This is a genomic window from Salinimonas marina, from assembly GCF_015644725.1.
Taxonomy (GTDB): domain Bacteria; phylum Pseudomonadota; class Gammaproteobacteria; order Enterobacterales; family Alteromonadaceae; genus Alteromonas.
In genome coordinates this window covers 87501-145171 of record NZ_CP064795.1, presented here as the reverse complement: position 1 = coordinate 145171, position 57671 = coordinate 87501, and the positions used below count along the sequence as shown (strand labels likewise).

The 57671-nt window shown below is 51.7% G+C and carries 45 protein-coding genes, 2 rRNA genes and 6 pseudogenes (2 of these 53 cut by a window edge); 28 read left to right on the top strand and 25 right to left on the bottom strand.

The window, feature by feature from the left end:
* Positions 1-853: the 5' portion of an aldose epimerase family protein gene (locus IT774_RS00640; protein ID WP_195810909.1), read on the bottom strand. It extends 239 nt beyond the left edge of the window; only the first 853 of its 1092 coding nucleotides appear in the window; the start codon lies at positions 851-853; the stop codon falls past the left edge of the window.
* 257 nt (positions 854-1110) lie between these two features.
* Between IT774_RS00640 and IT774_RS00635 the strand changes: the two genes are divergently transcribed.
* The 3 genes from IT774_RS00635 to IT774_RS00625 all read left to right on the top strand — a co-directional run bounded on the left by IT774_RS00635 (position 1111) and on the right by IT774_RS00625 (position 4367).
* Positions 1111-2112: a LacI family DNA-binding transcriptional regulator gene (locus IT774_RS00635; protein WP_195810908.1), complete on the top strand. Its 1002-nt coding sequence runs from the start codon at positions 1111-1113 to the stop codon at positions 2110-2112.
* A gap of 62 nt (positions 2113-2174) precedes the next feature.
* A complete protein-coding gene (locus IT774_RS00630; protein WP_195810907.1) occupies positions 2175-2831 on the top strand; it encodes an RDD family protein in 657 nt (218 codons plus the stop codon).
* Positions 2832-2933: 102 nt separating this feature from the next.
* Complete coding sequence (locus IT774_RS00625; protein ID WP_195810906.1) at positions 2934-4367, top strand: M28 family peptidase; 1434 nt, start codon at positions 2934-2936, stop codon at positions 4365-4367.
* Here the strand turns inward: IT774_RS00625 and IT774_RS00620 are convergent.
* The 4 genes and pseudogenes from IT774_RS00620 to IT774_RS00605 all read right to left on the bottom strand — a co-directional run bounded on the left by IT774_RS00620 (position 4361) and on the right by IT774_RS00605 (position 7358).
* Complete coding sequence (locus IT774_RS00620) at positions 4361-5032, bottom strand: alpha/beta hydrolase (protein ID WP_195810905.1); 672 nt, start codon at positions 5030-5032, stop codon at positions 4361-4363. The genes IT774_RS00625 and IT774_RS00620 overlap by 7 nt on opposite strands.
* The gene (locus IT774_RS00615; protein ID WP_195810904.1) at positions 4960-5262 is read right to left on the bottom strand and encodes a hypothetical protein; all 303 of its coding nucleotides are present in this window, start codon (positions 5260-5262) and stop codon (positions 4960-4962) included. Before IT774_RS00615 ends, IT774_RS00620 begins: the two co-directional genes overlap by 73 nt.
* Positions 5263-5336: 74 nt before the next feature.
* Positions 5337-5939, bottom strand: coding sequence for an HAD family hydrolase (locus IT774_RS00610; protein ID WP_195810903.1), 603 nt, complete (start codon positions 5937-5939; stop codon positions 5337-5339).
* Between the two features lie 73 nt (positions 5940-6012).
* Positions 6013-7358 (bottom strand): annotated as a pseudogene (locus IT774_RS00605) (MFS transporter).
* Positions 7359-7531: 173 nt separating this feature from the next.
* On the opposite strand from IT774_RS00605, the gene uvrA reads away from it, so the two are divergent.
* The 3 genes from uvrA (at position 7532) to IT774_RS00590 (ending at position 11560) form a co-directional block, all read left to right on the top strand.
* Positions 7532-10366, top strand: a complete 2835-nt coding sequence (gene uvrA, locus IT774_RS00600) for an excinuclease ABC subunit UvrA (protein WP_195810902.1) — start codon at positions 7532-7534, stop codon at positions 10364-10366.
* 67 nt (positions 10367-10433) lie between these two features.
* A complete protein-coding gene (locus IT774_RS00595; RefSeq protein ID WP_195810901.1) occupies positions 10434-10844 on the top strand; it encodes an acyl-CoA thioesterase in 411 nt (136 codons plus the stop codon).
* A 2-nt stretch (positions 10845-10846) separates the two neighbouring features.
* Entirely contained in the window at positions 10847-11560 is a 714-nt protein-coding gene (locus tag IT774_RS00590) for a 2OG-Fe(II) oxygenase (RefSeq protein ID WP_195810900.1), read from the top strand.
* A 5-nt stretch (positions 11561-11565) separates the two neighbouring features.
* On the opposite strand, the gene IT774_RS00585 is transcribed toward IT774_RS00590, so the two are convergent.
* From IT774_RS00585 to IT774_RS00570, 4 genes and pseudogenes are all read right to left on the bottom strand, one after another.
* A complete protein-coding gene (locus IT774_RS00585) occupies positions 11566-12399 on the bottom strand; it encodes a patatin-like phospholipase family protein (protein WP_195810899.1) in 834 nt (277 codons plus the stop codon).
* Positions 12400-12582: 183 nt separating this feature from the next.
* Positions 12583-13053 (bottom strand): DUF3299 domain-containing protein, encoded by a 471-nt coding sequence (locus tag IT774_RS00580; RefSeq protein ID WP_195810898.1) that lies wholly within the window; start codon positions 13051-13053, stop codon positions 12583-12585.
* Positions 13054-13209: 156 nt separating this feature from the next.
* Positions 13210-13743 carry an inorganic diphosphatase gene (ppa, locus tag IT774_RS00575; protein WP_195810897.1) on the bottom strand — a complete coding sequence of 178 codons (534 nt, stop codon included), beginning with the start codon at positions 13741-13743 and terminating at the stop codon, positions 13210-13212.
* 167 nt (positions 13744-13910) lie between these two features.
* A pseudogene (locus tag IT774_RS00570) lies at positions 13911-14890 on the bottom strand (class 1 fructose-bisphosphatase).
* Positions 14891-15211: 321 nt separating this feature from the next.
* On the opposite strand from IT774_RS00570, the gene mpl reads away from it, so the two are divergent.
* From mpl to IT774_RS00555, 3 genes are read left to right on the top strand one after another with little or no spacing between them, the layout of a single operon-like run.
* Positions 15212-16585: a UDP-N-acetylmuramate:L-alanyl-gamma-D-glutamyl-meso-diaminopimelate ligase gene (gene mpl, locus IT774_RS00565; RefSeq protein WP_195810896.1), complete on the top strand. Its 1374-nt coding sequence runs from the start codon at positions 15212-15214 to the stop codon at positions 16583-16585.
* Positions 16575-17201 (top strand): flavin prenyltransferase UbiX, encoded by a 627-nt coding sequence (locus IT774_RS00560; RefSeq protein WP_195810895.1) that lies wholly within the window; start codon positions 16575-16577, stop codon positions 17199-17201. The genes mpl and IT774_RS00560 overlap by 11 nt, the downstream gene beginning before the upstream one ends.
* Before the next feature lie 5 nt (positions 17202-17206).
* On the top strand, positions 17207-18031 hold the full coding sequence (locus tag IT774_RS00555) for a S1/P1 nuclease (RefSeq protein WP_195810894.1): 825 nt from the start codon (positions 17207-17209) through the stop codon (positions 18029-18031).
* On the opposite strand, the gene rraA is transcribed toward IT774_RS00555, so the two are convergent.
* Positions 18028-18513 (bottom strand): ribonuclease E activity regulator RraA, encoded by a 486-nt coding sequence (gene rraA / locus IT774_RS00550; protein WP_195810893.1) that lies wholly within the window; start codon positions 18511-18513, stop codon positions 18028-18030. The genes IT774_RS00555 and rraA overlap by 4 nt on opposite strands.
* A 179-nt stretch (positions 18514-18692) precedes the next feature.
* On the bottom strand, positions 18693-18836 hold the full coding sequence (locus IT774_RS00545) for a hypothetical protein (RefSeq protein WP_195810892.1): 144 nt from the start codon (positions 18834-18836) through the stop codon (positions 18693-18695).
* A gap of 19 nt (positions 18837-18855) precedes the next feature.
* On the opposite strand from IT774_RS00545, the gene lptM reads away from it, so the two are divergent.
* From lptM to IT774_RS00515, 6 genes are read left to right on the top strand one after another with little or no spacing between them, the layout of a single operon-like run.
* The gene (gene lptM, locus IT774_RS00540; RefSeq protein WP_195810891.1) at positions 18856-19017 is read left to right on the top strand and encodes an LPS translocon maturation chaperone LptM; all 162 of its coding nucleotides are present in this window, start codon (positions 18856-18858) and stop codon (positions 19015-19017) included.
* On the top strand, positions 19017-20267 hold the full coding sequence (lysA, locus tag IT774_RS00535; RefSeq protein ID WP_195810890.1) for a diaminopimelate decarboxylase: 1251 nt from the start codon (positions 19017-19019) through the stop codon (positions 20265-20267). Before lptM ends, lysA begins: the two co-directional genes overlap by 1 nt.
* Before the next feature lie 35 nt (positions 20268-20302).
* Positions 20303-21133 (top strand): diaminopimelate epimerase, encoded by an 831-nt coding sequence (gene dapF, locus IT774_RS00530; RefSeq protein WP_195810889.1) that lies wholly within the window; start codon positions 20303-20305, stop codon positions 21131-21133.
* Positions 21130-21828 (top strand): DUF484 family protein, encoded by a 699-nt coding sequence (locus IT774_RS00525; protein WP_195810888.1) that lies wholly within the window; start codon positions 21130-21132, stop codon positions 21826-21828. Before dapF ends, IT774_RS00525 begins: the two co-directional genes overlap by 4 nt.
* Before the next feature lie 6 nt (positions 21829-21834).
* Complete coding sequence (gene xerC, locus IT774_RS00520) at positions 21835-22743, top strand: tyrosine recombinase XerC (RefSeq protein ID WP_195810887.1); 909 nt, start codon at positions 21835-21837, stop codon at positions 22741-22743.
* Positions 22744-22763: 20 nt separating this feature from the next.
* Entirely contained in the window at positions 22764-23480 is a 717-nt protein-coding gene (locus IT774_RS00515; protein ID WP_195810886.1) for an HAD-IA family hydrolase, read from the top strand.
* Here the strand turns inward: IT774_RS00515 and cysE are convergent.
* A pseudogene (gene cysE, locus IT774_RS00510) lies at positions 23463-24280 on the bottom strand (serine O-acetyltransferase). The gene IT774_RS00515 and the pseudogene cysE sit on opposite strands and share 18 nt — an antisense overlap.
* Positions 24281-24655: 375 nt before the next feature.
* Between cysE and IT774_RS00505 the strand changes: the two are divergent.
* The 3 genes from IT774_RS00505 (at position 24656) to IT774_RS00495 (ending at position 28515) form a co-directional block, all read left to right on the top strand.
* On the top strand, positions 24656-24850 hold the full coding sequence (locus IT774_RS00505; RefSeq protein ID WP_195810885.1) for a CsbD family protein: 195 nt from the start codon (positions 24656-24658) through the stop codon (positions 24848-24850).
* A gap of 162 nt (positions 24851-25012) precedes the next feature.
* The gene (gene uvrD, locus IT774_RS00500; protein ID WP_195810884.1) at positions 25013-27184 is read left to right on the top strand and encodes a DNA helicase II; all 2172 of its coding nucleotides are present in this window, start codon (positions 25013-25015) and stop codon (positions 27182-27184) included.
* A 56-nt stretch (positions 27185-27240) separates the two neighbouring features.
* A complete protein-coding gene (locus IT774_RS00495; protein ID WP_195810883.1) occupies positions 27241-28515 on the top strand; it encodes a GGDEF domain-containing response regulator in 1275 nt (424 codons plus the stop codon).
* On the opposite strand, the pseudogene rarD reads toward IT774_RS00495, so the two are convergent.
* Positions 28500-29431: pseudogene (gene rarD / locus IT774_RS00490) on the bottom strand (EamA family transporter RarD). The gene IT774_RS00495 and the pseudogene rarD sit on opposite strands and share 16 nt — an antisense overlap.
* A gap of 155 nt (positions 29432-29586) precedes the next feature.
* Positions 29587-30923: pseudogene (locus IT774_RS00485) on the bottom strand (magnesium transporter).
* Between the two features lie 180 nt (positions 30924-31103).
* On the opposite strand from IT774_RS00485, the gene recQ reads away from it, so the two are divergent.
* On the top strand, positions 31104-32960 hold the full coding sequence (gene recQ, locus IT774_RS00480) for a DNA helicase RecQ (RefSeq protein WP_195812157.1): 1857 nt from the start codon (positions 31104-31106) through the stop codon (positions 32958-32960).
* Here recQ and IT774_RS00475 read toward each other — a convergent pair.
* On the bottom strand, positions 32910-33632 hold the full coding sequence (locus IT774_RS00475) for a glutathione S-transferase (protein ID WP_408641192.1): 723 nt from the start codon (positions 33630-33632) through the stop codon (positions 32910-32912). The two genes, recQ and IT774_RS00475, sit on opposite strands and share 51 nt — an antisense overlap.
* A 186-nt stretch (positions 33633-33818) precedes the next feature.
* On the opposite strand from IT774_RS00475, the gene IT774_RS00470 reads away from it, so the two are divergent.
* The 5 genes from IT774_RS00470 to IT774_RS00450 all read left to right on the top strand — a co-directional run bounded on the left by IT774_RS00470 (position 33819) and on the right by IT774_RS00450 (position 40468).
* On the top strand, positions 33819-35255 hold the full coding sequence (locus tag IT774_RS00470; protein WP_195810882.1) for a protein adenylyltransferase SelO: 1437 nt from the start codon (positions 33819-33821) through the stop codon (positions 35253-35255).
* Entirely contained in the window at positions 35243-35545 is a 303-nt protein-coding gene (locus IT774_RS00465; RefSeq protein ID WP_195810881.1) for a hypothetical protein, read from the top strand. Before IT774_RS00470 ends, IT774_RS00465 begins: the two co-directional genes overlap by 13 nt.
* 148 nt (positions 35546-35693) lie before the next feature.
* A complete protein-coding gene (locus tag IT774_RS00460; protein WP_195810880.1) occupies positions 35694-38471 on the top strand; it encodes a putative bifunctional diguanylate cyclase/phosphodiesterase in 2778 nt (925 codons plus the stop codon).
* Between the two features lie 96 nt (positions 38472-38567).
* Entirely contained in the window at positions 38568-39182 is a 615-nt protein-coding gene (gene ribA, locus IT774_RS00455; protein ID WP_195810879.1) for a GTP cyclohydrolase II, read from the top strand.
* A gap of 134 nt (positions 39183-39316) precedes the next feature.
* Positions 39317-40468 carry a DUF3300 domain-containing protein gene (locus tag IT774_RS00450; protein ID WP_195810878.1) on the top strand — a complete coding sequence of 384 codons (1152 nt, stop codon included), beginning with the start codon at positions 39317-39319 and terminating at the stop codon, positions 40466-40468.
* Here the strand turns inward: IT774_RS00450 and IT774_RS00445 are convergent.
* Together IT774_RS00445 and IT774_RS00440 are read right to left on the bottom strand one after the other, a co-directional pair.
* Positions 40465-41340 (bottom strand): ATP-grasp domain-containing protein, encoded by an 876-nt coding sequence (locus IT774_RS00445; RefSeq protein ID WP_195810877.1) that lies wholly within the window; start codon positions 41338-41340, stop codon positions 40465-40467. The genes IT774_RS00450 and IT774_RS00445 overlap by 4 nt on opposite strands.
* Before the next feature lie 11 nt (positions 41341-41351).
* A complete protein-coding gene (locus tag IT774_RS00440; protein ID WP_195810876.1) occupies positions 41352-41864 on the bottom strand; it encodes a hypothetical protein in 513 nt (170 codons plus the stop codon).
* A gap of 130 nt (positions 41865-41994) precedes the next feature.
* Here IT774_RS00440 and IT774_RS00435 point away from each other — a divergent pair, with 130 nt between their 5' ends.
* Positions 41995-42888 (top strand): mechanosensitive ion channel family protein, encoded by an 894-nt coding sequence (locus IT774_RS00435; RefSeq protein ID WP_195810875.1) that lies wholly within the window; start codon positions 41995-41997, stop codon positions 42886-42888.
* A 339-nt stretch (positions 42889-43227) separates the two neighbouring features.
* On the opposite strand, the gene IT774_RS00430 is transcribed toward IT774_RS00435, so the two are convergent.
* The 4 genes from IT774_RS00430 to IT774_RS00415 form a co-directional block, all read right to left on the bottom strand.
* Positions 43228-44169, bottom strand: coding sequence for a histone deacetylase family protein (locus IT774_RS00430; protein WP_195810874.1), 942 nt, complete (start codon positions 44167-44169; stop codon positions 43228-43230).
* Positions 44166-46010, bottom strand: a complete 1845-nt coding sequence (locus IT774_RS00425; RefSeq protein WP_195810873.1) for a bifunctional acetyl-CoA hydrolase/transferase family protein/GNAT family N-acetyltransferase — start codon at positions 46008-46010, stop codon at positions 44166-44168. Before IT774_RS00425 ends, IT774_RS00430 begins: the two co-directional genes overlap by 4 nt.
* Positions 46011-46187: 177 nt before the next feature.
* Entirely contained in the window at positions 46188-49286 is a 3099-nt protein-coding gene (locus tag IT774_RS00420; RefSeq protein WP_195810872.1) for an efflux RND transporter permease subunit, read from the bottom strand.
* A gap of 27 nt (positions 49287-49313) precedes the next feature.
* Positions 49314-50459, bottom strand: coding sequence for an efflux RND transporter periplasmic adaptor subunit (locus IT774_RS00415; protein WP_195810871.1), 1146 nt, complete (start codon positions 50457-50459; stop codon positions 49314-49316).
* Between the two features lie 109 nt (positions 50460-50568).
* On the opposite strand from IT774_RS00415, the gene IT774_RS00410 reads away from it, so the two are divergent.
* Positions 50569-51192 (top strand): TetR family transcriptional regulator, encoded by a 624-nt coding sequence (locus tag IT774_RS00410; RefSeq protein ID WP_195810870.1) that lies wholly within the window; start codon positions 50569-50571, stop codon positions 51190-51192.
* A gap of 18 nt (positions 51193-51210) precedes the next feature.
* Here IT774_RS00410 and IT774_RS17675 read toward each other — a convergent pair.
* Positions 51211-51840: pseudogene (locus IT774_RS17675) on the bottom strand (DNA-J related domain-containing protein).
* A gap of 110 nt (positions 51841-51950) precedes the next feature.
* Here IT774_RS17675 and IT774_RS00395 point away from each other — a divergent pair.
* Positions 51951-52673: a DUF1499 domain-containing protein gene (locus IT774_RS00395; RefSeq protein WP_195810868.1), complete on the top strand. Its 723-nt coding sequence runs from the start codon at positions 51951-51953 to the stop codon at positions 52671-52673.
* A gap of 491 nt (positions 52674-53164) precedes the next feature.
* Positions 53165-54622, top strand: a complete 1458-nt coding sequence (locus IT774_RS00390; protein ID WP_218958936.1) for a catalase — start codon at positions 53165-53167, stop codon at positions 54620-54622.
* Between the two features lie 166 nt (positions 54623-54788).
* Here IT774_RS00390 and IT774_RS00385 read toward each other — a convergent pair whose 3' ends face one another.
* The 3 genes from IT774_RS00385 to IT774_RS00375 all read right to left on the bottom strand — a co-directional run.
* Positions 54789-55598, bottom strand: a complete 810-nt coding sequence (locus IT774_RS00385; protein WP_195810867.1) for an EAL domain-containing protein — start codon at positions 55596-55598, stop codon at positions 54789-54791.
* Positions 55599-56820: 1222 nt separating this feature from the next.
* Positions 56821-56936 (bottom strand): 5S ribosomal RNA (rrf, locus tag IT774_RS00380).
* Positions 56937-57088: 152 nt separating this feature from the next.
* Positions 57089-57671, bottom strand: a 23S ribosomal RNA gene (locus tag IT774_RS00375); it runs 2298 nt beyond the window's last position.

Here is a 57671-nt window from a genome sequence, read left to right as displayed (position 1 = left end):
CAGGCTCACAGACCCGGGCTACCGGCATACGGCCATTTCGATACACTTCTGGTACCACAAACGTATGGTCATAGCCATTGCCTTTTTTAAGCTGCGGGTGTGCTGTCTCAATACGCGCCCCCACAGCCTGCGGCTGGCGAAAATCAAAGGGCGTACCCGTCACGGCCATGGGCGCGCCTTCGGGGATAAGGGTGTCATCCACAGCAAGAATGTGGTTGGCCTGTAATGTCAGCTGATGCTCCAGCGCCGTGCCGCCCCCGGCCAGATTAAAATAACTATGACCGGTCAGACTCAGGGGCGTGGCTTTATCGGTAATTGCGTCAAACACCAGGCTCAATTCATTGTGCTGGTTCAAAGAATAGGTGGCCGTAATATGCCGGTTGCCGGGAAAACCACCCTCGCCGTCTTTGCACAACGTGCTCAACACCAGCTTACATTCGTGGTGGTTACATTCTGTGTCGGCTTGCCATAGCTTCTTTTGCACACCGGCCACCGAACTATGCAGAGTGTTGGCGCCCTCATTGGTCTGCAATGGATAAAATGTGTCATCCAGCCAAAATCCTTTACTACCGATACGATTCGCATACGGACCGACAATGGCCCCAAAACAGGCATCATCGCTGACATAATTGGCTAAATCATCAAATCCGGCCACCACATCGTCAACCTTTCCATGCTGATCCGGCACCCGCAGGGCCGTGATAATGCCGCCGAAATTGATAATATCCACCTGCATCTGATGCTGGTTTTGTAAGGTGAACAGACGGACGGTTTCATTGCCCACGGTGCCATAGACTGATTCACTGATGGTACACCCCTGTGAGTTAGTCTGTGCTGAAAGTGCCGACGCCATAATTTCCTCTGGATAGTTAACGCAAACCGATGATGGTACCAAGGCCATAATTTACGGCCACAATAAAATATCGTCTTCCATCTAGGTTATACGTTTTCCCTGCTATTGAAAAGCGCTTGCCGGCAAATCTCTGATTAAGCCATGTCTTTACGGGAAAATTTTTCCTCTGAGGGCGTTATTTTTATCCCGGACATGCTAATCTCATCTGGCTATTAATCCAGGGTAAACGACCCCAAGAAAGGATGTACTGACGTTTCATGGCTACCATCAAAGATATTGCAAATGCTGCGGGCGTGTCCCTGGCGACCGTGTCCCGGGTGATAAACAATGGCCCCAAGGTGGGCGACCAAACCCGCGAGCGGGTAAAAAAAATCATGCAGGAGATGGGTTACCGTCCCAATGCCAATGCCCGGGCACTGGTAACCCAGAAAAGCGCCTCTCTGGGAGTGGTGATTGCAGAACTGCTCGATCCGTTTTTTGCCACCCTGGCCCATGGTATCGAGACGGTTACCCGTCGCCACAATGTGCAAATCCTGATGAGCGCCGGCTCAATCGAAAAACAAACCGAATTAAAAGCCATCGAAACCCTGCTAGAACACCGGGTCGAAGCCATGGTGGTACACAGCAAAGCGCTACCCGATCAAACCCTGATTGACTTTGCCCGCCAGGTTCCCGGATTTGTACTGATTAACCGTTACATTCCCGAAATCAGTCATCGCTGTGTTTGGCTGGACAATGTGACCGGTGGCCGGTTGATGGCAGAACATATGATAAAAAGTGGTCACAGAGACATCGCAGTCATTAGCAGCCGCTACCAGATTGTTGACCCGATTCAACGTCTCGACGGTATTCGCCAGGCCTTTTCCCAGGCAGGATTAACCCTGCCAGAGAGTCATATCGAATACGCCACGCCGGACCAGGAAGGTGGCGAAAAAGCAATTCAGAATTTGCTCGCCAAAAGCATCCCGTTCACCGGCGTGCTGGCCTACAACGATGCTATGGCGTCCGGGGCGATGACCATGTTGCAGGACCATCATATTGATATTCCTGCCCAGGTATCGATTATTGGCTATGATGATGTACTGCTGGCAAAATATTGTCGGCCCAAACTGACCACCTTGCGCTATCCGGTAGAGATGATGGCCGCCAAAGCGGCCGAACTGGCACTGGCCTACGCCCGTGGTGAAGAGCCCCAGAACGGTAATACCTATAAATATACGCCTACCATTGTAAAGCGCGAATCGGTGGTTAATATCTGACCCGTGAAGTACTTTTGTTTGTGCTTTCAGGCAGGTACACTGAATTACACAAAAGCTGACAAATGGGGATGTCCGTGGCGCCGCCTGATTATTCTACCTACACCATTGCCGAGCTACGAACCGCTTTGCAAAATGTCGATAAACAAACAGATCCTGAACGTGCCCGTGAAATTGAACAACACTTAATAGATGCCGAAGCCCGCCAGCGCCAGACCCAGGATGAGGCAGAGCTGGACGAGATTAATGATATTGAACACTTTACTGTGGCCCGCCGCCGGGAACGTTTTGCGGCCGCCATTATTGATGCTCTGGTCAGTATTCTGGCTGCCATCCCCTTCTGGATTGTGGCCAACCCGTTATTGGAACAATTGGGGCTGACCTCTCCCCAAAGCGGCTTTCTGGCACTGTTTCAATCATTTTTGCTTGGGCTGTGTTATGGGGTACTGATGTTCTTGTTGATCAACGGTTACCTCATTGCCACCCGCGCTCAGACCATCGGCAAACATTTTTTGCATATTCAGGTACAGACACTCGAAGGCCGGCCCGCCACCTTTAGCCGCTATGTGTTTAAACGGCACCTGCCGATGTTACTGGCGTATTCGTTGCCGGTCCTCGGCGCCGTCATTGCGCTGGCAGATATTTTATTTATCGCCGGCAAACCCCGTCGGTGTCTGCATGACTATGTGGCAGGTACCCGGGTGGGGTATATTTCCAGCTAAACCGGCGGCTCTTCGCACCGGCGTACTCCAGACCGGCAATGACCGGCAAAAACTGCTCTTCGCCGCCCATTGTTAATAATAATATCAACTACGAGAACACGAATGAAAATGCGCACGCTTTATAAGCCCCTGGCCAGCCTACTGCTGCTAGTCAGCACCGTTAGTCCGGCCGACACCGGCCTTACTGATACTCAGGAACAAACCTTACAAACCCTTAAGCAACAAGCACTTGAAGACGATCTTTCCTATCAGCTGATTGAGTCTCTCACCACTGAGGTCGGCGCCCGCCTGGTGGGCTCTGAAGGTGAAAAGCGCTCGGTGACCTGGGCCGTAAACAAAATGAAGGCACTGGGTTTTGATAAGGTCTGGACCGAAGAAAGTGACGCGCAGTTGTGGCAGCGGGGCGATATTGAGGCCCGTATCAGCAGTCCGTTTCCCCATCCGGTGGCCGCCCTGGCCTTAGGTAACAGCGTCGGCACCGATGGTAAAACCATTGAAGCTGAGGTCGTGGAGTTTGCAGATTTGGCGGCACTTCAGGCCGCTCCGGCCAATTCGCTGAACAATAAAATTGCGTTTGTATCCTACAAAATGGAACGTCACAAAGACGGCCATGGGTATGGCAAAGCGGTCGGCGCCCGGGTGGTAGGGGCGTCTGAGGCGGCCAAAAAAGGTGCGGTTGCGTTTATCATGCGCTCTGTAGGCACCGATTCGAACAAACTGGCGCATACCGGCGTATCCCGCTATGCCGAGGGCGTGAAAAAGATTCCGGCGGTGGCTATTTCTAACCCCGATGCGGATTTGCTGCAAAACGTTCTGGGCCGAAGCCAGCCGGTGATATTTGCCTTAAGTACCAGTGCCAGTGGTCCTTCTGGCAAAACCACCACTATTGCCAATGTTATCGGCGAAGTAACCGGTGCCCGCACCCCTGAACAACTGGTTACCCTGGGCGCCCACCTGGACAGCTGGGATGTGGGCACCGGCGCCATTGATGATGGTATAGGGGTGGGCATCACCCTGGCCGCAGGACACTATCTGGCTGGCCTGCCTACCCGGCCCGACCGCACCCTGCGGGTGATATTATTCGCTGCCGAGGAAGTGGGCCTGCTGGGTGCAAAAGACTATGTAAAGCAGCACCAACAGGAGATGTCCCAGCATGTTATTGGCGCCGAGTGGGATTTTGGTAATGGCAAAATTTATAAACTGGAGCCAGGCGTTAACCCCGAGGCACTGCCGGCCATTCAAAGCTTTGCCAGACATCTGTCGTCGCTAGGCGTGTCAATGGCCAGCACCAACTCAGCGAAGGGGCAGTCTGATATGAGCGCGCTGGGTGAAGCCGGGCAGCCAGCGGTCAATTTTAACCCCGACGGCAGTGATTATTTTGATTACCACCATACCCGCAACGATACCCTGGATAAGGTCAATGCTGAGGCATTAAAAACCAATACCGCGATTTATACTATGTTTGCGTACTTTGCGACCTCAACTACGGCCGAGTTTCGCCGCCCGCCGCAGACGGCCTCACGCCAGACTCAATAACCCGGGTACAGTTCGAACGACTGTAAAAACTCCCGATAGCGGGGCACCACTTTGTGGTGCTCCATATTTTCTGCATGGCGTGCACCCGGCACCACAATAATCTCTTTATTGAAGCTGGGGGACACATCATACAGCTCCCGGCCAAATGCTACCGGGGTCAGTTCGTCATCCCGGCCTGCCAGAATCAGCAGCGGCCCGTGATAGTTTCGAATGTAATCGGCATTATCTACCATAGCCAGGTCGGCAGACACACTCAGATAGGTAAAGTATTTGGTCCATTGCGGTACCATATTCTGGGCCACATCCGTGATCCGGTTAATCGCACCATCGAGTACCAGCCCGTCCACTTCTCGCACTGAAGCCACATAGCTGGCCACAATACTGCCCATCGATAAGCCATGCACCACGGTGGGTAAATTCCCCGGAAATACGCTTTTCCCATAATCATAAATTTGCAGGGCGTCGGCCTTGATATTGGCCATGCGCATGCCAGGGGCTTTCTGGCTGGCGCCCATTCCCTGGTAGTCTACCCACAGGATGTTGGCGGGTATTTTACCAAACTGGTGCATCAGCCCCGAAGACTTTGAAATGGTCATGCCGTTGCCGCCAAAAAACACAATGTTGACCACCGGCTCGGGGTACGACACCGCGATGCCCTTGAGCATAATCCCTGAGCGTTGGTAAGCTGTACCGTGGTAATCGACACCTCCGCTTCATCCCGGTTTACCCGCTGATGCAGCTGGGTGGTATCAATCAGGGTAACCTCCTTATCCTGATGCACAAAGGTGGCGGTACTGACATCAATGGCACACCCTCCCAGGGCGAGCGTGGTTAGCGTGAAAAGAATGCTAAAAAGAACACTGGAACTGACCTGCCAGAAAGGGTGTTTGTTCATTACCCGGTTCACTGTATCTCTCGTTATGGTTAGTAAAGCTTTAAAGCAGCGCGCCTGTTAGCCGTACCCGGGCACTAGCCCTGGGAATCGGGCACCTGAATCACGCCATTGTGCACCAAAATACAATCCATCTGTGCCCGTCGGGCGGCCTGCTCGCCAATCTCGGTATCTTCAAATACCACGCACTGCTCAGGGGCAACCCCCATATGTTTTGCCACATTTAAAAATGTCTGCGGATGCGGCTTGCCCTGGGTAACATCGCTGGAGGTGACCAACGCATCTATTCGCGCCAGCAGACCATGCTGGGCGAGTAACTTCTCGGCCTGAGCCCGATCCGCACCAGTGCCTATCCCGATTTTCATCGTGGGCCGGTAGTACTCAAATACCGCCATGGTATCTTCAATCAAGGTTGGGCTATGATCCAGTGCCATCCAGGCATCGCGTTTGTAACGCGCGACTTCTGCTGGCGCATGGGTCAGACCATGCTTGTCATTCAGAATTTCTACGGTGGCGATACTGGGTACCCCACCCAGATTGTGCAAAAAAGCACGGTCAAATGGATACCCGTAATGCTCACACGTTTGTTGCCAGGCCTGTAAGTGCGAACCCATCGAATCCAGCAAGGTGCCGTCCATATCAAATACAATGCCGCGATAGCCTGATAAATCTACTTTCATGGATGCTCCTTTGTGGTGCGTAACGGGCGAATAATGCCGGCTGCGCGCCCCTGAGCTGGTGATCACCAGCTGATTAATGTTCAAAACTACGTAAGGTTTGGGTGGCTTGCATATGATCAAAGTCACTATTAACTTTTAAATACACCACGCCTTCCAGGGCGCTGATACGGCTTTCTTCCACCCCCATCAGCTGACTCAGTGCCAGGCGCAACTCACCTTCCTGATGCATCCTAACGGTAGTATGCAAAGTGACTCGCTTAACCCGGGCCACCTCGCGCAGCCCGGCTAATACCCATAACCAGCCTGCCGCTGCCAGCGCGCCCACTGCATAGGCGGCAGCAGCGGAGAAGTGATCGCTTACAAACCCTGCCAGTATGCCGCCCATAAAGGCGCCAAAAAACTGAAAGCTGGCGTACAGGCCCATGGCCGTGCCTTTACTACCTGCCGGCGCGATACTGGAAACCAGCGCCGGAAAGCTGGCTTCTAAATAATTGAACCCGGTAAAAAACAGAATAACCGCGGTAACCACCAGCCATTGACTGCCATCATTATAAGCCAGCATCGCAAAGGCCAGGGCCATAAACAGAGCCGATAACAGTACCAGCGAGCGGGGCATACGGCCCGGGCTATCCCCATCAAGATGACCAGACCCACTATCGAGACTGCCAGCACCGGCAAATACAATTCCCAGTGACTTTCCAGGGTCATATCAAAATGCACCAGCGTCAACGGCAACTGCACAAACAACAAGGTGATCATCATATGCAATACCATTACGCTGACATTCAAGCGCCACAGCTGTGATGAAAACACCAGTTGCCGCAACTGCCCGGCGCGCGGCAGTACATCGGAGCTGTTAAACATCACCACGGTGGGCACCGCCCACTGGATCAGCGGCATGCAGCACAGCGCAAATACACCGGTCAGGGCAAATATCCCGGCCAGTCCCCAGTGTTGGGCAATCAGCGGGCCTACCAGTACCGCCAGATAAAACGAAAACCCAATGGCGATGCCAATCACTGCCATCACCTTGGCGCGCTGGCTTTCACGACTGACATCGGTGGCCAGGGCCATTATGGCTCCGGCGATGGCACCGGCGCCCTGTAAAATTCGCCCTATGACCATCATGGTCAGAGTATCCGCGCTGGCCGCAATAAAGCTGCCTAATGCAAAGACCGCCAGGCCGAGCAAAATCACCGGTTTTCGACCCCACCGATCAGACAGCATGCCCATGGGGATTTGTAAGGCGGCCTGAGTCAGGCCATAGCCTCCTATTGCCAGTCCCACCAGCACAGGAGAATAATCCGGATAGTCCATCGCGGCGACGGCCAGCACGGGCATCACCATGAACAGCCCCATCATTCTAAGCACATATACCAGTGCCAGTGTGAGGGCCGCACGTAACTCTATCGCGTTCAAAACCTTACAATTCCTCTGCATTAAATAGGCGGCAAAGTGTACCACAAAATCTGGCCCCGCCCATCCGCCGATTACGCTGCCAAGGTGATCTGCACAGGGCTGGCGGCGTAACTAAAGATTATTTTTATGACCCAGTATGGCATACTGGATCTTTTGGCAAATGTTGGGTTTCAATGGATAAAATCGAAATACGTGGTGCCCGCACCCACAATCTGAAGAATGTCGATTTAACAATTCCCAGAGACAAGCTGGTGGTTATTACCGGTTTATCTGGTTCGGGAAAATCCTCCCTCGCCTTCGATACCCTGTATGCAGAAGGTCAGCGCCGGTACGTGGAGTCGTTGTCTGCCTATGCCAGGCAGTTTTTGTCGATGATGGAAAAGCCTGATGTAGACCATATCGAAGGTTTGTCGCCAGCGATTTCTATTGAACAAAAATCCACTTCCCACAACCCGCGCTCTACCGTGGGGACCATCACCGAGATCTACGATTATCTGCGTCTGATGTTTGCCCGGGTGGGCACCCCGCGCTGTCCTGATCATGATGTACCATTGGATGCCCAGACCATCAGCCAGATGGTGGACAAAGTACTGGCGATGCCCGAAGGCTCCAAGCTGATGCTGCTGGCCCCGGTTATCTCAGACCGTAAAGGTGAGCATGTTAAAATGCTGCAAAATCTGGCCTCACAAGGCTTTATCCGGGCCCGGATTGATGGTGAAGTCTGTGACCTGTCGGATCCGCCGGAGCTGGATTTACATAAAAAGCACACGATCGAAGTGGTAGTCGACCGTTTTAAGGTACGTGACGATCTGCAGCTACGCCTGGCCGAGTCCTTTGAAACCGCGCTGGAGTTGTCGGGAGGCAATGCAAAGATTGCCGATATGGACGACCCCGATGCACCGGAGACCGTATTTTCGGCAAACTTTGCCTGTCCACACTGTGGCTATAGCCTGAGCGAGCTCGAACCCCGGTTGTTTTCCTTCAACAACCCGGCAGGGGCCTGTCCAACCTGTGATGGTCTGGGGACCCGGCAGTTTTTCGACCCTACCCGCATTCTGACCAATGACGAGCTCAGCTTATCCGGCGGTGCCATCCGCGGCTGGGACAAACGCAGTTATTACTACTTCCAAATGCTGCAGGCTGTGGCCGAACACTATGATTTTGATTTAACTAAGCCATTTGGCGAGCTGAGTAAAAAAGCGCAGGACATTGTGCTGTATGGCTCAAAAGGTAAGTCGCTTAAATTCAAATACATTAATGACCGCGGCGACATTATGGAGCGCAAACATCCATTTGAAGGGGTTATTCCCAACATGGAACGCCGCTACCGTGAAACCGAGTCTAATGCGGTTCGCGAAGAACTGGCTAAATACCTGGCGCAGCAGCCTTGCGATACCTGTGGCGGTTCGCGGTTGCGTGAAGAAGCCCGCAATGTGTTTATCCAGGATACCAATTTGCCCAAAATTGCCGGTATGTCGATTGCGGATGCGTTTGATTTCTTCGACTCTCTGGACTTAGTGGGCCAAAAAGCGCAGATTGCAGAAAAGATCCTCAAAGAGATTCAGGACCGCCTGACCTTTTTGATCAACGTCGGTCTGAATTACCTGAGCTTATCCCGTAGTGCCGATACCTTATCGGGCGGTGAAGCCCAGCGTATCCGACTGGCCAGCCAGATTGGCGCCGGCCTGGTCGGGGTGATGTATGTGTTGGATGAACCTTCCATTGGTCTGCATCAGCGAGACAACGAGCGTCTGCTTAAAACCCTGACCCGCCTGCGGGACTTGGGCAATACCGTGTTGGTGGTAGAACACGATGAAGATGCTATTCGCGAAGCCGATTTTGTGATTGATATTGGTCCGGGTGCGGGCATGCACGGCGGCGAGGTCATTGCCGCAGGCTCATTAGACGACATCCTTAACTGTGAAGACTCACTTACCGGGAAGTACCTTTCTGGCAAAGAGCGCATCGAAATTCCCTCGCCCCGTACGCCGGCCCAAAAAGACAAGTGGGTGACCCTTGAAGGGGCCACCGGCAATAACCTGCAGGATGTTACCCTGAATATTCCGGCAGGCTTGATGACCTGTGTCACCGGAGTCTCCGGCTCAGGTAAATCGACCCTTATCAACGATACCTTTTACCGCATTGCCCAACGCGAGCTGAATAATGCTACGGCCAATGAGCCGGCCGCCCATCGCAGTATGAGTGGCCTCGAGTTGCTGGATAAAGTGGTGGACATCGACCAAAGCCCCATCGGCCGGACGCCGCGCTCTAACCCGGCGACCTATGCCGGAATTTTCACCCCCATCCGTGAGTTGTTCGCCGGCACCCAGGAAGCCCGTTCGCGCGGCTACAAGCCAGGTCGCTTCAGCTTTAATGTAAAAGGCGGACGATGCGAAGCGTGTCAGGGCGATGGCGTCATTAAGGTCGAGATGCACTTTTTACCTGATGTGTATGTGCCCTGTGATGTGTGTAAAGGCAAGCGTTACAATCGCGAGACGCTGGAGATTCAGTACAAAGGTAAAAACATTAATGAAGTGCTGAGTATGACGGTAGAAGAAGCCCGGGAGTTCTTTGATCCCATCCCGGCGATTGCCCGCAAACTGCAGACCTTAACGGATGTGGGGCTGGCGTATATTAAGCTGGGCCAGGCCGCCACCACGCTGTCGGGCGGTGAAGCTCAACGGGTCAAGCTGGCCCGGGAGCTGTCTAAGCGTGATACCGGTCAGACCTTGTACATTCTGGATGAGCCCACTACCGGCCTGCATTTTGCCGATATCAAGCAATTGCTGGCGGTACTGCACCGGCTACGGGATCATGGCAATACCGTGGTGGTCATCGAGCATAATCTGGATGTGATTAAAACAGCGGACTGGATTGTGGACCTGGGGCCTGAAGGCGGCTCAGGGGGTGGACTTATCATTGCCGAAGGGACGCCTGAAGAGGTGGCTGAAGAGCCCGCCTCACATACGGGCCGTTTCCTGAAACCCTTGTTGACTCAGTCCCGTTAATATTGACCCCGACGCCCGCCGTGCTATGGTGGGCGCTATCTGACACTCAATATTAACAAGTTGTACCATGACTGATAACACGCCTTTAGAAACTACTTTTGATGTTCGTTTTTGTGAAACTGATGCCCTGGGGCACGTGGGCAATACCACGTTGGTAGAGTGGTTTGAAGCAGGGCGCGATCCGATTTTTCGTTTTTTCACTCCTGAGCTGGACCTGACCAACTGGCCGCTGATCCTGGCCAGCTATCATGTCGATTTTCACGCGCAGTTGTTTTATGGCAAAGCAGTAACCATTAAAACCTATATCAGCCGGGTGGGGAAAAGCTCGTTTGAAACCCTGCAGGAAGCCTGGCAAAACGGGGTTAAATGCGCCACCGGCACCACCACTCTGGTGCATTTCGATTTTAAAACCCAGCGCTCGGCGCCAATTTCTGATGACGTCAAAACCCAACTGATGGCACATTTTAGGGAACAGTAAGTATGTACGGTGAACAAACCGACTTTATTGAAGTGATTGATGATGTGTTGCCCCAGTCCCTGTGTCAGGACATCATCACCCAGTTTGATCAGAGCCCGAACCTGACCGCCGGCAAGACCGGGGGCGGTGTCGATTTGGATAAAAAGCGCAGTGTGGATGTCTCTTTCAGCGATAACAATGAGTTTGCGCCTCTGTTTCAGCCGGTAATGGAAAAAACCGGCAAGGCCTTACTCAGTTACATCGAAAAATATTTTTTTGCGTTAGTCGGGCCCATTGGTCTGACCGTACGCCATCCTGAAACCGGCGAGCCGGTAAAGCTCACGGGCGAGAATTTCGAGGAAGTAGGAAAACCCAATTTGCCTAACCTGCTGAATTACCTGTTTCGGGTGGGCGAGATAAATGCGCAGCGCTATACAGCCGGTGAAGGCGGTTATCCTTACTGGCACTCTGAAGTGTTTCCTCAGCTGCCACATAACGAAGCTCTGCATCGCACATTGTTGTTTATGTATTACCTCAACGATGTGGAAGAAGGCGGAGAAACTGACTTTTTTTACCAGAACCGGTCAATCAAACCTAAAGCCGGGACCATGGTGATTGCACCAGCCTTTTTCACCCATACCCATCGCGGCCAGATCCCCATAAGTAACGACAAATATATTCTCACCTCGTGGTTACTGTTCAGCCGGGCCGAACATATCTATACCGCGGGCGCGTAAAAAGCTCAGGCAGCGCGCCGCAACTGTCTTAGCATACGCAGCGCCGCAATTTTGCCATGCTTGTAACCCCGGTTCAGTTTGCGGCGATCCATCGTCAGCCGTTTCACATTAAAGCCCGCGGGTGGCGCCACGATGTTCAGGTTCAGATCCGCCGGCGGGTTTTGTAAAAAGGCCAGCGTGTCATTGTAAAATTGCGGGCGTTGCAGCAAGGTTTGCAACAAAGCCGGTTGATGACCGTACAGTTTTTCCAGCAACCAGCCTGAGTGTACTGAAGGCTTCGAAAAACCCAGCGGTTGTGACAACACCACGGTAATGTCGCGGGCACCCATCTCATAGGCTTTGCGCACCGGGATTGAATCACCTACCCCGCCGTCCACATACCGGTGCTGGCCAATCTGTGGCTGATCCCGGTACGCCACCGGAATGGAGCAGGAGGCGACCATCAAATCATTAATATTATCCGTAGTGGCCCGCAGATAATCGCACGTCCCGGTATCCACATTGGTCACCCCCACATACACTGGTAATGTCGCTTCCTCATGGGTGCCCTGCTTGTCCAGCTGGGCCCGGGCCTGATGCCACAACCAGTGCACATCGGTCATGTGGCCACCACGGATAAAACGCAAGGGACTGAAAAATTCCCGGCGAGTGGCGTATTCGGTGATCAGGGTGCGGCTTAAACCGGGGATCCCGGCCGCAAAGGTCGACAGATTGGTGGCCCCGGCGGAGACCCCAATAGCAAAGTCAAATGCACAATCTTTGGCTAAAAACACATCCAGAACACCCGCGGCAAAAATACCGCGCATGGCGCCGCCTTCTACAACCAGTGCTGATTTCATGTTCTCATTCCTCGTCGCGCCGATGTGAAGGATTTACACATCCGGGTTAGCAAAACCCGAGCGAACAGGAAAGAATCACACAATCACAAGGCACGGGCTGGTCTGTTTAAACATTATTCAAAATGCTTGCCAGCCCGGCTTATCAGAGATTAACCGTATATTGAAGGCAGGGGGAAAAACACGTTAAAAGGCGGACACAGACTCTCCGGTCAGTCGGTAGCCTACCGTAGCGATATCGCCTTTCCATCCATCTGTTGATAAGGTCCCGGTGACCCAGATAGCATCATACAGATCATCTATGGCCACCCCTTCTTCAAAGGTGACATGCACTATCTGATTGGAAGGCGGCGGCGGTACATGAATACATGCCCCAAAATAAGGCACCAGTAAAAATTCGGTGGTCAGCTCCGACGTCCCTTCTAACGGCACTACAAACCCCGGGACTTTCACCCGTTGTCCATCGTATTTTTGCACCACCGGCGCATTGGGCTGCAGCTGAGTCATGCTGCCATCATGATTGATTGAACGGGTGCTAAGTTCACTGAACCCTTCAGGGACCAGATCTTCCCAGTACACTTCTGCTGGCTCACCGGCCTGCGCCGGGGCACTGACGCCCACCACCAACAACAGTATTAATAATTTTATTCGCAACATAAGGCCTCTTTGTGTGCGCTTTTTCAACATCACTATTATTTCACAAAAGTGCTGGCGAATAACCTGCTAACAGGCGCTTTGTTTAGGGCGTAAATCGCAGACACAAAAAAAGAGCCGGGTTCGGCTCTTTTTCATTAATCACATTAGCGCAGGCTATTACGCCGATTGCTCGAAGCGTTTCACGCTGCCCACAATCTCTTCTTTAGCGGCAGCCGCATCAGCCCAGCCATCGATTTTAACCCACTTGCCGGGTTCCAGATCTTTATAGTGCGTAAAGAAATGCTCGATTTGCTGTTTGGTCAGTTCTGGTACATCAGTGATCTCATTCACATCACGATAGATGGTCGACAGCTTGTCAACCGGCACTGCCAGGACTTTAGCATCTTTACCAGACTCATCGGTCATGTTCAACACACCCACCGGACGACATTTGATCACTGAGCCGCTGTGAATAGGAAAGGGAGTCATTACCAGCACATCCACCGGGTCACCATCTTCAGACAAGGTGTTGTTCACATAACCATAGTTCACCGGATAGTGCATGCAGGTGGCCATGAAACGGTCTACAAACATCGCGCCGCTGTCTTTATCCACTTCATATTTTACCGGGTTGGCGTGGGCCGGAATTTCGATAATGACATTAATTTCGTCAGGTACATTTTTACCTGCTGGTACAGAGTTCAGACTCATAAATCTTTCCTTTGTGTTAATCAGACTAAGGGATATTTGCTCAGGCAAAACACTGCTGCGCCCTGCCTTGCCTGAGCAAACGGCTCAAGTATACGGTTAGCGCGACAAAATAAAAACAACCAATGATTCCGCTGAGCGCCGGCTGCTTATTTGTCGCGCAATTTGGGTTACTCCGCGGTTTGTTGATAATAACTCAGACAGGTTTCCACCTCGTCTTTAGAGCCTAGCAATACTGGCACCCGCTGATGAATTTCGGTGGGCATAACTTCCATAATGCGTCCATGTCCGGTATTGGCCAGGCCCCCGCCTGCTCCATCAAAAAGGCCATGGGGTTGGCTTCATACAACAACCGCAGTTTGCCAGGTTTAGATGGATTACGTTTATCAAACGGGTACATAAAAATACCACCACGGCATAAGACCCGATGGATATCCCCCACCATGGCCGCCACCCAGCGCATATTAAAATCTTTTTCCCGGGGGCCTTCGGTGCCCGCCAGCAGATCATTGATATAATCTTTCACCGGCTGTTCCCAGTGCCGCTCATTAGAGGCATTAATCGCAAACTCACTGGTTTGCTGCGGCACCTGAACATTTGGATGGGTCAGCAGAAAGCCGCCATGGGTTTTATCCAGGGTATAAATGTGGGTGCCCCGACCGGTGGTCATCGCCAGCATGGTCGAGGGACCATAAAGTACATATCCGGCAGCCACCATTTGCGAACCTGGCTGTAAAAAGGCAGCCGGATCATCGGCCTCCATCCACTGCGGCGCATGAGTAATCGAAAAAATGGTGCCAATCAGACTATTGATTTCGGTGTTCGATGAGCCATCCAGCGGATCAAAACTCACCAGAAAGTTGCCTTCAGGATTACACGGCACCACGGTGTCTTCTTCTTCCGACGATATGGCTTTCACATAGCCTGAGTCCCGTAGTGTGTCTTTTAGAATCTGATTGGAAATCACATCCAGTTTTTTCTGGGTTTCGCCCTGAACATTTTCACTTAACGTCGAGCCCAGTACGCCCGCCAGCGCGCCCTGACTCACCCGAAACGAAATTTCCTTACAACCTGCCAGTAAGGTTCTGATAAGCAAAATAAGTTCAAGCGGCGCACCATCGTGCTGCAGTTGTGAATTTAATCGTTTCATGTGTGCGTTTGCCTTGTTTTGTAGGGATTTTTAATAATGTTACTCAGCGTATCATGGAGCATGGCCGGGGGCTGAGTGTACGATTTTTTGCCTGTTCAGGACAGCGTAAAGCGCAATTGCTGCGGCCATCCAAACCCGGGGGGCTGCAAGATTAATGCAAGTTGTTAACCACCTGCTGCTGACAGAGCCCTCGGCTATCGTTTCTTTTTTAACCGGCTGCGGGTAATTGTACCTGCGAACGTTACTTAGGGGAAATGAGATATTCGCAGCCCCTGTAGGTTCTGGTAGAGTAGCCAGCCTGACGAGAAAAACAGACTTCTTATGCACGTACATATTCTGGGTATCTGTGGCAGCTTTATGGGCGGCATCGCCGCTATTGCCAAATCGCTGGGCCATACCGTAACCGGCTCTGACATCAATGTTTATCCGCCGATGAGCACCCAGCTCGAAGCGCTGGGTATCACCCTGACCGAAGGGTACGATCCGGCCCAGTTTGAGCCGGTTCCCGACAAGGTTATCATCGGCAACGCCTTGTCACGGGGTAACCCGGCGGTGGAATATGTGTTAAACCGCAACCTGGATTACACCAGCGGACCGCAATGGTTGCTTGAAAATCTGTTACACGAGCGCTGGGTTATCGGCGTGTCCGGCACCCACGGTAAAACCACCACCAGCAGCATGATAGCCTGGATTTTAGAAGATGCCGGGTTAAACCCGGGGTTTTTGATTGGCGGCGTTCCGGAAAACTTTGGTATTTCAGCCCGAACCGGTGACAGTCCGTTTTTTGTAATTGAAGCAGACGAATACGACAGCGCCTTTTTCGATAAACGTTCTAAATTTGTGCACTACCGGCCAAAAACGCTCATCATCAATAATCTTGAATTCGACCATGCGGATATCTTTGCCGATTTGGCTGCCATTCAAACCCAGTTTCACCATCTGGTGCGAATGGTACCGCAAAACGGCCTGATCCTGTCTCCCACCCAGACCCCGGCCATCACGCACACCCTGGAACAAGGTTGCTGGAGTGACCAACAACGGCTGGGCGAGGACTGGCAGGCGCAGCTGCTGCATCCTGATGGCAGTGCTTTTAAAGTGCTGAAACACCAGCAGGTTATAGGCGAAGTTCATTGGTCGCTGGTAGGCCAGCATAATGTAGATAATGGCATTATGGCCATTGCCGCGGCGCATCATGCCGGGGTGCAATTAGAAGATGCCATTGCCGCCCTGCAGCGGTTTAAAAATGTAAAACGGCGCATGGAAACCAAAGGTCAGGTGGGCGGTATCACTGTCTATGATGACTTTGCCCACCACCCTACCGCTATTGCGACGACCCTGGCCGGATTGCGTAACAAAGTCGGCTCTGCCCGTATTCTGGCCATTTTAGAGCCGCGCTCCAATACCATGAAAATGGGTGTACACAAAGACACCCTGGCCGCCTCCTGGCAGCAGGCCGATAATGTGCTGATTTATGAGCCAGCGGGCATGACCTGGTCGCTGACCCAGGCTGCCGCGCGCAGTCAGACACCGGCACGCTGCTGCAACCAGGTTCAGCATATCATTGATGAAACCTTGCAACTGGCGCGCCCTGGCGATCATATTCTGGTGATGAGTAACGGCGGGTTTGAAAATATTCATCAGCGCCTGTTAACCGCCTTGCAAGCATCCCACTCAGGAGAGTCCGATGACCGATAAACGCATAACTCTGGCTATTACCGGCGCCTCTGGCGCTCCTTATGCCCTGCGTCTGTTAGAAATGTTAGTGTACGCTGACTATCAGGTATACGTACTGATGTCGTCGGCTGCCAAGGTGGTTTTTGCCACCGAAGAAGATTTGAAAATTCCGGGCAAGCCCGAAGCGGCGGCGGCTTTTTTCACTGAACGCTTTAATGCCCGTCCCGATCAGATTACGGTATGTGGCAAAGAAGAATGGTTTTCGCCGGTGGCTTCTGGCTCGGCCGCGCCAAAACAAATGGTGGTCTGCCCCTGCTCGACCGGCACCTTATCGGCCATTGCCTGTGGTGCCAGTGACAATTTGATAGAGCGGGCAGCGGATGTGGTGCTCAAAGAACGCGGCCAGCTGATCATGGTGCCCCGCGAAATGCCCTTATCGTCGCTGCACCTGGAGAATATGCTTAAATTATCGCAAATGGGGGTGGTGATGATGCCGGCCGCACCGGGCTTTTACCATCAGCCACAGTCCATCGCTGATTTAATCGATTTTGTGGTGGCGCGAATTCTGGATCATCTTGGTGTTGATCAACAATTGATGGCCCGGTGGGGCTATCAGGCTCATACAACAAAGGAATAATACACATGCCTGTGTCTGCAAAATCTACCCTTACACTGACCGCCTGCCTGGTGTCTGGATTACTAACCAGTTTGCCGGCGCTGGGCTGGGGTCAGACCGGTCACCGGGTGACCGGCGCCATCGCCGAGCGTTATCTTAGCCCCACGGCCAGTGCCGCGGTGCAGCAACTTCTGCCCAATGAATCTCTGGCCGAAGCTTCAACCTACGCCGATGAGCAACGTTCTAATCCGTCGCCGTTCTGGCAAGAAACCACGCCGCCGTTTCATTATGTGACAGTGCCTAAAAATAAGCATTATCATGAGGTAGGCGCACCACAGCAAGGTGACGCCGCCTCGGCGTTGTCGCGTTTCACCGCCACCTTGCAGGACCCAGCGGCCAGCCAGGAAGATAAACAACTGGCGCTACGGTTTATTGTCCACATTATTGGCGATTTACATCAGCCGCTGCATGCTGGCAATGGTACCGATCGGGGGGGTAACGATGTCAAAGTTCGGTTTTTCTGGGAAGATTCCAACTTACATCGGGTATGGGACACCCAAATGCTGGCTCAGCGCGATTTATCGTTTACGGAATGGACCCGCTGGCTGGACGCCAAAATAGCCCCCGGCGACATCATGCAGTGGAGCACCACGGATCCCCATGACTGGATAGCCGAAAGTGTGGCCATTCGCGATACCATCTATCCCGAAGATGCCAATAAGATGTCATATGATTATCTTTATGAGCACCTGCCGACAGCGAAAACCCGCTTACAACAAGCGGGCATTCGGATGGCGCAATATCTTAATAAAGTCTTTGCGCTTGCTCAGTCTGAAAAGCCTGAGGCTTAATCGATATCCAGCGGCTCCGGGGATAAAATAACCCCGGTGCTGTCGGCATACAGGTGATCTTCAGGCAGGAAGGTCACCCCACCAAAATTCACCGGCACATCAGCATCACCAATGCTTTCGCTTTCCGCATTCACCGGAATCGTGGCCACCGCCATAATGCCGATATCAAAATCGGTGAGCGTATCCACATCGCGGACGCTGCCATAACACACAATCCCTTCCCAGTCGTTGTCGATGGCCAGTTGCGCCGAAGTGGCATCAATTAACGCCCGCCGGGTAGAGCCGCCGCCATCAATCAGCAGCACTTTGCCACTGCCAGGCTGTGCCAGCACCCGGTCTATCAGTCCCCGGTCCTCATAGCATTTAATCGTGGTTATTTCGCCACCAAAGGAATAACGGCCCCCATAGCTGGCAAAAATAGGATCGACGACGTCGACACTGTCGGCAAATAAATCGCAGAGTTCAGAGGTGTTATAGTCCATCGTAGTGCCTTTTCATGGTTGACTGAAAAATGTGCCGGGCCCCGCGGTATCAAAAGACACCACCGCACCGGGTATTTGCTGTCACTAGCATAACACTATTTATTGCAGGACAAACGCTGCATTTCAAGCCATTCATCGTATTGAGACCTTGATAACGCAGTTAATTCTGGCTGCTTACCTTAATAATTAATCCATTCAACCTGCGTACCCAGAGCGTCGCGGCGTTGGCGCACGCCGGCACGCCCGCTACTCACCCGGACCGGGGCATTATTGTCCCTTGCATTTTCATTCGGCAATGCGATGATAACGCCATCTTGAGACATTTTTTTCGACAGGATCCCCGTGTTTAAAAATCCCTGTATACGTCTGAGCCTGATACTTAGTGTAGTCTTTATCAGTGCCTGTGGTTACCGTGGCGCTTTATATCTGCCAGAAGAGCCACAGCAAACCGCCCCCAAGCCTGCTGACCAGGCATCATCTGAGACTCCCGCGGAGCCTAATTAATGGATCATTTTGAATACCGTGACGGCCATTTGTATGCCGAAGATGTGGCCGTAGCCGATATTGCCGCCGCTCACCAAACCCCGGTGTATGTTTACTCGCGCGCTACCCTTGAGCGCCACTGGCATGCCTTTGATGATGCAGTAGGCACGCATCCGCATCTGATCTGCTACGCCGTCAAAGCCAATTCTAATCTGGGAGTGTTGAGTGTGCTGGCAAAACTGGGGTCAGGGTTTGATATTGTCTCCGGGGGTGAGCTGGCACGGGTTATTGAAGCGGGCGGCGACCCAGCCCGGGTGGTATTTTCAGGCGTGGGGAAAACGTCTGCAGAAATACGTTACGCGCTGGAACAGGGCATTCTGTGTTTTAATGTTGAATCGCCTGCCGAGCTGCATCGTATTAATGCGGTGGCAGCCGATTTAAATGTGAAAGCGCCGATATCGCTGCGCATCAACCCTGATGTGGATGCCAAGACCCATCCTTATATCTCCACCGGTCTGAAGGCCAATAAGTTTGGTATTGCCCGTGAACAGGCGCTACAAACCTATGAGTTGGCGGCCACCTTAGAGCATCTGAATATTGTCGGCATGGACTGCCACATTGGTTCACAACTCACCGAACTGGCCCCCTTTGTTGATGCCCTGGACCGGTTACTGACGTTGGTGGACGAACTGGCTGACAAAGGCATTCACCTTCAGCATTTAGATGTGGGGGGCGGTCTGGGTGTGCCCTATCAGGATGAAACACCCCCACACCCCAAAGCATACGCCGCGGCCCTGGCCGAGCGCATGGCCGGGCGTGAAGCCCTGACACTGATCCTGGAACCAGGTCGGGCTATCGCGGCCAATGCCGGCATCATGGTCACCCAGGTGGAGTTCATCAAAGAAGGCGAAGACAAGCACTTTGCCATTGTGGATGCGGCGATGAACGATTTGATTCGTCCGGCCCTGTATTCGGCATGGCAAAACATCATCCGGGTAGATACCCACACCCAGGCGCCATTGCGGGTTTACGATGTGGTCGGCCCTATCTGCGAAACCGGGGATTTCTTAGGCCGGGACCGGGAATTGGCGGTAGCACCGGGCGATTTATTGGCGGTGCGCAGCGCCGGAGCCTACGGCTTTGTGATGGCGTCTAACTACAACAGTCGTTGTCGCCCGGCCGAAATTCTGGTGGACAAAGCGCAGATGCGGGTAGTACGCGAACGAGAAAATCAAAAAGATCTCTGGAAAGGCGAGTACAAACTTCCGTAAACTAGGCAATAACACAGACAGACAGTAAGCGGTTCATGCAGATTCAATTTTCCAAAATGCACGGCCTGGGTAACGACTTTATGGTCGTCGATAATGTGACCCAGAATGTCTATTTTTCGCAGGACAAAATTCAGCAGTTGGCTGACCGGCACTTTGGTATTGGGTTTGACCAATTACTTATGGTGGAGCCACCTTATGATCCTGAGCAGGACTTTCACTATCGGATTTTTAATGCCGATGGCAGTGAAGTGAATCAATGCGGTAATGGTGCGCGCTGTTTTGCCCGGTTTGTGAAGCAAAAAGGGCTGATTAACCGCAATAAGATTCTGGTCAGCACCAAAGCCGGTAAAATGGTGCTGTACCTGGAAAAAGACGGCCAGGTGACAGTGAATATGGGCAAGCCGGAATTTGAACCGGCGAAGATCCCCCATAAAGCCAATAAGCAGGAAAAAACTTACCTGATTCGTGAAAACGACCATACTTTGTTTTATGGCGCTGCCTCACTGGGTAATCCCCATTGTGTCCTGGAAGTGGACGATGTGGACACCGCGCCGGTTGCCACTATCGGCCCCCTACTGGAACGCCACGAGCGCTTTCCTGAGGGCGCCAATGTGGGTTTTATGCAAATTTTGCATCCCGGACATATCAAGTTACGGGTGTTTGAGCGCGCCGTAGGCGAAACCATGGCCTGTGGCAGTGGTGCCTGTGCCGCGGCTGCGATTGGCCAGCTTCAGGAAAAACTGGGTAAGGATGTTCGGGTAGACTTACCCGGTGGCAGTTTGCGGGTGCGCTGGCAGGGGCCAGGGTCGGTGCTGAAAATGACCGGTCCCGCACAACATATTTATGACGGACAACTGATGTTATGAACGATGTTTCAGGGAAGGCAAAACCCACAATCAAGCTTTCTTCTTCGTATGCCGAAAAAAGCCCGTTAAAGGCGGAAGAGGTCAGTGATTATTTGCTCAAAAACCCGGATTTTTTTGCCCAGCAGCCCCATCTTCTGGAACGGTTGCATATTCCTCACGAAACCCGTGGCAGTGTGTCGCTGGTTGAAATTCAGAGCGAACAGCTACGTAAAAAAGTGCGTCAGCAAAATTATAAGCTGAACCAGCTGATTGGTGTGGCCCGGCAGAATGAAAAAATTTATCGGGTATACACCGATCTTAATGTTCAGTTGCTCACCTGCAAAAGTGTGGCTGAAATCCAGTTAAAACTGGAAGAAGTGTTGCAGGAAGAGCTGGATTTGGCGTCGGTAAGCTTACGGCTATTCAGTGGCCCTCATGCTTTGCAGGAACTGCAGCGCCGCTTGTTTGTAGAAAAGCGTTTTAAACACAGTAATTTCTTTTTTGGCCGTTTAAGTCAGCACGAAAGACAGCTGTTATTCGGCGACAATATTGCCGAGTCAGCGGCACTGATTTTACTGGGCGATAGCCGGCCGTTGGGGATGGTCGCCGTGGGCAGCCGCGACCCCAGTCATTTTACCCCCGATATGGACACCCTGCTGCTAAAACAGTTGCAACAAGTGCTGAATATTGTACTGCCAGACTTGCTGAATTATTAGTGGTATATGAATACCCCGCAACCACTGCTGTCTGAATCGTGCGCTCACTGGCTGGATAAATTTATTTGTCATCTGCAGGTGGAGCGCGGGCTATCTGCCCATACCCTGGCCAATTACCGGCGACAGCTAAGCACCGTGGCCACGGCCCTGGATTTACCCGACTGGTCGGCGTTAACCCCCACTGATGTGAAACGCATTTTAAGCCTTTCCAAACAGCAGGGTCAGCATGCTCGCAGTATTGCCCTGCGCTTGTCTGCTTTGCGTACCTTTTGTCGCTATCTTATCGATCAACATCAGTTATTCAGCAACCCGGTGGAGGGTATTTCGGCGCCTAAACAGGGGCGGCCTCTGCCTAAACAGCTATCGGTAGATGATATGCAGCATCTGCTCAGTCAGCAGGACAATGCCCTGTTGGCACTGCGGGATAAGGCTATGTTTGAATTGCTGTACGGCTGTGGCCTGCGCCTGAGCGAGCTGACCGGATTGAATGTTCATGATTGCCAGGCCGATGGCACCTTACGGGTGCGCGGTAAAGGCAGCAAAGAACGTATCTTACCGATGGGGAAAATGGCAAGGCAGGCCCTCACCGCCTGGCTACAGGTGCGTCCGCAATTGTGCACCGACGATGAACCCGCCGTCTTTTTAAGCTTACGCAAAACCCGGATTTCCAATCGGCAGGTGGCCAACCGGCTTGAAACCATGGCGATTGAGCAGGGACTGGGACGCAAAATCAGTCCTCACAAACTGCGCCATTCTTTTGCTACCCACGTACTGGAGTCCAGTGGTGATCTCCGGTCGGTACAGGAATTACTGGGCCACGCCAACTTGTCGACTACCCAGGTCTACACCCATCTGGATTTTCAGCATTTGGCCAAGGTGTATGATTCAGCGCACCCCAAGGCGCGTAAAAAGTAACCTCAAATAAGGAGACTGCCATGCGTTTTTATCGCCCCCTGGGCCCGGTAAAAGCAATGACCTTTGATCTGGACGATACCCTGTATGACAACGGACCGGTGATCCGCGCCGCTGAAGTCTCCTTACGTGACTACATTGGTAAACATTATCCGCGCACCGCCCAGTTAACCCCCGTCCAGTGGCAGGATATCCGGCAGCGGTTATTGCAGGCGGATCCCCGCTTATCCAGTGACATGGGGCGCTGGCGTCTGCAAACCCTGCAACAGGCGCTGGCCAGTGATATCGATGACGAAACCAGCTTAAAGCAAGCCGCCAAAGCCTGTTTTGAGTATTTTTATACTGCCCGCAGTAATTTTGCGCTGACCGAAGAAATGCATCAAACCCTGGCCAGACTGGCACGCCGGGTTCCGCTTATTGGTATTACCAATGGCAATGTAGATACCCAGAGTACCGGCCTGGACCGTTACTTTTCAAAGGTTCTGCATGCCAGTATCGAGCGGCCGATGAAGCCGGCCCGGGCGATGTTCGACGAAGCCGTCGCGCTGTTAAATATTCCTGCTCATGAAGTGTTGCATGTGGGCGATAATCTGGAAAAAGATGTGTATGGCGCCATTGCGGCGGGGCTGCAAAGTGCGTGGTATGCCCATAATCGGGGAATGGTCATGCGGCAGGAACAGGTGAAGGTTCTGCCGCATATCGAATTGCGTGACCTCGACGAGCTAGTTACTTTGCTGTAGCTGGCCGTTATCCTCCAGCACATTCTGACGCATAGAGTCGCAGGGCCGTGGGCAGGTGGGTCGTCCCACCACTTTGGCGGGTACGCCGACCACCGTGGTATGGGCGGCACATCGCTTAATACCACGCTGCCCGCGCCGACTTTGGAGCCCTCACCCACTTCAATGTTGCCTAAAATCTTAGCACCGGCACCCACCAGCACCCCCTGACGGACTTTCGGGTGGCGATCACCGGACTCATGACCGGTGCCACCCAGCGTGACGCTTTGCAGCAATGACACATGATCTTCAATTACGGCGGTTTCGCCCACCACAATCCCGGTGGCATGATCAAACATCACCCCTTTACCGATTCGCGCCGCCGGATGGATGTCCACCCCGTAGGTAACCGAGTTGCGGCTTTGTAAAAACAGCGCAAGCTGGTGCCGGCCTTTGTTCCACAGATAATGCGCCATACGATGCACCTGTACCGCCTGAAAACCTTTAAAATATAGCAGCGGAGTAAGAAAATCATCGACGGCGGCATCCCGGCGATGCACGGCCTGGATATCTTCAATGGCCGACTCGGTGATCTGCGGGTCAAGCAAATACGCTTCGTCAAACACCTCACGGATGGCCAGCGCGGGCATAACATCATCGGCAACTTTATTCGACAAGATAAAACTCAATGACGATTCAAAGTTATGATGGGTCAAAATGCACGCGTGAATATAGCTGGCCAGCAGCGGTTCATTATGTGCAATGGTTCTTGCCTCCCGCTTAAGGGCTTGCCAGAAGTCAGCAGTCGCCGGTTTTACCTGCATAGCGTGGTTCCCGATGGTGTAGACGTAAAAATGGTCATTGTGTGATAGCAGCCGCGTCAATTTCAAGGCGAAGGCTACCAATAGTTTAAATGATGCGAGTGAATGGTCATTACCGGCGCACCCCTGGCTTTGATCAGTTTTTAAACATGAAGTTGATGTAATTTCGATTTTATCCGGTTGCCGTGTAAAAACTGCAATTTTTACGCTCTGAATAAGCCCAAAAATCCGCCTTTACCCCGCGTCATTTTCACTAAAAACTTATTAATTTCATAATGTTAATTTTTACATAGGATGAAAGGAATAACCTATGCTTTATAAATAATGACATTGGCTGGCAATCGCCAGCTATTGCCATTCTCATTTATGGAGGAACCTATGAACAACGATCGTATCGAAGGCAACTGGAAAGAGATGAAAGGCAAAGCCCAACAAAAATGGGGGAAGCTGACAGATGACGAACTGGACCAGGTAGATGGTCGTCGTGAAGAACTGATCGGCAAGGTTCAGCAACATTACGGCAAAACCCGTGACGAAGCTGAGCGTGAAGTAGATGAGTTTTCATCGAAGTAAGATTTAGAATGCCGGTGCTCTGTTGCCGGCGTTTTCCGCATTTTGTAGCCCCCCTCCCCGCTAAAAACCCACAAACTGGCCTGTATAAACACCCAGTTCACTGGCATAATTGAGGCACACTTTCATCTCCTTGTTTATCAGGAATACAGGTAGCCGCAATTTATGGATGTATCATTACTGCTCGACAGCTTAAACGACAAACAACGTGAGGCCGTGGCGGCGCCGCTGTCTAACATGTTAGTGCTGGCGGGTGCCGGTAGTGGTAAAACCCGGGTGCTGGTGCACCGCATTGCCTGGCTGATGGAAGTGGAAAATATCACCCCCTTCTCGATTTTAGCCGTAACCTTTACCAATAAGGCGGCGCGGGAAATGCGCGGGCGTATTGAGCACCTGATGGGTCGGGGACTTAACAGCACCTGGATAGGTACCTTTCATGGCTTGGCGCATCGCTTACTGCGCGCGCACCATGCAGAGGCCGGGTTACCGGAAAACTTTCAAATCCTGGACTCTGATGATCAGTACCGACTGGTAAAGCGCATTCTTAAGGCCATGAACCTGGATGAAAAGCACTGGGCGCCGCGTCAGATTCAGTGGTACATCAATGGCAATAAAGACGAAGGCTTACGACCTCAGCATATCGAAACTCATGGCGATGCCACCGCGCAAAAGATGCAGGAAATTTATGCTGCTTATCAGGAAGCCTGCGATCGTTCAGGCTTAGTCGACTTTGCCGAATTGCTGCTGCGCGCCCATGAACTGTGGGCCAAAAATCCCGAAGTGCTGGCCCATTATCAACGCCGGTTTAAAGCGGTGCTGGTGGATGAGTTTCAGGATACCAATAATATTCAGTACGCCTGGCTACGGATGCTGTGCAGCGCCGACACCAACAATATTATGATTGTGGGTGATGATGATCAGTCAATTTATGGGTGGCGTGGGGCCAATGTCGACAACATCCATAATTTTCTAAAAGACTTCAAAGATACCTCTACCATCCGGCTGGAACAAAACTACCGGTCCACCGCCAATATCCTTAATGCTGCGAATGCGGTCATCGACAACAACTCCGGGCGGTTAGGCAAAGAACTGTGGACAGATGGTGCCGAAGGCGAGCTTATCTCAGTGTATGCAGGCTTTAACGAACTCGACGAAGCCCGCTTTATTGTTTCGCAAATTAAAAAATGGCTGGATGACGGCAACAGCCTTAAAGATAGCGCCATTTTGTATCGTAACAACGCCCAGTCCCGGGTGTTGGAAGAAGCCTTGCTGCATGAATCCATTGCCTATCGTATTTATGGCGGGCTGCGCTTTTTCGAACGCCAGGAAATCCGTGATGCGCTGGGCTATTTGCGCATGCTCAACCATCCTCACGATGATGCAGCGTTTGAGCGTGTGGTGAATACCCCCAGCCGCGGCATTGGGGAAAAAACCATTACCCAGGTGCGTCAAACCGCCCGTGAGCATAACTGCTCGTTGTGGCAGGCCAGTAACATGCTCATTCAGGAAGGCAGTTTAACCGGGCGCGCGTCCAAGGCGCTGCAGGCATTTACCACCCTGGTTACCGACTTAGAGCAAGCGGTTAAGGAATTGCCACTCGAAGAGCAAGCGGACAAAGCCATCAAACATTCCGGCCTGTACGCCATGTACCAGGCTGAGCGTGGCGAAAAAGCCCAGGCCCGTATTGAAAACCTTGAAGAACTGGTCACCGCCTGCAAGCAATATATTGTGCCGGAAGAAGCCGAGGAAATGACTCCGATGGCGGCTTTCCTGGCCCATGCTTCTTTGGAGGCGGGTGACAATCAGGCTGACTCAGAGCAGGACGCGGTGCAGATGATGACGATTCACAGCGCCAAAGGACTGGAATTCGGGCTGGTGTTTTTGGCTGGCGTTGAAGAAGGCATGTTTCCGTCACAGATGACCAATGACGAACCCGGACGCATGGAAGAAGAGCGGCGGCTATGTTATGTGGGCATGACCCGGGCCATGCAAAAACTATTTATCACCTATGCCGAAAGCCGGCGGGTATACGGTCAGGATAAATTTCATACGGCGTCGCGGTTCATTCGTGAGATTCCGGCTGAATTTGTCGAAGAAGTACGTCTGAAAAGCCAGATTTCGCGACCGGTGCACAACCGCTTTAGCCGCATGGCTTCCCATGAAGCTTTTGAAGATAGTGGCTTTGCGCTGGGGCAACGAGTAGAGCATCCCAAGTTCGGGGCCGGGGTGGTGCTCAATTATGAAGGCTCCGGGGACCACGCCCGGGTCCAGGTAAACTTTGATGATTTTGGCTCGAAATGGCTGGTTCTGGCCTACGCTAAACTAAAGGCTAATTGAAGAAACCTGTGGTTGTCGCACAATTGTGCTATTGAGTAAATTGGGCGGGATTTCAGATGCAATCAAAAGTGCTGGTGATTGAAGACAGCAAAATGGCAATGAATATTGTCATTAAACTGGTGGAAAAAGCCGGCTTAGAAGCGGTCACCGCCCAGTCTTTGACCGAAGCCAGGTATGTTTTTTCCCAGGCCATGCCGGAAAGCTTTTTGTGCGCTATTGTCGATTATAATTTGCCTGATGCCGTCAATGGTCAGGCCATCGACTTTTGTCTTGAGAGTATCCTGCCTACCATAGTGGTTACCGGCCGCATGGACGCCACCACCCGCAACAGTGTTCTTAGCCGGGAGGTGGTGGATTATATCCCCAAAGAAAATGCGCAAACCTACGATTATCTGAGTCGGCTGCTCGGCCGGCTGGAACGCAATAAACATATCGGGATTGTGGTGACCGGACAGGATCGGCGCTCGGCCCGGCATATGGTGTCGCTACTTAAGCGCCATAACTTCAATACCTACGAAGCCAGCACCGCGGCGCAAACTCAGCAATTGCTCAGAGAAAATCACAATATAAAAGTCGTTATCACCGGGGCCGAGCTTGAAGATCAAAACAGTACCGCGCTCATTGCCAACCTGCGCGCCGACTATACCAAAGAGCAACTGGCCATCATTAGTGTGTGCGAGCGGGGCAACGACATGCATTCGGCGCGCTACATCAAATCCGGGGCCAATGATTTTCTGTTAAAACCGTATTGTCATGAAGAGTTTTTGTGTCGAATCAGTCAGAATATTGAACTGATTGAGCATGTCGAGGCGTTAACCAGTATGGCCCATACTGATTTTCTCACCGGCCTGGTGAATCGGCGTTATTTTTTCGACAAGCTAAGTGCTATGGTGCCGGACTCTGACCGGGCCCATGCGCTGGCGATGCTGGATTTGGATTTTTTTAAAGCCATTAATGATACCTACGGCCATGATGCCGGTGATGAGGTACTTATACGGGTTGCAGGCATACTCAAACAGCAATTTGACGACGGTGTGGTAGCCCGCTTCGGTGGTGAGGAGTTTGTGGTATTTTTACCCTCTACGCCGCCCAAGCTGGCGTTTAAGCGTTTAGAAACCTTCCGCCGCGATGTCGAAGCGCTCAATTTCACCCACGCCGGACAAACGTATCAGGTCAGTACCAGCGTGGGCCTGCTTACGGTGTTACCTGAAGCACTCAATGTGGCGGTCAGTCAGGCCGATGAATTATTGTACCAGGCCAAAAAAGCCGGCCGTAACCGTATTGTCAGCGATATTGCCGCCGCCCGGCAGCGCATTCAGTCGGCCGTGTGATGCCGGGCCTGGCGACGGGCCTGGCGCTGACCATGATAGACTTTTAACGAATCCAGACTAAATACCAGCAACGCCAGCCAGACAAATCCGAAGGTAGTCAGACGCGACGGATCCAGGGGTTCATCGTACAAAAACACCGCCAGTACAAACATTAGCGACGGCCCGATATACTGAAAAAAGCCCAGCGTTGAATACATAATGCGCCGTGCGGCGGCGGTAAAGCACAGTAACGGGGCGGTCGTAACAATACCGGCGGCAATCAGCAATGTATTGAGACTGGCACTATTTTGCATCAGATTGGCCTGCTCTGACGCCATAAATACCCAGTACATCAACGCCAGGGGCAACAGCATCAGTGTTTCGATAAACAAGCCCGGCAAGGTATCTACCGCCACCCGCTTACGCAATAACCCATACACCCCGAAGGTAAACGCCAGCACCAGGGCAATCCAGGGTAAATGCCCATAGGAAAACACCAGAATGGCCACCCCGATAACCGCCAACACCACAGCAAACTGTTGCATCGGCCGTAATCGCTCTCCAAGAAACAATCGCCCCAGAAAAACATTGAATAAGGGGTTGATGTAATAGCCCAGGCTGGCATCCAGAATATGATTGTTGTTAATCGCCCAGATAAATAACAGCCAATTGCCCCCAGCAGCAATCCGGCCACCAGCAAGGTTTGCATTACCCGTTTTGAACGCACCGCCTGCATGACTTTGGGCCATTGTTTTAATGCGCCAATCAACACCACCAGCACCACCACTGACCACACCACCCGGTGCATCAGTACCTCCATCGCCGCAATGTTCTGCAGCTGTTTAAAATAGATGGGCGCCACGCCCCACATGGTGTAGGCAGCGATAGCGCAAAATACGCCGATTTGAGTATTGCGAGCCTGTTCGTCTGTTTGCATGAAATCTGGTTTCTGTTGATTGGGGGAAAATAAAAAGCGCCGCTATTGTGCGGCGCAATGAAGGTATGTACAAGCGCAATACGCTGGCCGGCGGGTTACTGCCGCCCGGTGCACCTGAAGGTGACCGTGCCGGCGATAGCAGGCGGCTGGCCGGGCTACAGCAGAAACACCGTTCCCAAACCTAAAAATGCCACAAAGCCGACAATGTCCGTAACAGTGGTAAGAATTACCGAGCCAGACAAAGCCGGATCTATTTTGAGTTTATCCAGCAGCACCGGTACCAGCACCCCGGCCAGTGCCGCCGCCACAATATTGAATAATATCGCCAGGCAAATCACCACCCCAGTAGCACATCGGTAAACCAGAAATAGGCCACAATGCCAATAACCAAGGCCCAAATCACCCCATTCACACCGCCCACTTTGAGCTCTTTTATCATCAGAGCCTTGCGGTTGGCGGGACTGACCTGCCCTAGCGCCAGTCCCCGCACAATCAGGGTGAGTGTCTGGCTGCCGGCAATTCCCCCCATGCTGGCGACGACTGGCATCAATACGGCCAGCGCCACCACCTGTTGCAGGGTGGCTTCAAACAGCCCGATAAACCAGGACGCCAAAAACGCCGTCAGTAAATTGATGCCCAGCCAGAGCGCACGGTTTCGGGCGCTTTTGGCCACCGGTGAAAACAAATCCTCGTCTTCATCCATACCTGCTGTGGCCATTACCTGACGCTCGTAAAATTCATTTGTTAGTTCACTGGCCGAGGTAATATCCAGTCGTCCCAGTAACTTGTTGTTGTCGTCCACCACCGGCAATGCTGCAAAACCGGAGCGCTGCACCTGTAACGAAGCACTGACTGCGTCATCATTGCCTTTAAGAATACTCATGTTTTCTTCAATCAGCTCTACCAGTGGCACATGCTCCGGCGCCCCGAATAACTGGGTAACTTTCACCGCTGCTGAAAACTGTCCTGAGCGGTTCACTAAAAATATACTGTCACAATGGCGCGGCACATTCCGGCGAATCAGCCGTAGTCCGTCCCGAACTTTGGCATTTAGCGGCAACACCAGCAAATCGTGGGTGAGCCAGTGTCCGACCAGATCATCATTGAACTGGGTGGCTTCCCGAAAAAAGCGTTGCTGTTGGGCATCCAGTTCGGCATACGCCAGATGCACAATGCGATTGGGCAGCGAGTCCATCAACTCCAGCAAATCTTCTGCTTCTATGTCGCCAAACAAGGCGACCCAGGCATCTTCGGCAGTGGCATCGATAAGAATTTCACGGGGGTCGCTGCGCATTTCCACCAGCACATCGAGTTTGCGTTCCCGGGGAAGCTCCTGCCACAGATTAATACGATGTTCGACCGGCAACGATTCCAGCAAGGTCGCAACGGCCACATCATCCTGACTGGCCACGGCTGACATTACGGTGGCAGAATCATCAGGGTGGGTGTCTGACACAATTTCATGAATCAGCTCGGGCAACGGTTCGGCCATGTCTTGTCTCCTGTTCACACGAATCCTTTTAGGCTGCAGCGTAATAATACGTTACCGCCGGTCACATCAGGCCAATAACCTGCATAAGTTTGCACAATAACAGCAGCTTGGGATTTACTGAAAAAGAAAAATACGATTTTATCGTGAAGCGAGCCACGAAAATGCGTAAAATCCGTGCCGATGACAACAGATGCTTCTTCTTCGGCCGCTACGGCCGCCACCAATGCCGACCCCAAAACCGCTCAGCAAGTGCTGGAGCGGGTCTTTGGCTACGCCACCTTTCGCACCGGTCAGCAAGATGTGATTGATCACATTATTGAGGGGCGCGACACGCTGGTGCTGCTCCCCACTGGCGGCGGCAAATCCTTGTGTTACCAGATACCGGCTATGGTTCGAAATGGCACCGGTATCGTGGTGTCACCCTTGATATCCCTGATGCAGGATCAGGTAGAACAATTACATGAACTGGGGGTGAGCGCCGCGTATCTGAATTCTTCCCTGTCAGGCGAAGCTCAGCAACAGATTCAGCAGTCCATGCTGCAAGGTGAATACGACCTGGTGTATGTCTCACCCGAACGCTTATTGCAGCCGTATTTTCAGGGCCTGTTACAGCGTATGGACATTGCTCTGTTTGCCATTGATGAGGCCCACTGTGTCAGTCACTGGGGCCACGATTTCCGGCTTGATTACCGCATGCTGGGTCAGCTTAAGTCGCGCTTCCCCCACATCCCGGTGGTAGGCCTTACCGCGACCGCCGATGCCGCCACCCAGGCCGACATTTTATTACAGCTGAACCTGCAAGAACCGTTTGTGTTTAAGGGCAGCTTTGATCGCCCCAACATTCGTTACCGGGTCATGTCCAAGTATAAAGGCTTTGAACAGGTCGCGGATTATGTAAAACAACAAGACGGCAACAGTGGCATTATTTACTGTAACAGTCGCGCCAAGGTCGATGATTTGTACGCTAAGCTGCATCGCACCGGGGTAAGCTGCGCCGCCTACCACGCGGGGCTGGATGCCGATGAACGGGAACATGTTCAGCGACGGTTTTTGAATGATCAGACCGACATTGTGGTGGCGACAGTGGCCTTTGGCATGGGCATCAATAAATCCAATGTACGGTTTGTGGTGCACCATGATGTGCCCCGCTCGGTGGAAAGCTATTATCAGGAAACCGGGCGCGCTGGCCGTGATGGCCTGGAAGCCGAAGCCTTGCTGTTATTTGACGAAAAAGATGTGGCGCGGGTCAAACAGTGGATTGACCAGGGCGATAAGCCTGAGCGCAACCAGGTAGAACTGCAAAAATTCGCGGCCATGGAAGCCTTTGCCGAAGCCCAGACCTGCCGACGTCAGGTTTTACTGAATTACTTTTCTGAATTCAGCGACAAGCCGTGTGGCAACTGTGATATCTGCCTGGATCCTCCCAAACTAATTGATGGGCTGATTATCGGCCAGAAAGTGTTGTCATGTGTGCTGCGCCTGGAGCAACAGGCGGGCACTCAGTATGTGATAGATGTGTTGCGGGGCAAACAGCTAAAACGTATTTTTGAGGCTGAGCATCAACACCTGAGTACCTATGGTATCGGTAAAGATGAGTCAGATAGCTACTGGCATAACATCATTAATCAGCTGATCCACAAAGGCCTGCTACGGGTGGATTTGACGGCCGGGGCCGCACTGCGGCTCACCGAAGCCGCACGGCCCGTATTAAAAGGTGAGGTCGCCGTCAATGTGGCGGTGCCGCGACTGTCATTTAAAGCCGAGAAAAAGCCCCGTCAGGCCCCGGCCATTTATGATAAGGCCTTGTTCAAACGCTTGAAGCATTTACGCAAGACGCTGGCGCAGGAACACAATGTGCCGCCCTACGTGGTGTTTTCTGATGCTACGCTGGCCGATATGGCCGCCCGCACCCCCACCACCCGCAATGATATGTTGGATGTCAGTGGGGTCGGCCGAACCAAGATGGAACGCTATGGCGAGGCCTTTTTACAGATGATTCGGGGTTATCTGGAAAGCACCGTCAATAACGATTATTAGCCGCCGGAATTCAGGCGAAATCGTAAGGCCCGCCCTTCTCCAGGGCCGCTGATAGGCTGGACGTTGCTGCACCCGTTTTACATAGGCACTGATCGCCGCCCATTTGTTGCCACCGCCCCGGGCCAGCAAGGCTTCTAACGGAAAAATCATCTGTACATCCGCGCCGCCCGGGCCCTCGCCGGAAAACCAGTCGTGGGTGGCCAGATAGGACTCTACATAGCGCACACTTTGTTCCAGATTTGGCCGGTAATAGCCATCCATGATGCCATCAGTGATTTTTCGCACCAGCGGGAATAACAGCTTCGGCGACTTCTCTTTTGCTTTATTCATGACCAGGGTGGCGACCAACGGCGGCATCAGCGAACCTTCGGCAAAGTGCAGCCAAAACAGATATTGCTGGTATTGTGCCGGCTCACTGGGCGTGACAAAGCTGTCTTTGCCCTGAGTTTGAATAAGATACTCCACAATGGCGCCGGATTCGGCCAGCGTCCCGTGTTCGGTGGTCAGCAGTGGCGAGCGACCTAACGGGTGAACCGCTTGCAGGGCCTTCGGTGCCAGACTGGTGTTGGGATCGCGCTGATACTTTTCCAGCTGATAGGCCACCTCCAGCTCTTCCAATAGCCACAGAATTCGTTGCGAGCGTGAATTATTCAAATGATGTACAGTTAGCATGAGTCCTTTTTATCCCCTAATGGTGGTGTCTGGTCTCAGACAAAATAGTGCTGTGCAAACAGGCGGTTAATAATGCATACCTGCAAGACCCAGAGGTAGATTACCCGGCTGCCGGGCTTTTGTCCCGGATATTGTTTTTTGGTAGCCTAAGCTTAATCACATTTTATAGTTTGAACCGGAGTCACGTTGAAACTAACCCATCTATATGCCACCGAGCTGGGCCAGCTGGTTACACCGGTGACGCCCAAGCCTCCCGTCAGCACCCGCTTGCAACTGGTCAATACTGAGCTGGCCAGTGAGCTGCAATTGCCACAGCGGTGGTGGCAAGACAATATGCTGGGTGAGGCGCTGGACGACCCGGCGTTTTTACTGTGTCGCCAGGCGGTGGCGCAAAAATACGGGGGGCACCAGTTTGGTCACTGGAATCCGATGCTGGGTGATGGTCGGGGGTTGTTGCTTGGTGAGGTCGAAGACCGCGCCGGGCAGCATGTAGATTTACACCTCAAAGGGGCCGGACCCACGCCTTACTCCAGACACGCTGATGGCCGTGCGGTGCTGCGCTCGACTCTGCGTGAATATATCGGCTCTGAAGCATTGCATCATCTGGGTATTCCTTCCTCCCGAAGTGTGTGTTTGTTCAGCAGCGCTGAAACTGTATATCGGGAGCAGCCCGAGACCGCCGCAATGATGATTCGAAGCGCCCCCAGTCACCTGCGTTTCGGGCATTTTGAATATTACTACCATCACCAGCAGGACGATGCCCTTAAACAACTGTTTGAGCATACCTTTATTCATCATTTTCCTGAGGTATTAAATACCGCGAACCCGCACCTGGCGCTGTTACGCACTATTGTGCTGCGCACCGCACGCATGATTGCATTATGGCAGGCCTATGGCTTCGTACATGGGGTGATGAATACCGACAATATGTCCATTCATGGCATCACCTTTGATTACGGACCCTATGCCTTTTTAGACAATTTTGAGTCTGATGCGGTGTTTAATCATACCGATCAGCAAGGCCGTTATGCCTTTGACCAGCAACCCGGCGTGGGCTTATGGAATCTGCATGCGCTGGCGCAGGCATTTTCGCCCTATTGCACTCAAAAAGAGCTGACCCACACCCTGGGGTTGTACGAGCCCACCTTTATGCAACAATATCAGCAGACCATGCTCCAGCGGCTAGGCCTGGGCGAGCCAGACGAAGCCGGGATGGGGATACTGAATCGCTGGTTAACCATGCTGTCTGATCAGCAGCGTGATTATACCCGGCTTTTCCGGCGGTTAAGCCTGACCGATATTACCGAGCCCACCCCGGCTTTGCGCGACCAGTTTATTGACCGTGTGGCGTTTGACCAGTGGTGGCAGGATTATCAGCAGCTTCGTACCAGCACCGGCGACCCGGCGGCTCAGCAACTGATGATGCAAACTCATAACCCGGCGGTCATCGCCCGCACCCATCATTTACAATATGTCATCGATCGCGCGAATCAGGATGACTTTGACCCGGCCAGACAATTATTGGCGGCGCTGCAAAGCCCGTTTGATACCCGCTGGGACGACAGCCGCTGGGCCCAGCCGCCCCTTGATGCCACTTCGGTAAGCTTATCATGCAGCAGTTAAATTCAGAGACGATACGCCAGGCCCTGAGCAGCCAGTCAGACATTATCCAGGTGCAGATGGCGCTGCCGGCCACGCCGCTCAAAACCGAACAGTTTATCCATGAGCTGGCTCAGGCAGGCGGTTTCAGGGCCTCTAATATCGACTGGGGGGCGGATCGATGCCAGGCAATTTTAACCAAACAAGACATAAGTGCGGTTTTGTGTATAGAATGGTTATGTGAGGCAATTTGGATAGAACCCACCGGCACCACGGATCTGGTGCAGATATGGCACGCCTTCGGTCTTCGTTAATTCACCGCAGACAGCTGCCACGCCCAGGGACGGTTATGCATCAGCTCACCATGCTTGTGCCGTGAGAACAATAATGATGAAAAGACGACGTGCTGCTGTGCCCATATCTGCATACCTGTTTGCAGGTATGTGGCTGTTATGGGCCATAATGAGTCTGCAACCAACCCGGGCTGCCATAGAACTAAGCGATGTGTCCGCCACCCAAAACGTGGATATTGCCCCGGTAAGCGCACCAGCGTATCTTGGCTATCAGGATATTCTGCAAGCCTTACAGCAACCCGGTGGCCCGAACTTCAATCTTTCTCAGGCGACCCGTTACTGGTATATATTACCGCTGCAAAACACCTCCGGGCGCGAACACACCACCTTTATCAGTAACCCGCGTCTGATACCGGTACCCACCACCATTTACCTGCTTGATGAAAAAGATCGTATCATCAACGTGATTAATTATGATGTGGATGATTATGAGCTGCCCCACACTTTTACCCCGGGGCTGACCTTACCGGTCTCTTTAGCACCAGCAACAAAAAACACGGTGATGTTTAGCGTGGAGACGGACACGCTGCCCCACTTCCCGCTGGTATTGCGATCAGAAGCAGCATTCTCACACCATGTCCACGAACGGTTGTTATTGCATGGCGTTATGGCCGGCGGATTGATTGTGCTGTTGGTGTATTTTGCCCTGAGTCATTTGTATCAGCAAACCGGGGCACGATTCTGGCTGGCGGGCACCTGTTTGGTATTGCTGGCATTACTGGCCAGTTTGCAGGAGCCGGTCGCCCGCTGGCTAAGCTTTATGCAGTATGGCGAATATATTCTGAGCGGGCTGGGGATTGCCTTTTTATTTGCGCTGGGCAAATTTACTCATGCGCTGTTTGGTCGTATCCCGCTTTGGTTGCGGATCATTAATCTAAGCTTGCCACTGGTGATTTTGCTGGTCTCGGTTTTGCCACTGTGGCCGCTGCCCGCCTATATTGAGTTTTTGTGCATTCCGGTTTATGGCGCGCTGCAAATCCTGTTGTGCGTACTGTTTCAGGACCGCCGTATTCTCTCATTGAGTCGCCTGCTGGGGGTAGCCTGGCTGTTACTGAGCCTGTCCTGGGCATTGTTCCTGGTGCAATTCAGTGCCGTTGCCTTGCCCTTAGTTGCGGCTCCGGTTAGCGCAGCTGCAGCGCTACTTAGTGGCATGTGTATTCTGGCTATCTGTGTGCTGCTGGCCGAACGCAACCTGTCTCGTCAGCAAATTAATACTCAGGCGCGGACCATCGATGATTTGAATGTGTTTTATCATCTGTTTCAGAATTCTGCAGAAGGTCTGTATACCTCCGCTTTAGATGGTACGTTAAAAACTATTAACCCGGCTATGTGTACTCTGTTTGGGTATGACGATGAACCACAAATGTTGCGCAGCGTTACCGACACCAGCGATTTTTATGCTGATCCCGGTCAGCGTGATGTTCTGGTAGGCGAATTACTGGAGAATAAAACCGTTACGGGCCGCGAAATTATGGGTCGTAAGGCAGATGGTACTCAGTTTTGGTTTTCTATTTCATGCCAGCTGCATAAAGACAAAGGTGAAACCTACCTGTCAGGCTCAATTATTGATGTCACCGACAAAAAGCTGTCTGATATCAATCTTAACTACATGGCCACCCATGATCCGCTTACCGGTATTTATAACCGCCGCGAATTTGAAGCAGCCCTGAAAGCGGCGTTTGCGCAACCCGACCCCGTGCAGCCGATTATTCTGCTGTATCTGGACTTGGATCGGTTTAAAGCTGTTAACGACACCTGTGGCCACAAAGCAGGCGATAGCCTGATTAAAGAGCTGGCAGGGCAGCTTAACACGCTGCTGGAAAATCGCGGCACGCTGGCCCGGTTAGGCGGCGACGAGTTTGGAATTCTCATCACCACCCTATCTCAGACTGCGGCCTATAAATTGGCTAACCGTATGGTTGAGAGTGTACGTGAGTATCGGTTTTCCTGGGAAAACCATGTATTTACCGTCGGGTTAAGTATTGGGCTGCTCAATGCTTCCAAATATGAATGCGATCCTGATCAGGCGCTGTTTATGGCCGATGCGGCTTGCTACCTGGCAAAGCAGCAGGGACGAAATCAGGTGTATTGTTATCAGCGTCATGATGAACGGCTACAAAAGTATGAGCAGGAGCTTGACTGGGTTCATGTGCTTAATAAAGCCATTCAGGGAGAAGGCTTCGAATTGTTTTACCAGCACTACCGTCCGCTGAATTCCGTCCCTCGTGGGGATTGTTACGAAATCCTTCTGCGTTTGCGTTTAAGTGATGGCACTCTGGCCGCCCCGGCGAGTTTTTTACCCACCGCTGAGCGCTACAATGTGACCGCGCGCCTGGACCGTTATGTGATACAGCAAACCTTTAGCTGGCTTGAAGCAAACCCCGCGTATCTGGAGCAGCTGCAATACTGCAATATCAATATTAATGGTCAATCGCTGGCGGATAAAGACTTACGCCGCTTTTTACTCACCTTGTTTGAACGTAGCCCGGTACCTGGCGACAAAATTTGTTTTGATATCAGCGAAACCACTGCCTCGGCGCATAAAATGCCGATTCAGGAATTTATTGAGACCTTTGGGGCACTGGGATGCCATTTTGCGCTGGATAACTTTGGCAGTGGCTTTTCTTCCTACGCCTGCATTAAAGAGTTGTCAGTACAATGTTTGAAAATAGATGGTAGCTTTGTCAAAGGCTTGTTGTCCGATCCCCTTGATTCGGCCATTATCAGTTCGTTTAAGAATATTGCGCAGGCCCGGGACATCACCACCGTGGCCCTGTGTGTAGAAGATGAGTCAACACTGACTCAGTTGGGCCGGTTGGGTATCGATTATGCTCAGGGCAATGTCATTGCCAGCCCTGCCCCGTTAAGCGAATTTAAAGCGCTATGAGATGCATTATTTGAGTGTTATAATGTAACAATTACTTGGATTTTCAACAGGTGGCCCCATACACTGGAGCTACCTAGACCACGGTTAAGATGTGCCATGACCACTAAGCAACCCAAATACGAATACGTTAGCTCCGCCCGATTACCCACCCGCTTTGGTGATTTCACCATTCATGGGTTTGTGGAGGCCAGTGGCCAGGAACATGTGGCCCTGTCTTATGGACAGTGGCAACCCGAAGATGTGGTGCCAATTCGTATCCATTCTGAATGTCTGACCGGTGATGCCTTGTTCAGCACCCGCTGTGATTGTGGCTTTCAGCTGGAAAAAGCGCTGCAGAATATCGTGGACAAAGGCTGTGGGGTATTATTGTATCTGCGTCAGGAAGGACGCGGCATCGGCTTGCTTAATAAAATTCGGGCTTACAACCTGCAGGACACCGGCATGGATACGGTCGAAGCGAATGAACATCTTGGCTTTGATGCCGATTTGCGCAGTTACGATATTTGTAAATTGATGCTGGACACCCTGAACGTAAACCAGGTAGAGCTTATGACCAATAATCCGCGCAAAATGCAGGCGCTGGAACAGTTAGGCATCAATGTCACCGCTCGCAAACCGATTGACCACGGGCTTACCAAAGACAATAAGCATTATCTGAAAACCAAAACCGAAAAGCTGGGGCATGCCTTTGACCCCCACTTATTCAAGTAATCGCACCTGCGCTTCATGTTGATTCAGGTTCGGTTAATGCCTGAGCGGTTATAACAGTCTACATACTAAACGCTTCGGTAATGGAGCGTGATTAACCGCAAAATCTGTCGGCCGGACAGGTTCAAGGAGTATGTATGAAACTCTCAACCGTTGCGCTACTTACTGGCATTGCTGTTGCCGCTTCCGGGTTTAGCCTCCCGGTCCATGCTCAAAGCCAGATCTCCGGTAGTTACCATACCGAGACTCAGGCGCCCACGCTGGACGCCTTGCTGGCCCCTATCGCGTTATACCCTGATACGATACTGACTCACATCCTGATTGCCTCCACCTACCCGCTGGAAGTGGTGGCCGCCGATCGCTGGCGACAGGATAATCTGCATTTATCCGATGATGCGGTGGCCCGCAGTATTGAAAAATATAACTGGGATCCGAGTGTAAAAGCATTAGTGTTGTTTACTGATGTGCTGCATACCATGGCCGAAGACCTGAGCTGGCTGGATGCGCTGGGACAGCAGGTACTGGCCAGTCAGTCTGAGGTACTAAGCCGGGTGCAGGTGCTACGTCAGCAAGCCCTGGCCGCAGGCAATTTGCAGAGCAACCGTTATCAGCAGGTAACGCATACCCACAGTGCTATTGTGATTCATCCGGTCAGCCGCCACACGGTGTACCTGCCCTACTACGATACCCGGGTAATTTATGGGGCGCACTGGCGCCATCATCCGCCGACTTACTGGCATCGTCCGGCCCATTACCATCGCCGGGCGGGATTTTACTGGAGCCCGGGCATACATTTTTCAGCCATCTTTGATTTTGGCGCCATTCATTGGGCTAAACGGTATGTGGTGGTCAATCGTCAGGGTCCCCGACATTACCGGTATCATTCCCCGGTAAAGCGGGTCAAAGTTAAAGACTATCAGCGCTGGCAACCACAGCATCGAACCATCCGGAAACACTCAACCAGGGTGGTCAGACAGGCTGATGTCAGCCGATTTCATAAGTCACCACGTGTGACCCAGTCTAAACGTGTTACCACCGCAGACACCTACCCCAGCGCCCAACGTCCCGCGGCGGTGAAGCGCGTCGCCAAGTCGGATTATCATTCGGCTAACAAGCAGGTGCATAAGCCGGTAAATAAGCAGGTGAATAACCAATCGACGCCCACGGTGCGCAAACCTCATGTGCGATCGCAGCAGCAGGTGACCCGCTCAACCCAAAAGGTTCGCCACCAGCGCTCTGCCAATCGTCATCGGGACGGGCGAACCATCAAACGCCATACTGAGCGTTAGGCTGGCTGGGGTGGTTCAAGGTAACCAAGCATCGCCTCCACAAACCGGGCAGGCGATGCGGGATCCAAATTAAAGTATAACGACGGCTCAATCAGCTCTACCTCCATCACCGCCCAGTCATCGTTAAAACGCACCATATCTATGCGTGCATAGAGCGCCGATGCAGGCAATGCCGCCAGCGTTTGCTCGCCTACTGCCTGCATGCGGACTGACGCTGATACCAGCTCCAGTTGTCCGCCATGTTCTTCCTGTACCCTGAAATCATGTTGTTTCGGGGTTTTGATGATCGTGTGGCTCAGGGCGCCACCAAAATAAAAAAGTGAGTATTCACCCTCTTCAGTAATAGCATTAACGAAGGGCTGGATCATGTGGGGCCGCTGACCAAAGGTGTTTTGCAACTGCTGCTGATGATCTGCACAATTGTCAGGCGTCAGCCAGAATGTATCATCGGCATTGGCACTTACCGTAGGCTTAATCACCAGACCCTGGCTGGAAAAAGTCTCAAAACAACGCAGCAGGGCGTCATAGTCGAAGCAACTTGCCCAGTGAGTGGGTATCACTGGTACTCCCCGGGCGGCCAATTCCGTGAGATAGCTTTTATCAATATTCCACAACATTAATGCCAGTGGATTTTCCAGCCGGGTGTGCGCAGCGATATGTTTGAGCCGGGAAATAAAGGCATCAGGATCTTGCTGATAATCCCAGGTGCTGCGCACAATCACCAGGTCGTAATAGGTCCAGTCAATCCTGTCATTGCGCCACGACACCGTATCGGTCTGCCAGCCATGCTTGGCCAACGGTGCCGTTAACAACTCATCATATACAAAAAATTCTTCCAGGTTGTCGGTAGACAATAATGCGACACGTGGCATCGTGGACTCCTTTAAAAGGTAACCATCAGCTGCTGATTTTTAATCTGAACATCTTTTGGCGGACGATCGCCCAGCATCGGCAAATTGAGTTGGGCAAAATTTATCAGCAGGATAAGCGGTGCCGGCTGGTTCTTCATGCTCTGCAGGGTTTCAATAAGTTGTGAATGATCCCCCTCGGGCTGCTTTAACACTTCAAGATCAGTAAGCTGTGGCCGTAAAATGTTTAAGGTTCCCGACTGCGGCTGGTAATCAAGCTCACCCTGCAATCCGGCGCGGACAATGGCACTGTGTTGCTTATTTTGCCCATGGATAGTCACTGTCACATTCACCGCATTGTGCGCCTTCAAGGTCACCACCGGTTCAGAAAAGCGCATATCAACCCCCTGATATTGCCGGCTCTGGGGAAAGGCCATTTGCACCATTTGATTGAGATCGTTTTGTGACAACCGCAAATCCAGCCCCATCGCCGCTGTACTGACGAGCAGTATTGCACTGGCCCATATCCCGATAAATAGTTGTTTCATGCAGTGGAGTACCTTTTTGTTAAACCCATCAATTCACCCTACCATATCTGCCGCAATGCTATGGTAATGGTCTGCGCCCATCGCTATGATGAACCTCTTAGCCTTTTTCACAGCACAATGTAAACCAACAATGCCAGAAAATCTTCAAGCGATTCTCTCCACTACGTTATTTACCCTCTATGAGCGCACATTTACCGTGGGTGAAATTCTGTTGCTGCCACTCTTACTGGTTATCGGCTGGTGGCTGATTGATAAAATGGCGCACCTGGCGACGTACCGGTTACGTAAAAGCGGTGCCAGTGCCGACTCGGTACATTTGTTTAAGCGGATATTTTATATCATCGCCATGGCGGTCTTGCTGATCACCACCTTAGATGTACTGAATGTGCCGCTGACCGCGTTTGCCTTTTTGTCTGGCGCGGTGGCCATCGGGTTTGGCTTTGGTGCCCAGAATATTATCAATAATTTTATCAGTGGCTGGATTTTGATGTGGGAACGGCCTATCCGCATTGGTGACTTTCTGGAAGTCGATGGCGCCAGAGGCTCGGTAGAAGCCATCAATACCCGCTCCACCCGCATCCGCCGGGTCGACGGGGTGCATATGCTCATCCCCAACAGCAAGTTACTGGAAAATACGGTCATAAACTGGACCCTGATTGATTATCTTACCCGTACCTCGGTACGGGTCGGCGTGGCCTATGGCTCGGATTGTACGAAAGTTTCCTCATTGATCTTTGCCGCTGCCGACGCCCATGAACACATCTTAAAAGAGTCAAAACCTGTGGTAATTTTTGACGATTTTGGTGATAACGCGCTCATATTTGAAGTCTTTTTCTGGGTCAATGCATCGGTAGAGCGCGACCTGCGGCAGATTCGCAGTGAATTACGGTTTGCCATCGAGAAAAGTTTTCGTGAAGCGGGCATTGTCATTGCCTTTCCTCAGCGGGATATTCACGTGGATGGTACGTTACAGCTTACCCGGGCTCAGTTCGACAATATGCAATCCGGCACCACCAATAGCTAGCCGTGGCTGGTGAGCATTGCTCCCGACGTGGCGCGGCCAGACGTTGCGCGCAAGCAAATTAAAAAAAAAATGGTTGAGTGAAAAAGGCTGTGAGAAACAAGATGACCTGGTTTATAGCTATCGACCGGAGACGGCGCTGTCTGGTGTGGATGGTAAGAAAGGGTCGGTATGGCCCTGGTCTGAATACGGGCCTGAATACGCTTTGCCCGGTGTAGCTACCGTCATGAAACCGGTGGTGGAGCCTTGCTTAAAGGCTGCGGCAGAGGCTGTACAATAATACTTCTACAGCTCAATTGTGCCGCGGCCAGTCGCAACCGTGCGGGGGCGCCTGCTAAGGAGTTAGGCGCCGCCGGTTTCTGTTCCATCACCGCCCAGGCCTTTTAAGTGCGCCACCACACTGCGCCCCAGTGCACTTAAGTCATAACCGCCTTCAAGGCTACTGACAATGCGCCCCTCGCAATGCCTATCCGCTAGCTGGCGAATTTGATAGCTTATCCATTTGTAGTCATCCTCACCCAGGCGCAAGTGCGCCATGGGATCTTCGGCATGGCCGTCAAAGCCGGCTGAAATAATAATAAGCTGCGGCGCAAAACCATCTAACGTATCAAACCACCCTGCAATAGCCTGGCGGTATTGCTCGCCTTCGGCCCCCGGCGGTAACCCCACGGCCACGGTGTTGGAACTGGTGGTGTCAGGATCGCTGAACGGGTACAACGGATGTTCAAACGAAGAGCACAGCAATATACGCGCATCATCCTTAACAATATGTTCGGTGCCATTGCCATGATGCACATCAAAATCCACTATCGCCACCCGTTCAATATCGTCGCGCTGCAAAGCATATTTTGCCGCTAACGCCACATTATTGATTAAACAAAAGCCCATGGCCTTGTTTTTCTCTGCATGATGACCGGGGGGACGCACCATACAAAACGCCTGGCGGTCGTGGCCCTGCATGACCCAGTCTACCGCCTCGCAAGCGGCTCCGGCGGCGTAGCGCATGGCGCTCAGCGTCTTGTTCATCATGCCGGTTTCCTCATCAAACCAAACCGGCTCATTGTCAGGGGCGCTGGCAAACAAGCGGTCCACATAATCGGGGTCATGCGCCAGGTGCAAAAGTTGCTGACTGGCGGGCTGAGCATCTGCATGCTCACAGCTCATCTCCAGCCCCGAGACGATAAGCTGATCATTTATCGCATACAGTCGCTCGGGTGATTCGGGATGGTCATTGCCCATATCATGCAAGGTACAGTCGCGTCCGCGATAAATTCTCACTGTCATAGTGCTGCTTCCTCAAGTTTGAGCACCAGCTCGACATCGCTGGGATCATCACTGAATACCCGTTTAAAATTATGTTGCTCAAAAATACTGATCATTGGCTTATTACCCGCCCTGACATAGGCCACCATTTTGTCAATTTTTCGCTGGCAGGCAATGTCAATCAGCTGTACCAGCAGGCGTTTGGCCATCCCCTTGCCCTGATGCGTTTCCCGGGTCACAAAGGCTGCCTCACAACTGTTGTCTTCAGGGTAGTAATAAAACCGGCCCACGGCATGAATCGTAATCCGCGAACCATCCTGACGCACGATACACAGCGCGGCATCTGTGCTTTGGTCAACACTGACCAGGTCACAAGACTTTTCGCGGGACATTTGTTTGGGGTCGTAGTTGTAGCGCAGGCGTAGCGTTTCTTTGGTATGGGAATAAAAAAACTCCTGCAAACGTCGCTCATCTGCTGGGTTCAGGGGCCGCAAATAATAGGTTTCATTTTGCATCTGCAATTTTTGCAGCTGAATGCCTCCCAGTTCAGGAATGTCAGTCGGATACTTTTCCTGATAATGCGGAACCCAGTAGTGCGTACGTACTTCTTCGAGCAGCCTGGCCCGAAACTTAGGGTGTGCCACCCGAATCAGCTCCAAAGCCCGCTCCCGAATACTCTTGCCTTTAAGCGAAGCCACCCCGTATTCGGTCACCACATAATGTACGTTCCCTCGGGAGGTAACCACGCCGGCTCCTTCAGAGATACTGGGTACAATCCGGGAAATGGTTTCGTTTTTGGCGGTTGAAGGCAGCGCAATAATGGGTTTACCGCCTTTGCTGATAGACGCCCCGGTGACAAAATCCACCTGTCCGCCAATGCCTGAATAAAAGTCATGGCCAATGGAGTCCGCCACTACCTGACCGGTCAAGTCCACTTCCAGCGCGCTGTTGATGGCCACCATATTGTCGTTTTTGGCAATATTGGTGGGTTTGTTCACATAACTGCTGGCATAAAATTCCACGTGGGGATTGTTATTGATAAAGTCATACAGACGCTGACTGCCAATGGCAAAGCTGGTCACGACTTTGCCCGGATGAAAGGTTTTTTTGCGATTGGTGACGGCCCCGGATTCGATCAGCTCGATGATACTGTCGGTGAGCATTTCGCTGTGAATGCCTAAATCCTTATGATGGCAAAGATACTTCAGGGTAGCGCTGGGAATTTTGCCTATCCCGAATTGCAAGGTAGCTCCATCATCCACCAGCATCGACACATATTGCCCGATACGCTCTGCCTGCGTATCCACCGGCGGCGGCTCCACGGCCACCAAAGGTTCATCGGCCTCGATACAGGCGCTGATTTCGCTAATATGTACATAAGAATGCCCGGTGGTGCGAGGGACCTCAGCATTAATTTGCGCAATGATGAGCTTGGTATGCCGCACCGCTGACATACAGATATCCACTGATGCGCCCAGCGAGCAATAACCAAACTCATCCGGCGGACTGACATTGATTAAGACCGCGTCCAGCGCTAAAGCGCCTTCGGTGAATAAGCTGGAAATTTCAGATAAAAAACAGGGCGTGTAGTCGGCCCGCCCTTCATCTACCGCCCGCCGCACTTCTGCGCCGCCGATAAAAAATGTATTCACTTTAAATAAGCGCCGGTATTCTTCTCTGGCCCACGGCGTAGCACCTAACGCAAGTCCATGAACCAGTTCAATGTCGCTAAAACCCTGACTGTTGTCGATGAGATTTTGCATCAATGCATGCGGCACACTGGCATGGCCCCCGACAAATACTCTGCACCCGGATTTGAGCAATTTTTGCCAGTGGGGCGCAGGCGGTAATGAAATCGTCATGTAAACTTCCCCTGCTTACTGAGTGAACGCTCATCATGCCACACAAACTGATTGTTATTCAGCCCTGGGTCTAGCCGTTTAGTCGTAGAAGGTGCTTTCACCGTTTCTCAGGCTATAAAAAACGGCCCTGAAAAGGACCGTTTTATGCACTGCACTCAAACCGTGATGCTGTTTTTCTTACCTGTTTTGTTTGTGAAACAGACGTTCGACGGCCACATAGAACATTGGCACAAAGAATATTGCCAGGAAAGTAGCCGCCAGCATGCCGCCCATTACGGCGATACCGATAGCGTTCTGACTGGTGGCTCCAGCGCCGCTGGCCAGGGCTAGGGGCGTAACCCCCAGAATAAACGCCATGGAGGTCATCAGAATCGGACGAAAACGTTGTTTGGCTGCGATAGCCACCGCACTCATCAAATCGGTGCCGTGCTCGAGCTCTTCTTTGGCAAACTCGACAATCAATATCGCATTTTTTGCTGCCAGCCCCACCGTGGTCAAAAAGGCGACTTGCAGATACACATCATTGGGTAAGCCAAACAAGAAAGCCGCAACTACAGAGCCCAGTATGCCCAGCGGCACCACCAGCATAACCGCAAAGGGCACCGACCAGCTTTCGTACAGGGCTGCCAGACACAAGAACACCACCAGAATCGAGATGGCGTAAAGCATAGGCGCCTGCGAGCCCGCTTCTTTTTCTTCAAACGACAGTCCGGACCAGGCCAAATCAAAGCCCTGAGGCAACTGTTGTACTAACCGTTGCATTTCGTCCATGGCTTCACCGGTAGACACACCCGGCGCCGGGCTACCCTGAATATTGACCGATGAAATACCATTAAACCGTTCCAGTTTGGGCGAGCCATTTTCCCAGCTGGTGGTGGAAAATGAACTAAACGCCACCATCTCGCCAGCATTGTTGCGCACATACCAGCTATCGAGATCTTCTGGATTCATCCGATACGGCGCATCCGCCTGCAAATACACCCGCTTTATCCGGCCATCGTCAATAAAGTCATTGACGTACGCCGACCCCCAGGCCAGTTGCAGTGAATTATTAATATCACCCAGGGAGACCCCCAGTGCGGCCGCCTTTTCACTGTCAATATCTATCTTGAACTGCGGCACATCACTTAAACCGTTGGGTCGCACACCATTAAGAACCTCAGACTGCGCCGCCATGCCCAGCAGCTGGTTTCGGGCATTCATCAGGGCCTCGTGGCCGCGGCTGGCCCGGTCAACCAACTGCATATTAAAGCCGGTGGCATTGCCCAATTCACGAATAGGGGGCGGCATAATAGGAAAGGCCTGGGCATCTTTTATCTGACTGAATTCTTTAAACGCATCCTGCAAAATGGCAAAGGCACTTTGTGACTCGTCACGTTCACTCCAGTCATTAAGATGTACAAACCCCATGGCCGCATTTTGTGCAGCACCGGCAAAACTAAAGCCCACCACGGTAAATAAGTCATGGGTGACATCCCCTTTTTCTTCCAAGAAGAATTGTTCAACCTCTTTGACCGATTCCAGCGTGCGCTCGGCTGTCGAACCCGGCGGCGTACTTAGCAGCACCATCAGACTGCCCTGATCTTCATTGGGCAGAAAAGCCCCCGGCAATCGCATAAAGATCAACACCATCCCGGCTACCAACACGCCATAAACCGCAAGGTATCGCTTAAATCGGTGCGCCATATGGGTGGTGGCTTGTTGATAACGATCGCGGCCCTTATTGAAGTTGCGGTTAAACCAGCCGGCGAAGCCCTTGTTGCGATCTTTTTCCGGATCATGTTTTTTAAGCAATGTGGCACACAGGGAGGGTGACAAAATAATCGCCACCAGTACCGAAAACGCCATGGCCGACACAATCGTAATTGAGAACTGACGGTAAATGGAGCCTGCAGAACCACTGAAAAAGGCCATAGGGATAAAGACGGTAGAAAGTACCGCGGCAATACCTACCAGGGCACTGGTGATTTGGCCCATGGATTTTTTGGTGGCGTCTTTAGGCGATAACCCCTCTTCTTCCATAATCCGTTCGACATTTTCCACCACCACGATGGCATCATCGACCAGCAAGCCGATGGCCAGCACCATGGCAAACATCGTTAGCACATTAATACTAAAGCCAAAGGCATAGAGCACCGCAAAGGTACCCAGTAATACCACCGGAACCGCAATAGTGGGGATCAGGGTGGCGCGCCAGTTTTGCAAAAAAAGCAGCATCACCAGAAATACCAGAACCACGGCTTCAATTAAGGTTTTTACCACCGACTCAATCGACAACTCGATAAACGGTGACGAGTCTACCGGATAGACCACCTCCACGCCGTCAGGTATTTGTCCTTCCAGTTCAGCAATACGTTGCTTAACCCGTTCGATGGTATCAAGCGCGTTAGCCCCCGAGGCCAGACTCACCGCCATCCCAGAAGCAGGTTTGCCTTTGTAGCGGGTAATGTACCCATAGGTCTGAGAGCCCAGCTCTACCCGGGCTACATCTTTGAGCCGGACCTGCGAACCATCGGTGTTAACCCGCAAGATGATATTTTCAAAATCTTCCACATTTTGCAGTAACGATTGCGCCTGAATGGTGGCATTGATTTGCTGGTTATCTACCGCCGGCATACCGCCCAGCTGCCCGGCCGACACATCGGTATTCTGGGTTTTCAAAGCCTGCTGCACATCCACCGGCGTCAGGTTGAAGCTGTACAGTTTATCCGGATTCAGCCACACCCGCATAGAGCGCTGCGCGCCAAATACCCGTACGCTACCCACCCCATTGACCCGCGAAATCGGATCGCGGAATTCGGATACCAGCAAATCACTTAAATCAAACTGCGATTGCTGCTCATCCGTGGAGTAAAAGCCGATCACCAGCGCAAACGCATCGTTTGACTTGGTGACGGTAACCCCCTGCTGCTGCACCGACGCAGGTAACAGTGATACTGCACTTTGCACCTTGTTTTGGGTTTGGACCTGAGCGGTATCAGGATCGGTACCAGGTTCAAAGGTCAGCGTTATAGACATACTGCCGCGCTGTGAACTGGATGAGAAGTAACGCAGATTATCAATGCCATTAAGGTTTTGCTCGATGACCTGGGTGACCGAGTTTTCGACGCTTTTGGCTGACGCACCTGGGTAATTCGCATTAATCGACACCGATGGCGGGGCTACTTTAGGATACTGCTCGATTGGCAGATTATTAATCGCCAGAATACCGGTAAGCATAGTGATGATTGCCAAAACCCAGGCAAAGACGGGTCGATCGATAAAAAAACGTGCCATAGATCTGAATTCCTGCCGGTTGTGGGATTAGCGCTTTTTCGGGTCTTGCTGCCAGGGTTGCGGGGTCACCTGCGCGCCTGGTTTCACTTTTTGATAACCTGCGATGATGACTTTATCGCCCTCGCTTACACCCGAGGTCACCAGATACTGGCTCTGGTAGCTACGTACCACCTCAAGAACGCGCGCTTCTACCGTATTATTACTGCCTACCACATACACGGTTAACGCGCCGTCCGGCTGACGCATAGTGGCGCGCTGGGGTACCAGTAACCCCTGTTCCTGCGACTTAATAATATTGGTTTTCACAAACAATCCTGGCATCAATACACTGTCAGGGTTGGGCACCACCGCCCGCAGGGTCACACTGCCGGTGCTTTCATCCACGGTTACTTCGGAGAACTTCAGTTTGCCCTGCCGTTCGTACCGGCTGTTACTGGCTTCATCCAGCACAATTTCTACCGGCATTTCGTCTCGGTTTTGCATAGAGCGACGTAATTCTACGATGGCTTTGCCAGAATTCTGCATATCCACGAAGACCGGATCCAGCTGGGTAATGGTGGCCAGCTCCTGAGCCTGATTGGCGGTAACCAGCGTACCTTCGGTCACATAAGAGCGGCTTATCTGGCCACTGATAGGCGCATACACCTTGGTATAGTCGACATTCACCCTGGCCAGCTCTATCGCCGCCTGCGCCACAGCAATCTGCGCCTCAGCCTGGTCGGTCTGGGCCGCCACATCATCGTATTCCTGCTCGCTCACGGAGTTTTTAGCCAGCAAGTCTTTATAACGTTTTTCTTTTGCTTTCAGTGTTTTAAGGTTTGCCTGAGCACTTTTAAGATCGGCTTTGGTACTGGCTAATTCGGCTTTGTAGCGGGCATCGTCAATTTGATACAACTGCTGCCCTTTTTCAACCACCGCCCCCTCTTCAAATAAACGGTCAGTGATCACCCCGGCCACCTGCGGGCGTACCTGAGACTGCTGAAAAGGAGTAATTCGGCCTGGCAGCGACAAAATATCCGGCACCGTGGTCCGCTCTATCGTGACGACTGATACCGCCGTCGCAGCAGGTTGTTGTGGTCCCTGGTTCGCTGAGCCTGATTTAGAATCTGGTGAGCAGCCCGCCAATAGTATGACCGCTAAACTTGCCGTCACCGCCAAAAAAATGTGCTTCATAGTATGTGATTTCCCGAATATACACTGGACAAAATGATGCTGAACCTTTACCGTTTTAAAGATACGTTCTTGTATGTATGTTGTCAAACTCAAGTGGAAGCAGCCAGTTATGCGCCGAACCAAAGAAGATGCGGAACAAACCAAACTAGCCATCCTTGAAGCGGCCCTGGATGTATTTTATGAGCGCGGGGTGGCCAAAGCCTCTCTGGAAGAAGTCGCCAGAGCCGCCAGTGTCACGCGTGGAGCGGTGTACTGGCATTTCAAAAATAAAATAGAAATTTTTGAAGCGCTGCATGAAAACCTGCATACGCCTTTTATTGAACAAATTCTGGAAGGACTGGAAGTAGAACATCCCAATCCGGTCGAACAGCTACAACGCATCTGTACTCAGTTGATATTGAGATTGGAGCAGGACCCGCAGTTGCGAAAAGCCATTCAGCTGTTTATGTTTAAATGTGACTATTCAGGTGAGCTGGCTGCGTGCAAAGTACGCTTTAATGCCAAAAAACGGGATAAACTGCGGGCCTTTGAAGCTTATTTTGAAAAAGCGCTGCACCAGCAGACACTGCCGTTGTCTGCGGACCCGCGTTTGCTGGCGTTATCAGTCAACTGCTTCTTTCGTGGTGTAGTCAGTGAGTATCTTGACTCCCCTCAGGAGTTTCAACCAGGGCATGATGTGCCTCAAATGATGCAATTGTTCTTCAATGGTATTTTACCGCCTGCAGGCAGATAACCTGCCGGCCCCGCTTATTTATCCCTGACCAGTGGTGTTTGCCTGTAGTAACAGCTTATAGGCCTGATTGAGTTGTTGGGTAAATTGGGTGTCTCCACCCTTATCCGGATGATGCAGGTGCTGAAGTTTGCGATATTGATGTTTAAGTTTGCCGGGGTCTTGCCACTGTGTATCGTCTATCGCTAAGGTTTGGCAGGCAGCCCGAATATCCTGTTCATTTATCCCGTCCCGCGTTCCTGCCATTTTTTGCCAGAAATCATCCAACATGGCCTCGATATCTTCGCTTTGGGTCCGGGTGAAGTTATCCCAGTTCAGATAGTAATTTTGCAGCGGTTATTCCGCTACTGGTAGACACGACAGTGTCTCGCCTGCCACTGATACCAGTTTTATAGACAAGGCGCTTATCTGTAATTTTTCAGCATTGTGTATCCAATCCTGCTGAATCTGGTATAAGCAATGAAACAATAAAAAATGGGTCTGAAATAACGTTAAGTTATCGCCTAAGGCATCCGCATCGAAAATACAATAAGGCGCCCCGGTTAGCTTTTGAATCAGCTGATATTCGCTGATGCCGTTACGCAGACAGGCTCGCTCTGCCTCAAGGGCCTGGCGCAGCGTTAGCAGTAGTGGGTGATCAGTCTTGCTCACAAAATATCCTGTTTACGTAGCCATCAATAAAGATTAATTTTATACCAGATTAGAATGTGACCGGGTTAATCTGGTTTAACTATTCATATAACCACAAGAAGGAACATCTTTTGAAATTTTTAGTCGCAATAACCAGTTTTGTTGGTTTTCTAATGGTCGTGTTACCCGGCCTGCTTTATCAGTTTTTCGGGCTGGATTTAGGTACTGCGTTTACGGTGTTTCGATACGGTGTTTATGTGGGCGGCGCAGCACTGGTCCTGATCCTGTTACAGGTACTGTTTGCCCGCAAGAGTATGCGTTTAGGCGCCACATTCATCTATGCTCTGCTGGCATTAGTCGCGGTGGGCTTGCCATTAAGCATGATGAACAAGGGAAAATCCGTGCCGCCGATTCATGACATTACCACCGATACTCAAAACCCGCCGCAATTTGATGCGATATTGCCCTTGCGTAAAGATGCTCCGAATCCTGCCACATATGCCGGCGGCGAAATCACTGAACAACAATTACGCGCCTACCCGGATATTAAAACCCAGGTCTTTGCGTTATCGATAGAAGAGCTCTTTCCTGTAGCGGTAAACAGTGTCGAGGCGCTGGGCTGGGAAATCGCCGCTAAAAATACAACCAATTACACCATCGAAGCCACTGACACAACTTTGTGGTTTGGCTTTAAAGATGACGTAATTATTCGCTTAACTGCACAAGGTGAGGACACCTTGGTAGATATTCGTAGCAAATCACGTGTAGGAAAAAGCGATTTAGGCAAAAATGCCGAGCGGATACAGTTATTTTTTAAGACATTACGTGAACGTACTAATTCTCCTGCTAACTAACACCCTGATCTCCGAGGTAGGTTTTTACGCAGAGATTTGCTGGCTTGGTAAAGCGCGGCAGGCTTCGCCTTAATAACATCGTTCGGAGCTACGTTTGTAAATGTCCGGCGTTGGTGTACTGACTTGTGCGTCGGTACACCTTCACTTATCTGCCCCTTCCTGGTTTTTATTTCGCTGAACTGTTTATAGCAAGCAGACCGCGCTGATAAGCACCCACCATTGTTCGCCTCTGATATAAGTCTCGGGATCACAGTCTCAGGTTCTGATGAGTCAGCTTTCTTTTACCGCCCTGGCGAAGGCTCACCCTTTCATCGACAATCAAAAATAATAATTACTTTTTTAATATCAATTCTTAATATGAATCAGGATAGTTTTAATAGATTATATCAATTGAATTAATGGTTTTTGATTTACCAATACTATCTTCTATTATCCTTCCACATTCAAAAGGCCAGTGCCTTTTGGGGCTACGACAGATAATGGAGGAATTTATGTCGAATAAACGCTGTCCCATGACCACCAGTGCAGGTGCACCGGTTGCTAATGATAACCAAAGCCGTACGGCCGGTCCTCGCGGCCCGCTATCTTTTGATAACCATTATCTGTTTGAAAAGCTGGCTCACTTTAACCGTGAACGTATCCCCGAGCGGGTTGTGCACGCCCGCGGTAGTGCAGCTTACGGAACGTTTACGCTGACCAGAAGCTTGCGAGACTATACCGTGGCCGACTTTTTACAGGAACCTGGTCAGCAAACGGATATCTTCTTGCGCTTTTCTACCGTGGGGGGTGGTCAGGATTCCAGTGATTACGCTCGGGATCCCCGGGGTTTTGCCCTTAAGTTTTATACCGGCCGAGGTAACTGGGATATTGTCGGCAATAACACCCCGGTATTTTTCTTGCGCGATGGAATCAAGTTCCCCGACTTTATCCATAGCCAGAAAAAGCATCCCAGAACCAATCTGCCGGATCCGCAGGCAATCTATGAATTTTGGGCCAATAACCCGCAGTCGCTGCACCAGTCGACCATTTTGATGTCTGATCGTGGTATCCCCCTGTCGTATCGACACATCAATGGTTATAGCTCGCACACCCTTAGTTTATGGAACGAACACGGCGAGCGGTTTTGGGTAAAGTGGCACTTTAAAACCAATCAGGGTATCAAAACCCTGACGAATGCAGAGGCAGCGACACGCCCGGCATTTGGGGCCCAGCAGGACTTGGTCGACAGTATCGATAAAGGCGAATTTCCATCATGGACCGTGAAAGTGCAAATTATGACGGAAGAAGAAGCAAAAAATTATCGTATTAATCCGTTTGATGTGACAAAAGTATGGCCACACCGCGACTATCCATTAATTGAAATTGGTCAGCTCGAGCTTAATCGCAATGTCGATAATTTCTTTGCTGAAAATGAACAGGCAGCTTTTGCGCCCAGTAATCTGGTGCCAGGGGTGGGAGTATCTCCTGATAGGATGTTACAGGCTCGGCTACTGGCATATCAGGACGCTCACCGCTACCGGATTGGCGCAAACTACAATCAGATTCCGGTTAACGCGCCGCGTTGCCCGGTTCACAATTATCAGCGTGACGGGGCCTTCGCCGGCATTACCCCAAGTATCGCGGGGAACGGGGCTAACTTCTATCCGAATAATCGGGTGGATCATGGCGCGCCCGCTGAAGTGCCCGACGTGCAGGAACCACCCCTGGCGCTGGAGCACGATGCCTGGTTAGATATATATGATAATCAGCACGAGGATAACTTTAACCAGGCCGGGGAGTTGTTCTGCCTGATGAATGAGGATCATAAAAGACAGTTGGTAGATAATATTGCTGACGGATTAAGCCAATGTACGCAAGCTGTGCAACAGGCCATGTTCGAACAATATGCCCACGCTCATGCAGATTACGGAAAACGCGTCAGACAAGAAGTGCTTAATCGCCTCGGCTGAGAATTAAAGCGCATCGTTGGCGAATTGAGTGATGCTTAAAACTAACAAAACAGCCCGGCTATTAAACCGGGTTGGTTTATGCCGGGATAGCAATCAGGGTAGTTAACTCCCGCCCTCCCATTAAGGACAAACAAATCTTATTAAAGCACAGGGACTATTCATTGGGTTAACAGAACACCTCACTGGCAATGGTTGCAAAAGATTCAAACTGGGGTTTACCAAAGAAATATCCCTGCTGTTTAACCACCCCCATTGCAGCCAGGGTATCCCGCTCTGCTTTTGTTTCCACTCCCTCTGCCAGTACCTCTATCTCCAGCTGCCGGCACAAAGAAGTCAGGCTGTGAACAATGGCTTTCTTTCGGCGGTTGGTATCTATATCTCTAATCAGGTGCATATCAATTTTTATGCTGTCGGGGGATAGGTCAGCCAACCAGTCGAGGTTAGCGTACCCTGATCCAAAATCATCTAAAGCGGTCGCGAACCCCAGCTTTTTATGGTGATCGATAATTCGTTGCAGGTGACGCCTATCATTGATGGGCGTACTTTCAACCACTTCAAAGGTAATGTTGGATAAAGGGAAGCCATAGCGCCGGGCAGCATTTAAAGTCGTTTGTATACAAATCTCCGGCCGATAGATTGCACCCGGTATAAAGTTGATATTAAGCCTTTCACTGATGCCCGCGGCAGCTGCCAGGGCAACCGCTTTAACCCTGCAGGCCTGATCAAAGCGGTAAATGTGCTCAGCTTTTACTTTTTCGATAACCGTATAAGCTGGCTCATTACTCAATCCGCGAACTAACCCTTCATAAGCAAAGACAATGCGCCTCTCAAGATCCACAAGGGGCTGAAAAGCCATAGTAAAATCAAAGGGTAGAGCCTCACCGTTACGACAACCCTCACACGATAACGCCTGGGCGTTCTCTTCTATAATATAAAGAGGAAGCTCGCGGGCAGATACATTATTAAATTTCCCCATGGTAACTTTAAAATCCAATTTTAAATATTGATCAAGGTCCTTTGTGCCATCCTACCTTACCAATCGGCAGATCGCCTATTTTTAATACTATGCTGTAAAAAAGATTTATCATAATAAAAGATGACTTAACTGCTGCTTAGTGTCAGACGTTTCGGATAAATTCCACATAATCAGAGCGTGGCTGGTCAATTAGAGAGTCGGAAAGGGCTTCTTCGTAATGGCAGCTCTCTCGCCGGCAATGGACCGTTCACTTCGTGACGAGTTCTACCTTTGGCAACCACGTTGTTACATGGGGGCGTAGGTTGACCGAATGTCCGGTGGACATTCGCAGCGACCGTAGCGGCGCGCCACGGATGGGTGAGGCTCCGGTTTGCAACGCAAATTTAAGGTGACTTAACGTCACCTTAAAAGGAACGAACGGGCGTACAGGACGTACGCCCTGGCACTAACCAACATGGATGTTTCCGAATGCAATGACTCAACTACACGATGTGTTGGGTTTAGTCTGCCACTACATTTTATCATGTGCGTACGCGCAGCTATGCTGAGCATATACGAAAAAAGCCCACTCAATGAGTGGGCTTTTTTCGTGTAATGAGGAGCTCCGTAGCCGGCAAGGGACAGTGTGCTACTCTCACATGGGGGTAAATCACGCCAGGGCGAGGATTAAGTATCCTCGTCAGTGATTTACGGCTCGCCAGGGAGGGCGAGACTGGTGGCAGCACCAGGGATGGGTGAGGCTCCGGTTTGCAACGCAAATTTAAGGTGACTTAACGTCACCTTAAAAGGAACGAACGCGAGCATAGGAAGTGCGAGCTGGCACTACGCCACATGGAAGTGTGGGTTTGCATCAGCCCAAACGGGAACAAAGAGTCAACACTATTGAGAATGAGACACATATACGAAAAAAGCCCACTCAAATGAGTGGGCTTCTTCGTGTAATGAGGAGCTCCGTAGCCGGCAAGGGACAGTGTGCTACTCTCACATGGGGGTAAATCACGCCAGGGCGAGGATTAAGTATCCTCGTCAGTGATTTACGGCTCGCCAGGGAGGGCGAGAATGGTGGCAGCACCAGGGATGGGTTGTTACCCCTGCGCCAATGCAGTGCTTGCCGCTTCGTTCCCCACGATGGGTTGGGTTACCGTTGAAGTAGCATCGCAGGATGCTGCTTCTTAAAACAAAAAACCCCGCATGCGCGGGGTTTTTTGTTTTCGAATGAGGAGCTTGGCGGTGTGCTACTCTCACATGGGGAATCCCCACACTACCATCGCCGCTAACGTGTTTCACTTCTGAGTTCGGAATGGGATCAGGTGGTGCCACGTCGCTATGGCCGCCAAGCAAAAAAGGTTGTTACCGGCTGCGCCGATAACATAACAATTTGGGAAATCTGATATTCAATCAATCACTGAGTAACATGCTACTCTGACTTATACTTTCAATATTTAGCTTGTCTTTCTACAACCGTTCGCGCTAAAGCCGCTTCGGGTTGTATGGTTAAGCCTTTCGGGCAATTAGTACAGGTTAGCTTAACGCCTTACAACGCTTCCACACCCTGCCTATCAACGTTGTCGTCTTCAACAACCCTTCCAGACCTTAAAGGTCAGGGATGACTCATCTTGGGTTCGGCTTCCCGCTTAGATGCTTTCAGCGGTTATCCGTTCCGAACGTAGCTACCGGGCAATGCTATTGGCATAACAACCCGAACACCAGCGGTTCGTCCACTCCGGTCCTCTCGTACTAGGAGCAGCTCCCCTCAATCATCCAACGCCCACACCAGATAGGGACCGAACTGTCTCACGACGTTCTAAACCCAGCTCGCGTACCACTTTAAATGGCGAACAGCCATACCCTTGGGACCGACTTCAGCCCCAGGATGTGATGAGCCGACATCGAGGTGCCAAACACCGCCGTCGATATGAACTCTTGGGCGGTATCAGCCTGTTATCCCCGGAGTACCTTTTATCCGTTGAGCGATGGCCCTTCCATACAGAACCACCGGATCACTATGACCTACTTTCGTACCTGCTCGACGTGTCTGTCTCGCAGTTAAGCTAGCTTATGCCATTGCACTAA

What these genes read in the sequence shown, in the direction of transcription:
- IT774_RS00620 (WP_195810905.1), bottom strand. Translation starts at nt 5,032, where the DNA reads ATGCTCAAGGGCATCGCGGTGTCGTACCCCGAGCCGGTGGTCAACATT.
- ppa (WP_195810897.1), bottom strand. Translation starts at nt 13,743, where the DNA reads ATGAGTCTGAACTCTGTACCAGCAGGTAAAAATGTACCTGACGAAATT.
- IT774_RS00415 (WP_195810871.1), bottom strand. Translation starts at nt 50,459, where the DNA reads ATGAAGCACATTTTTTTGGCGGTGACGGCAAGTTTAGCGGTCATACTA.
- IT774_RS00505 (WP_195810885.1), top strand. Translation starts at nt 24,656, where the DNA reads ATGAACAACGATCGTATCGAAGGCAACTGGAAAGAGATGAAAGGCAAA.
- IT774_RS00445 (WP_195810877.1), bottom strand. Translation starts at nt 41,340, where the DNA reads ATGCCACGTGTCGCATTATTGTCTACCGACAACCTGGAAGAATTTTTT.
- IT774_RS00435 (WP_195810875.1), top strand. Translation starts at nt 41,995, where the DNA reads ATGCCAGAAAATCTTCAAGCGATTCTCTCCACTACGTTATTTACCCTC.
- IT774_RS00465 (WP_195810881.1), top strand. Translation starts at nt 35,243, where the DNA reads ATGCAGCAGTTAAATTCAGAGACGATACGCCAGGCCCTGAGCAGCCAG.
- IT774_RS00420 (WP_195810872.1), bottom strand. Translation starts at nt 49,286, where the DNA reads ATGGCACGTTTTTTTATCGATCGACCCGTCTTTGCCTGGGTTTTGGCA.
- IT774_RS00635 (WP_195810908.1), top strand. Translation starts at nt 1,111, where the DNA reads ATGGCTACCATCAAAGATATTGCAAATGCTGCGGGCGTGTCCCTGGCG.
- mpl (WP_195810896.1), top strand. Translation starts at nt 15,212, where the DNA reads ATGCACGTACATATTCTGGGTATCTGTGGCAGCTTTATGGGCGGCATC.
- xerC (WP_195810887.1), top strand. Translation starts at nt 21,835, where the DNA reads ATGAATACCCCGCAACCACTGCTGTCTGAATCGTGCGCTCACTGGCTG.
- uvrD (WP_195810884.1), top strand. Translation starts at nt 25,013, where the DNA reads ATGGATGTATCATTACTGCTCGACAGCTTAAACGACAAACAACGTGAG.
- IT774_RS00555 (WP_195810894.1), top strand. Translation starts at nt 17,207, where the DNA reads ATGCCTGTGTCTGCAAAATCTACCCTTACACTGACCGCCTGCCTGGTG.
- IT774_RS00390 (WP_218958936.1), top strand. Translation starts at nt 53,165, where the DNA reads ATGTCGAATAAACGCTGTCCCATGACCACCAGTGCAGGTGCACCGGTT.
- IT774_RS00440 (WP_195810876.1), bottom strand. Translation starts at nt 41,864, where the DNA reads ATGAAACAACTATTTATCGGGATATGGGCCAGTGCAATACTGCTCGTC.
- IT774_RS00385 (WP_195810867.1), bottom strand. Translation starts at nt 55,598, where the DNA reads ATGGGGAAATTTAATAATGTATCTGCCCGCGAGCTTCCTCTTTATATT.
- IT774_RS00475 (WP_408641192.1), bottom strand. Translation starts at nt 33,632, where the DNA reads ATGCTAACTGTACATCATTTGAATAATTCACGCTCGCAACGAATTCTG.
- IT774_RS00410 (WP_195810870.1), top strand. Translation starts at nt 50,569, where the DNA reads ATGCGCCGAACCAAAGAAGATGCGGAACAAACCAAACTAGCCATCCTT.
- IT774_RS00610 (WP_195810903.1), bottom strand. Translation starts at nt 5,939, where the DNA reads ATGAAAGTAGATTTATCAGGCTATCGCGGCATTGTATTTGATATGGAC.
- IT774_RS00630 (WP_195810907.1), top strand. Translation starts at nt 2,175, where the DNA reads ATGGGGATGTCCGTGGCGCCGCCTGATTATTCTACCTACACCATTGCC.
- IT774_RS00515 (WP_195810886.1), top strand. Translation starts at nt 22,764, where the DNA reads ATGCGTTTTTATCGCCCCCTGGGCCCGGTAAAAGCAATGACCTTTGAT.
- IT774_RS00595 (WP_195810901.1), top strand. Translation starts at nt 10,434, where the DNA reads ATGACTGATAACACGCCTTTAGAAACTACTTTTGATGTTCGTTTTTGT.
- IT774_RS00430 (WP_195810874.1), bottom strand. Translation starts at nt 44,169, where the DNA reads ATGACAGTGAGAATTTATCGCGGACGCGACTGTACCTTGCATGATATG.
- IT774_RS00625 (WP_195810906.1), top strand. Translation starts at nt 2,934, where the DNA reads ATGAAAATGCGCACGCTTTATAAGCCCCTGGCCAGCCTACTGCTGCTA.
- IT774_RS00545 (WP_195810892.1), bottom strand. Translation starts at nt 18,836, where the DNA reads ATGTCTCAAGATGGCGTTATCATCGCATTGCCGAATGAAAATGCAAGG.
- ribA (WP_195810879.1), top strand. Translation starts at nt 38,568, where the DNA reads ATGACCACTAAGCAACCCAAATACGAATACGTTAGCTCCGCCCGATTA.
- IT774_RS00495 (WP_195810883.1), top strand. Translation starts at nt 27,241, where the DNA reads ATGCAATCAAAAGTGCTGGTGATTGAAGACAGCAAAATGGCAATGAAT.
- IT774_RS00560 (WP_195810895.1), top strand. Translation starts at nt 16,575, where the DNA reads ATGACCGATAAACGCATAACTCTGGCTATTACCGGCGCCTCTGGCGCT.
- recQ (WP_195812157.1), top strand. Translation starts at nt 31,104, where the DNA reads ATGACAACAGATGCTTCTTCTTCGGCCGCTACGGCCGCCACCAATGCC.
- IT774_RS00450 (WP_195810878.1), top strand. Translation starts at nt 39,317, where the DNA reads ATGAAACTCTCAACCGTTGCGCTACTTACTGGCATTGCTGTTGCCGCT.
- IT774_RS00525 (WP_195810888.1), top strand. Translation starts at nt 21,130, where the DNA reads ATGAACGATGTTTCAGGGAAGGCAAAACCCACAATCAAGCTTTCTTCT.
- lysA (WP_195810890.1), top strand. Translation starts at nt 19,017, where the DNA reads ATGGATCATTTTGAATACCGTGACGGCCATTTGTATGCCGAAGATGTG.
- dapF (WP_195810889.1), top strand. Translation starts at nt 20,303, where the DNA reads ATGCAGATTCAATTTTCCAAAATGCACGGCCTGGGTAACGACTTTATG.
- IT774_RS00460 (WP_195810880.1), top strand. Translation starts at nt 35,694, where the DNA reads ATGAGTCTGCAACCAACCCGGGCTGCCATAGAACTAAGCGATGTGTCC.
- IT774_RS00615 (WP_195810904.1), bottom strand. Translation starts at nt 5,262, where the DNA reads ATGAACAAACACCCTTTCTGGCAGGTCAGTTCCAGTGTTCTTTTTAGC.
- IT774_RS00585 (WP_195810899.1), bottom strand. Translation starts at nt 12,399, where the DNA reads ATGAAATCAGCACTGGTTGTAGAAGGCGGCGCCATGCGCGGTATTTTT.
- uvrA (WP_195810902.1), top strand. Translation starts at nt 7,532, where the DNA reads ATGGATAAAATCGAAATACGTGGTGCCCGCACCCACAATCTGAAGAAT.
- rraA (WP_195810893.1), bottom strand. Translation starts at nt 18,513, where the DNA reads ATGGACTATAACACCTCTGAACTCTGCGATTTATTTGCCGACAGTGTC.
- IT774_RS00580 (WP_195810898.1), bottom strand. Translation starts at nt 13,053, where the DNA reads ATGTTGCGAATAAAATTATTAATACTGTTGTTGGTGGTGGGCGTCAGT.
- IT774_RS00425 (WP_195810873.1), bottom strand. Translation starts at nt 46,010, where the DNA reads ATGACGATTTCATTACCGCCTGCGCCCCACTGGCAAAAATTGCTCAAA.
- IT774_RS00590 (WP_195810900.1), top strand. Translation starts at nt 10,847, where the DNA reads ATGTACGGTGAACAAACCGACTTTATTGAAGTGATTGATGATGTGTTG.